Source organism: Bacillus sp. FJAT-27225 (assembly GCF_001685025.1).
Classification (GTDB): domain Bacteria; phylum Bacillota; class Bacilli; order Bacillales; family Cytobacillaceae; genus Bacillus_D.
Genome location: NZ_MAYU01000001.1, coordinates 230686 through 287429, shown reverse-complemented (window position 1 = coordinate 287429; position 56744 = coordinate 230686). Strand labels below are relative to the sequence as shown.

General features: G+C 42.4%; 64 protein-coding genes and 1 riboswitch (1 of these 65 running past the window's edge). Of the genes, 25 read left to right on the top strand and 39 right to left on the bottom strand.

Annotation, left to right across the window (positions count from 1 at the left end):
• Together A8F94_RS01535 and A8F94_RS01530 are read right to left on the bottom strand one after the other, a co-directional pair.
• Complete coding sequence (locus A8F94_RS01535) at positions 1-1371, bottom strand: aldehyde dehydrogenase (protein ID WP_066194499.1); 1371 nt, start codon at positions 1369-1371, stop codon at positions 1-3.
• Positions 1372-1752: 381 nt separating this feature from the next.
• Complete coding sequence (locus tag A8F94_RS01530) at positions 1753-2343, bottom strand: molybdopterin-dependent oxidoreductase (protein WP_066197157.1); 591 nt, start codon at positions 2341-2343, stop codon at positions 1753-1755.
• Positions 2344-2533: 190 nt separating this feature from the next.
• Between A8F94_RS01530 and A8F94_RS01525 the strand changes: the two genes are divergently transcribed.
• Together A8F94_RS01525 and A8F94_RS01520 are read left to right on the top strand one after the other, a co-directional pair.
• On the top strand, positions 2534-3553 hold the full coding sequence (locus A8F94_RS01525; RefSeq protein WP_066194496.1) for an LLM class flavin-dependent oxidoreductase: 1020 nt from the start codon (positions 2534-2536) through the stop codon (positions 3551-3553).
• Positions 3554-3875: 322 nt separating this feature from the next.
• The gene (locus A8F94_RS01520; RefSeq protein WP_066194492.1) at positions 3876-4544 is read left to right on the top strand and encodes a DUF975 family protein; all 669 of its coding nucleotides are present in this window, start codon (positions 3876-3878) and stop codon (positions 4542-4544) included.
• Positions 4545-4850: 306 nt separating this feature from the next.
• Here A8F94_RS01520 and A8F94_RS01515 read toward each other — a convergent pair whose 3' ends face one another.
• The 4 genes from A8F94_RS01515 to A8F94_RS01500 form a co-directional block, all read right to left on the bottom strand.
• A complete protein-coding gene (locus A8F94_RS01515) occupies positions 4851-6302 on the bottom strand; it encodes a DUF4153 domain-containing protein (protein ID WP_066194489.1) in 1452 nt (483 codons plus the stop codon).
• 60 nt (positions 6303-6362) lie between these two features.
• The gene (locus tag A8F94_RS01510; protein WP_066194487.1) at positions 6363-7040 is read right to left on the bottom strand and encodes an HAAS signaling domain-containing protein; all 678 of its coding nucleotides are present in this window, start codon (positions 7038-7040) and stop codon (positions 6363-6365) included.
• Positions 7041-7080: 40 nt separating this feature from the next.
• On the bottom strand, positions 7081-7413 hold the full coding sequence (locus A8F94_RS01505; protein ID WP_066194485.1) for a PadR family transcriptional regulator: 333 nt from the start codon (positions 7411-7413) through the stop codon (positions 7081-7083).
• A gap of 116 nt (positions 7414-7529) precedes the next feature.
• On the bottom strand, positions 7530-7952 hold the full coding sequence (locus A8F94_RS01500; RefSeq protein ID WP_066194483.1) for a VanZ family protein: 423 nt from the start codon (positions 7950-7952) through the stop codon (positions 7530-7532).
• 302 nt (positions 7953-8254) lie between these two features.
• Between A8F94_RS01500 and A8F94_RS01495 the strand changes: the two genes are divergently transcribed.
• Positions 8255-9349 (top strand): DUF4236 domain-containing protein, encoded by a 1095-nt coding sequence (locus A8F94_RS01495; RefSeq protein ID WP_066194481.1) that lies wholly within the window; start codon positions 8255-8257, stop codon positions 9347-9349.
• Here A8F94_RS01495 and A8F94_RS01490 read toward each other — a convergent pair.
• The 5 genes from A8F94_RS01490 to A8F94_RS25555 form a co-directional block, all read right to left on the bottom strand.
• The gene (locus A8F94_RS01490; RefSeq protein ID WP_066194479.1) at positions 9346-9573 is read right to left on the bottom strand and encodes a hypothetical protein; all 228 of its coding nucleotides are present in this window, start codon (positions 9571-9573) and stop codon (positions 9346-9348) included. The two genes, A8F94_RS01495 and A8F94_RS01490, sit on opposite strands and share 4 nt — an antisense overlap.
• 162 nt (positions 9574-9735) lie before the next feature.
• A complete protein-coding gene (locus tag A8F94_RS01485) occupies positions 9736-10575 on the bottom strand; it encodes an STAS domain-containing protein (protein ID WP_066194476.1) in 840 nt (279 codons plus the stop codon).
• Positions 10576-10647: 72 nt separating this feature from the next.
• The gene (locus A8F94_RS01480) at positions 10648-11184 is read right to left on the bottom strand and encodes a GNAT family N-acetyltransferase (protein WP_066194473.1); all 537 of its coding nucleotides are present in this window, start codon (positions 11182-11184) and stop codon (positions 10648-10650) included.
• 75 nt (positions 11185-11259) lie between these two features.
• A complete protein-coding gene (locus tag A8F94_RS01475; protein ID WP_066194470.1) occupies positions 11260-11580 on the bottom strand; it encodes a replicative helicase loader/inhibitor in 321 nt (106 codons plus the stop codon).
• A gap of 64 nt (positions 11581-11644) precedes the next feature.
• Positions 11645-11794, bottom strand: coding sequence for a hypothetical protein (locus A8F94_RS25555; protein WP_175384332.1), 150 nt, complete (start codon positions 11792-11794; stop codon positions 11645-11647).
• A gap of 282 nt (positions 11795-12076) precedes the next feature.
• Between A8F94_RS25555 and A8F94_RS01470 the strand changes: the two genes are divergently transcribed.
• Complete coding sequence (locus A8F94_RS01470; protein WP_066194466.1) at positions 12077-13339, top strand: amidohydrolase family protein; 1263 nt, start codon at positions 12077-12079, stop codon at positions 13337-13339.
• 47 nt (positions 13340-13386) lie between these two features.
• Here the strand turns inward: A8F94_RS01470 and A8F94_RS01465 are convergent, their stop codons facing one another.
• Together A8F94_RS01465 and A8F94_RS01460 are read right to left on the bottom strand one after the other, a co-directional pair.
• Complete coding sequence (locus tag A8F94_RS01465) at positions 13387-13770, bottom strand: DUF2500 domain-containing protein (RefSeq protein ID WP_066194463.1); 384 nt, start codon at positions 13768-13770, stop codon at positions 13387-13389.
• Between the two features lie 13 nt (positions 13771-13783).
• Complete coding sequence (locus tag A8F94_RS01460; RefSeq protein WP_066194461.1) at positions 13784-14377, bottom strand: hypothetical protein; 594 nt, start codon at positions 14375-14377, stop codon at positions 13784-13786.
• 202 nt (positions 14378-14579) lie between these two features.
• Here A8F94_RS01460 and A8F94_RS01455 point away from each other — a divergent pair, with 202 nt between their 5' ends.
• Entirely contained in the window at positions 14580-15407 is an 828-nt protein-coding gene (locus tag A8F94_RS01455) for an undecaprenyl-diphosphate phosphatase (protein WP_066194458.1), read from the top strand.
• A 165-nt stretch (positions 15408-15572) separates the two neighbouring features.
• Here A8F94_RS01455 and A8F94_RS26630 read toward each other — a convergent pair whose 3' ends face one another.
• Complete coding sequence (locus A8F94_RS26630) at positions 15573-15746, bottom strand: DUF6958 family protein (protein WP_441294172.1); 174 nt, start codon at positions 15744-15746, stop codon at positions 15573-15575.
• 1216 nt (positions 15747-16962) lie between these two features.
• Between A8F94_RS26630 and A8F94_RS01450 the strand changes: the two genes are divergently transcribed.
• Complete coding sequence (locus tag A8F94_RS01450; protein ID WP_066194455.1) at positions 16963-17727, top strand: nuclease-related domain-containing protein; 765 nt, start codon at positions 16963-16965, stop codon at positions 17725-17727.
• 40 nt (positions 17728-17767) lie between these two features.
• On the opposite strand, the gene A8F94_RS01445 is transcribed toward A8F94_RS01450, so the two are convergent.
• Positions 17768-18058: a hypothetical protein gene (locus A8F94_RS01445; protein ID WP_066194452.1), complete on the bottom strand. Its 291-nt coding sequence runs from the start codon at positions 18056-18058 to the stop codon at positions 17768-17770.
• Positions 18059-18239: 181 nt separating this feature from the next.
• Here A8F94_RS01445 and A8F94_RS01440 point away from each other — a divergent pair, with 181 nt between their 5' ends.
• From A8F94_RS01440 to A8F94_RS01415, 5 genes are all read left to right on the top strand, one after another.
• Positions 18240-19067 (top strand): deoxyribonuclease IV, encoded by an 828-nt coding sequence (locus tag A8F94_RS01440; RefSeq protein WP_066194447.1) that lies wholly within the window; start codon positions 18240-18242, stop codon positions 19065-19067.
• Positions 19068-19112: 45 nt separating this feature from the next.
• The gene (locus tag A8F94_RS01435; protein ID WP_139070001.1) at positions 19113-19337 is read left to right on the top strand and encodes a hypothetical protein; all 225 of its coding nucleotides are present in this window, start codon (positions 19113-19115) and stop codon (positions 19335-19337) included.
• A gap of 313 nt (positions 19338-19650) precedes the next feature.
• On the top strand, positions 19651-20484 hold the full coding sequence (gene pheA, locus A8F94_RS01430) for a prephenate dehydratase (RefSeq protein WP_066194439.1): 834 nt from the start codon (positions 19651-19653) through the stop codon (positions 20482-20484).
• A gap of 192 nt (positions 20485-20676) precedes the next feature.
• A complete protein-coding gene (locus A8F94_RS01425; RefSeq protein ID WP_254660786.1) occupies positions 20677-21351 on the top strand; it encodes a Na-translocating system protein MpsC family protein in 675 nt (224 codons plus the stop codon).
• Between the two features lie 935 nt (positions 21352-22286).
• Positions 22287-22934 carry a dienelactone hydrolase family protein gene (locus A8F94_RS01415; protein WP_066194427.1) on the top strand — a complete coding sequence of 216 codons (648 nt, stop codon included), beginning with the start codon at positions 22287-22289 and terminating at the stop codon, positions 22932-22934.
• A 296-nt stretch (positions 22935-23230) separates the two neighbouring features.
• Here the strand turns inward: A8F94_RS01415 and A8F94_RS01410 are convergent, their stop codons facing one another.
• From A8F94_RS01410 to A8F94_RS25550, 7 genes are all read right to left on the bottom strand, one after another.
• Positions 23231-23830 (bottom strand): response regulator transcription factor, encoded by a 600-nt coding sequence (locus A8F94_RS01410; RefSeq protein ID WP_066194424.1) that lies wholly within the window; start codon positions 23828-23830, stop codon positions 23231-23233.
• Positions 23827-24960: a sensor histidine kinase gene (locus A8F94_RS01405; RefSeq protein ID WP_066194421.1), complete on the bottom strand. Its 1134-nt coding sequence runs from the start codon at positions 24958-24960 to the stop codon at positions 23827-23829. The genes A8F94_RS01410 and A8F94_RS01405 overlap by 4 nt, the downstream gene beginning before the upstream one ends.
• 148 nt (positions 24961-25108) lie before the next feature.
• Entirely contained in the window at positions 25109-26146 is a 1038-nt protein-coding gene (locus A8F94_RS01400; RefSeq protein ID WP_066194418.1) for a fatty acid desaturase, read from the bottom strand.
• Between the two features lie 150 nt (positions 26147-26296).
• The gene (locus A8F94_RS01395; RefSeq protein WP_077247512.1) at positions 26297-27064 is read right to left on the bottom strand and encodes an NAD-dependent protein deacylase; all 768 of its coding nucleotides are present in this window, start codon (positions 27062-27064) and stop codon (positions 26297-26299) included.
• 96 nt (positions 27065-27160) lie between these two features.
• Entirely contained in the window at positions 27161-27364 is a 204-nt protein-coding gene (locus A8F94_RS01390) for a hypothetical protein (RefSeq protein ID WP_066194414.1), read from the bottom strand.
• A 541-nt stretch (positions 27365-27905) separates the two neighbouring features.
• Positions 27906-28418: a YbaK/EbsC family protein gene (locus tag A8F94_RS01380; RefSeq protein WP_066194407.1), complete on the bottom strand. Its 513-nt coding sequence runs from the start codon at positions 28416-28418 to the stop codon at positions 27906-27908.
• A 167-nt stretch (positions 28419-28585) separates the two neighbouring features.
• The gene (locus tag A8F94_RS25550; protein ID WP_175384331.1) at positions 28586-28744 is read right to left on the bottom strand and encodes a hypothetical protein; all 159 of its coding nucleotides are present in this window, start codon (positions 28742-28744) and stop codon (positions 28586-28588) included.
• Between the two features lie 139 nt (positions 28745-28883).
• On the opposite strand from A8F94_RS25550, the gene A8F94_RS01375 reads away from it, so the two are divergent.
• Positions 28884-29072, top strand: a complete 189-nt coding sequence (locus A8F94_RS01375) for a hypothetical protein (RefSeq protein WP_066194404.1) — start codon at positions 28884-28886, stop codon at positions 29070-29072.
• 40 nt (positions 29073-29112) lie between these two features.
• Here A8F94_RS01375 and A8F94_RS01370 read toward each other — a convergent pair whose 3' ends face one another.
• From A8F94_RS01370 to A8F94_RS01355, 4 genes are read right to left on the bottom strand one after another with little or no spacing between them, the layout of a single operon-like run.
• On the bottom strand, positions 29113-29394 hold the full coding sequence (locus tag A8F94_RS01370) for a hypothetical protein (RefSeq protein WP_254660762.1): 282 nt from the start codon (positions 29392-29394) through the stop codon (positions 29113-29115).
• Between the two features lie 17 nt (positions 29395-29411).
• Positions 29412-30011 carry a histidine phosphatase family protein gene (locus A8F94_RS01365; RefSeq protein ID WP_066194398.1) on the bottom strand — a complete coding sequence of 200 codons (600 nt, stop codon included), beginning with the start codon at positions 30009-30011 and terminating at the stop codon, positions 29412-29414.
• Between the two features lies 1 nt (position 30012).
• Positions 30013-30543 carry a GNAT family N-acetyltransferase gene (locus tag A8F94_RS01360; protein ID WP_254660761.1) on the bottom strand — a complete coding sequence of 177 codons (531 nt, stop codon included), beginning with the start codon at positions 30541-30543 and terminating at the stop codon, positions 30013-30015.
• On the bottom strand, positions 30527-30793 hold the full coding sequence (locus A8F94_RS01355) for a hypothetical protein (RefSeq protein WP_066194393.1): 267 nt from the start codon (positions 30791-30793) through the stop codon (positions 30527-30529). Before A8F94_RS01355 ends, A8F94_RS01360 begins: the two co-directional genes overlap by 17 nt.
• Positions 30794-31160: 367 nt before the next feature.
• On the opposite strand from A8F94_RS01355, the gene A8F94_RS01350 reads away from it, so the two are divergent.
• The 3 genes from A8F94_RS01350 to metC all read left to right on the top strand — a co-directional run bounded on the left by A8F94_RS01350 (position 31161) and on the right by metC (position 34755).
• Positions 31161-32174, top strand: a complete 1014-nt coding sequence (locus A8F94_RS01350) for a S66 family peptidase (RefSeq protein WP_066194390.1) — start codon at positions 31161-31163, stop codon at positions 32172-32174.
• A 68-nt stretch (positions 32175-32242) separates the two neighbouring features.
• A riboswitch (SAM riboswitch) is annotated at positions 32243-32350 on the top strand.
• A gap of 94 nt (positions 32351-32444) precedes the next feature.
• Complete coding sequence (locus A8F94_RS01345) at positions 32445-33587, top strand: methionine biosynthesis PLP-dependent protein (RefSeq protein WP_066194382.1); 1143 nt, start codon at positions 32445-32447, stop codon at positions 33585-33587.
• Positions 33562-34755: a cystathionine beta-lyase gene (gene metC / locus A8F94_RS01340; RefSeq protein WP_066194378.1), complete on the top strand. Its 1194-nt coding sequence runs from the start codon at positions 33562-33564 to the stop codon at positions 34753-34755. Before A8F94_RS01345 ends, metC begins: the two co-directional genes overlap by 26 nt.
• Before the next feature lie 1105 nt (positions 34756-35860).
• Here metC and A8F94_RS01335 read toward each other — a convergent pair.
• On the bottom strand, positions 35861-36268 hold the full coding sequence (locus tag A8F94_RS01335; protein ID WP_066194375.1) for a GNAT family N-acetyltransferase: 408 nt from the start codon (positions 36266-36268) through the stop codon (positions 35861-35863).
• Between the two features lie 19 nt (positions 36269-36287).
• Positions 36288-37196: a DMT family transporter gene (locus A8F94_RS01330; protein WP_066194372.1), complete on the bottom strand. Its 909-nt coding sequence runs from the start codon at positions 37194-37196 to the stop codon at positions 36288-36290.
• A gap of 122 nt (positions 37197-37318) precedes the next feature.
• Between A8F94_RS01330 and A8F94_RS25545 the strand changes: the two genes are divergently transcribed.
• The gene (locus A8F94_RS25545) at positions 37319-37477 is read left to right on the top strand and encodes a hypothetical protein (protein WP_175384330.1); all 159 of its coding nucleotides are present in this window, start codon (positions 37319-37321) and stop codon (positions 37475-37477) included.
• Positions 37478-37514: 37 nt separating this feature from the next.
• Here the strand turns inward: A8F94_RS25545 and A8F94_RS01325 are convergent, their stop codons facing one another.
• The 4 genes from A8F94_RS01325 to A8F94_RS01310 all read right to left on the bottom strand — a co-directional run bounded on the left by A8F94_RS01325 (position 37515) and on the right by A8F94_RS01310 (position 41385).
• Complete coding sequence (locus A8F94_RS01325) at positions 37515-38222, bottom strand: YjjG family noncanonical pyrimidine nucleotidase (RefSeq protein WP_066197151.1); 708 nt, start codon at positions 38220-38222, stop codon at positions 37515-37517.
• Between the two features lie 99 nt (positions 38223-38321).
• On the bottom strand, positions 38322-39386 hold the full coding sequence (locus A8F94_RS01320; protein WP_066194369.1) for a hypothetical protein: 1065 nt from the start codon (positions 39384-39386) through the stop codon (positions 38322-38324).
• 55 nt (positions 39387-39441) lie between these two features.
• Positions 39442-40503, bottom strand: coding sequence for a hypothetical protein (locus tag A8F94_RS01315; protein ID WP_066194365.1), 1062 nt, complete (start codon positions 40501-40503; stop codon positions 39442-39444).
• Positions 40504-40785: 282 nt separating this feature from the next.
• A complete protein-coding gene (locus A8F94_RS01310; protein ID WP_066194363.1) occupies positions 40786-41385 on the bottom strand; it encodes a cell wall hydrolase in 600 nt (199 codons plus the stop codon).
• 350 nt (positions 41386-41735) lie between these two features.
• On the opposite strand from A8F94_RS01310, the gene A8F94_RS01305 reads away from it, so the two are divergent.
• Positions 41736-42872, top strand: a complete 1137-nt coding sequence (locus tag A8F94_RS01305) for a CAP-associated domain-containing protein (RefSeq protein ID WP_066194361.1) — start codon at positions 41736-41738, stop codon at positions 42870-42872.
• A gap of 101 nt (positions 42873-42973) precedes the next feature.
• Complete coding sequence (locus tag A8F94_RS01300; RefSeq protein WP_066194359.1) at positions 42974-43168, top strand: alpha/beta-type small acid-soluble spore protein; 195 nt, start codon at positions 42974-42976, stop codon at positions 43166-43168.
• A gap of 201 nt (positions 43169-43369) precedes the next feature.
• On the opposite strand, the gene A8F94_RS01295 is transcribed toward A8F94_RS01300, so the two are convergent.
• Together A8F94_RS01295 and A8F94_RS01290 are read right to left on the bottom strand one after the other, a co-directional pair.
• Positions 43370-43870, bottom strand: coding sequence for a GNAT family N-acetyltransferase (locus A8F94_RS01295; protein WP_066194355.1), 501 nt, complete (start codon positions 43868-43870; stop codon positions 43370-43372).
• On the bottom strand, positions 43870-44874 hold the full coding sequence (locus A8F94_RS01290; RefSeq protein ID WP_066194353.1) for a glutathione S-transferase family protein: 1005 nt from the start codon (positions 44872-44874) through the stop codon (positions 43870-43872). Before A8F94_RS01290 ends, A8F94_RS01295 begins: the two co-directional genes overlap by 1 nt.
• 141 nt (positions 44875-45015) lie before the next feature.
• Between A8F94_RS01290 and A8F94_RS01285 the strand changes: the two genes are divergently transcribed.
• Both A8F94_RS01285 and A8F94_RS01280 read left to right on the top strand, forming a co-directional pair.
• Positions 45016-45576: a hypothetical protein gene (locus A8F94_RS01285; protein ID WP_066194350.1), complete on the top strand. Its 561-nt coding sequence runs from the start codon at positions 45016-45018 to the stop codon at positions 45574-45576.
• Between the two features lie 2 nt (positions 45577-45578).
• Positions 45579-46115 carry an HXXEE domain-containing protein gene (locus tag A8F94_RS01280; protein WP_066194347.1) on the top strand — a complete coding sequence of 179 codons (537 nt, stop codon included), beginning with the start codon at positions 45579-45581 and terminating at the stop codon, positions 46113-46115.
• A 244-nt stretch (positions 46116-46359) separates the two neighbouring features.
• Here the strand turns inward: A8F94_RS01280 and A8F94_RS01275 are convergent, their stop codons facing one another.
• Positions 46360-46899 (bottom strand): NADPH-dependent FMN reductase, encoded by a 540-nt coding sequence (locus tag A8F94_RS01275; RefSeq protein ID WP_066194342.1) that lies wholly within the window; start codon positions 46897-46899, stop codon positions 46360-46362.
• Between the two features lie 171 nt (positions 46900-47070).
• Between A8F94_RS01275 and A8F94_RS01270 the strand changes: the two genes are divergently transcribed.
• Positions 47071-48291: an MFS transporter gene (locus A8F94_RS01270; protein ID WP_066194339.1), complete on the top strand. Its 1221-nt coding sequence runs from the start codon at positions 47071-47073 to the stop codon at positions 48289-48291.
• Positions 48292-48690: 399 nt separating this feature from the next.
• Positions 48691-49539 carry an AraC family transcriptional regulator gene (locus A8F94_RS01265; RefSeq protein WP_066197149.1) on the top strand — a complete coding sequence of 283 codons (849 nt, stop codon included), beginning with the start codon at positions 48691-48693 and terminating at the stop codon, positions 49537-49539.
• 713 nt (positions 49540-50252) lie between these two features.
• On the opposite strand, the gene A8F94_RS01260 is transcribed toward A8F94_RS01265, so the two are convergent.
• From A8F94_RS01260 to A8F94_RS01245, 4 genes are all read right to left on the bottom strand, one after another.
• Complete coding sequence (locus tag A8F94_RS01260) at positions 50253-51200, bottom strand: zinc-binding dehydrogenase (protein ID WP_066194336.1); 948 nt, start codon at positions 51198-51200, stop codon at positions 50253-50255.
• Between the two features lie 114 nt (positions 51201-51314).
• On the bottom strand, positions 51315-52073 hold the full coding sequence (locus A8F94_RS01255; RefSeq protein WP_066194331.1) for an SDR family NAD(P)-dependent oxidoreductase: 759 nt from the start codon (positions 52071-52073) through the stop codon (positions 51315-51317).
• Positions 52074-52332: 259 nt separating this feature from the next.
• Positions 52333-52989, bottom strand: coding sequence for a GntR family transcriptional regulator (locus tag A8F94_RS01250; RefSeq protein ID WP_066194328.1), 657 nt, complete (start codon positions 52987-52989; stop codon positions 52333-52335).
• An 802-nt stretch (positions 52990-53791) separates the two neighbouring features.
• Positions 53792-54175 carry a VOC family protein gene (locus A8F94_RS01245; protein WP_077247576.1) on the bottom strand — a complete coding sequence of 128 codons (384 nt, stop codon included), beginning with the start codon at positions 54173-54175 and terminating at the stop codon, positions 53792-53794.
• Between the two features lie 832 nt (positions 54176-55007).
• Between A8F94_RS01245 and A8F94_RS01240 the strand changes: the two genes are divergently transcribed.
• The 3 genes from A8F94_RS01240 to A8F94_RS01230 form a co-directional block, all read left to right on the top strand.
• Positions 55008-55988 carry an NAD(P)H-quinone oxidoreductase gene (locus A8F94_RS01240; protein WP_066194325.1) on the top strand — a complete coding sequence of 327 codons (981 nt, stop codon included), beginning with the start codon at positions 55008-55010 and terminating at the stop codon, positions 55986-55988.
• A gap of 250 nt (positions 55989-56238) precedes the next feature.
• The gene (locus A8F94_RS01235; protein ID WP_066194322.1) at positions 56239-56559 is read left to right on the top strand and encodes a hypothetical protein; all 321 of its coding nucleotides are present in this window, start codon (positions 56239-56241) and stop codon (positions 56557-56559) included.
• Positions 56560-56710: 151 nt separating this feature from the next.
• Positions 56711-56744, top strand: partial view of a dihydroorotate dehydrogenase gene (locus A8F94_RS01230; protein ID WP_066194320.1) — the beginning only. The gene runs 1793 nt beyond the window's last position; 34 of the gene's 1827 nt are visible here — the first part of the coding sequence; its start codon is at positions 56711-56713; its stop codon lies beyond the right edge, outside the window.

Genomic DNA, 56744 nt, shown 5'->3' with positions numbered 1-56744 from the left:
TCATTTTAAAAACATCTTGATTTTTTTCAAACCGTCCTTCGTATTCTGGTACCGAAAAGGCAAATCGAATTTCGTTGACTGCTTCAAAATGCTCTTTTCATGTGAAAAGACATCGAAGCTTCCTTTGCCGTGATAGGCGCCGATTCCACTTTCCCCTACTCCACCGAATGGCAGGTACGGAGATGCCAAATGCATAACAGTGTCATTGATACAGCCTCCTCCGAAGGAAAAAGAACCGAGAATTTCTTGCTGGAATGATTCACTCTCCGAAAACACATAGAACGCCAGCGGTTTAGGGCGGTCAGTCACCTCTTCAACCACTTCGGACAAATCTTCATACTCGAGTATCGGTAAAATTGGTCCGAATATTTCATCCTGCATGACAGGTGAATCCCAATTCACTCCATCAAGAGCGGTTGGCTCAATTGAAAGCCTGTCCTTGTTGAACCGGCCGCCAACTAGCGGTTTTCCATCGCTAAGGAAACCAACAAGCCGATCGAAATGGCGTTCACTCACAATTCTTGTGAACGTTTCACTATCATGCGGAGCTTCGCCGTATATTTCCGTAATTGCATCTTTTAGAAGCTTCAGGAACTCCTTTTTAACTGATTTCTGTACATATAGATAGTCCGGCGCCACACACGTTTGGCCGGCATTGATGAATTTTCCCCAGGCAATCCGCTTTGCGGCGAGCGTAAGGTTTGCATCATGATGAACGATACAGGGGCTTTTTCCGCCAAGCTCTAGCGTGACAGGGGTCAGGTTTTTGGCCGCTGCTTCCATGATGATCCGTCCGACTGGAACACTTCCAGTGAAGAAAATATAATCGACTTTTTCTTTTAATAATCCCTGGCTCGCCTCTATACCGCCCTCGGCAATAGCAATATACTCATCCGGAAACGCTCTCCCTACTACTTCTGCAAGTAGCCTGGAAGTTGCAGGGGTAAGTTCGGAAGGTTTCAGGATGGCACAATTGCCGGCTGCTATTGCCCCAATTAACGGAGCAAATGCAAGCTGAAATGGGTAATTCCACGGAGAAATGATTAGTGAAACACCATATGGCTCTGGATAAATAAAGCTTTTTGAGCCTGCAAGTACGAGTGTTCCTTTCACCCGCCTTGGTTTGGACCATTTTTCAACATGTTTCTCGGTAAACTTCAACTCACTCAGGACAACGCCAACTTCTGTTAAATAGGACTCAAATTCACTTTTATTCAAATCTTGTTTTAATGCTTCGAGGAACTTTTCCTCATTGTCCTGGATCAGCTGGCGCAGCTTGGCAAGTGCCTGTTTCCGAAAATCAATATCCTTTGTTTTCCCTGTTGCAAAAAAAGCCCGTTGCTTTTGCACTAGCGAGGAATAAATATCCATTGGTTTCCCCCCATAAAAAAGAATAGTTTCGATTGGTATCTGTTTATCGAAACGTTCGCAGCTTCGTTTCGAATAGCTCGAAGCCGTATTAGTAAATGGGTCTAGATAGTGTACGACCTTGTTTGGATCATAACCTGGTTTTGAAACGTTCACACCCTGGTGCCGAAGCGTTCGCATGGTATTTAAAGGTTCCCATCCCGGTTCCGAGTCATTCGCAAGTCACATCCCGGTTCCGAGTCATTCGGATGTTCTCCAAGGCTCAAATCCCCTTTCCGAGGCGTTCGGAACCACGACGGGAAATGTTCTGGAATCAGTTGGAATCGTCTTCAGAATTTCAGCTCGTTCCGAAACATTCGGAACCTGAGGCAGCATGCTAATGTATTATCGGAAGCGCTCTTCCTTAAAAGGATTGGCAGTCATTGAATAACCCAACTCTTCCCAGAATCCGGCTTGGTCTTCTTTCATAAATTCAATTCCCGTCGCCCACTTTGTCCCTTTCCAAAGGTAAAACGATGCGGGAGGAATAAATCGTAATGGATATCCATGTTTGGGATCCACATCCTGCCATCCATGGTGCTTATCTTTCCAGCGGTAAACGAACAAGGAATCATCTCCCATTAATGGGGCGAGCGGCAAATTTGCAGAATAGCCTTGCGGGTCTCCGTCCAGGTATCCATAAATTTTTATGTACCTGGCCTCCTCCTTTACGTTTACGAGCTTAAGGAGATCCCTAAGGGCAACTCCCTCGAAAGTCGTCGCGAACTTGGACCAGGTCGTCACACAATGCATATCAATCGTCGATATTGTTTTGGGAAGCTCCATAATCTGTTTATAGGTAAGGGTCACTTCCTTTTCAACCTCTCCAAATAGCTGGAACTGCCAAGTGTCCTCGTTAAACTTGTACACGTCCCCTTGATGGAGGATTGGCCATTTTTCCGTTTCAAATTGACCTGGCGGCAGAACTTTTCCCATCATGCTCATCCTCCTTTTTCCTTTTTCTCCATAGTATTGATTCAAGGGCTTATATGCAAGAAACAGAACTCAAACACTTTCTTTCTTTTTAAAAATATGAGGAAAATAAGGCATTTGGGCAATCTGCTTTCAGTCCATTCATTTAGCTGATACAATCCGAGTAAAGAGACTTTTGAAAGAAGTGATAAGAATGCCCGCAGATAAAAAAACAGTCCGCTATTCAGTCCTTGACCTGTCACCTGTAACGGAAGGAAGCACACCTGCAGATTCGCTGAAAAACACGGTTGACCTTGCCCAGCATGCCGAAAAATGGGGGTATCATCGGTTTTGGCTAGCTGAGCACCACAATATGCCCGGAATCGCCAGTTCAGCAACGGCTGTTGTTATTGGCCAGGTAGCTGCACACACGAATTCTATCCGGGTCGGCTCTGGCGGGGTCATGCTGCCCAATCACTCCCCTCTTGTCATTGCCGAACAATTCGGTACGTTGGAATCTCTGTTTCCGAGCAGGATTGATCTCGGACTTGGCCGCGCACCCGGTACGGACCAGCTGACAGCCTCTGCACTGAGACGTGATTGGAGGACTAGTGCAGATGACTTTCCCAACCAGGTCGAGGAACTTCGCGCCTACTTTGACCCTTCGAGGCGGGAAGGAGTCATCCATGTCCGCGCCATCCCCGGTGAGGGGCTGAAAGTGCCTATTTGGCTGCTCGGTTCAAGCGGCTTCAGCGCACAGCTTGCAGGAAAACTCGGGCTGCCATTCGCATTTGCAAGCCATTTCGCTCCAGAAAACACGCTTGCTGCTCTCCAGGTATATCGGCAATTCTTCCAGCCTTCAGAAATATTGGCTGAACCATATGCAATGGTTGGCGTCAACATTATCGCTTCAGAAACGGATGAAAAAGCAAAGTGGCTGGCTACCTCAATGCAGCAGCAATTCCTCCAGCTCATCCGTAACCGCCCAGGCAAGCTCCGGCCGCCTGTTGAGAGCCTCGAGCATTTGGCGAGCGATTATGAATTGATGCTGCTTGAAGGCCGTGCACAGTCCACGTTTACAGGGACAAAGGAAACAGTAAAGATGCGTCTCAAGGAATTCATTGATGAAACATCAGCCGATGAAGTTATAATTAATGCTCAAATCTTTGACCCCCAGGACCGCCTCAAATCATTTGAGTATGCAGCTCAAATCATGAATGAACTGAACCAATAGGATACCGCCTTCCAAGCTGATTGGAAGGCGGCTTTTATTAGCAGCAACATTTACTTTGCTAGTTTTAGTCAGACGGGAAACTTCTTTCAATTTCTCAAAGCGATGCCCAGGATTAACCCCCTGTTCTTACCCCAAAGCTGTATTCACAAACTTTGTTGCAATTATAAAAACAAAGGCTTGGTATCCACATGGTTGATTGGAGTTGAAATCAACTAAACAAAAACCAATAACATATTACAATAGATACTTAAGAAAAAATTGCAGACAAAAACCGCAAAGTTTGCTATATACTAGAATGATAAACAAAAAGGGGGAAAAGAATTTGAGTATTAAAGAAATAAAAAAGGATGCGCTGGCTTCATTATCCGGCCGGTGGGGAATCGCAATCGTGCTGTCTATTGTCACATTTGCGTTTTTCACCTTCATTCCTATGATTATTGAAATCCTGGGAAGCGGCGGCTTTGAAGCCTGGTACTATGCGGAGGTTCCGCCAGTCGAGGCATCTACGCTGTCCTGGATAGCGACAATTGCCATAAGCCCTATTTTATACAGCTACTATTGGCTGTTCCTGGACCTGCAGCGGGGTAAATCTGTAAGTGTGGGAAAACTGTTTGGAAATGTGTCAAAAGCGGGAATCTATTTCAAGACAATTGGACTTTACCTTTTGACACTAATATATACAATCCTTTGGAGTCTCCTTTTGCTTGTCCCTGGCATTATAAAAGCCCTTGCCTATTCCCAGGCCTATTTCATTCTGAAGGACAATCCCGATATGGTTGTTAATGATGTTATTACTGAAAGCCGGAAGCTCATGGATGGGTACAAGTGGAAATACTTCCTGCTCACGCTAAGCTTTATTGGCTGGGCGCTGCTGTCAATCTTGACGCTGGGAATTGGACTAATTTGGCTCGTTCCTTACTTCACTTCAGCATTAGCGTCTTTTTATCAAAATCTAATTGAACATCGCCAACCGCAAAACGCGGCAATTTAGACAGCAAAGCGGCCTCCCTTACCGGAAGGCCGCTTATTTTTATTCATTTATCCCGCATTAACGGGCAGTAAGATTCCCCACCTCAAAATTCCAAATATACTAAGAAGATAGGTGGAGGGATCAACTGCCCGTAAATGCCCGATTGGTGAGATACAGTGAAACTTGCCGCTGTGATTTTCAGCCGCATAGTTGAACCAATTGGGTTCGTAGTGCCGCTTAGGTCGCCGCGCTCTTCGGCGAATTAGCGGCAGTAGAACGGGACTAACAATCAGAGGGGGAGGAAGAAAACCCCCACTGATTGAAGTTTCACTTTATATCCAATTCCATCAGCTTTTCTTTTGCGCGTTCACGCGTCAAATTAAACGACTGCCAATGGTCTTCCCCGTCACCCGCTGCCAATTTATCTTTCAAAACATCCTTCAAACGGGGCACTTCAGGATTTTTATGATACAAATCAATTAGAGCAATCAATCCCGTATCTGACATGTAGGCAAGGTATTCAACATCAATCTTTCCGGTCTGTTCATACCGGTCCAGGTTCCGGTCAACAACAATTTGGTCAATGCTGATCACATTCAGGACGGTATAAAAAATGAGAGCCGCAATGAAATAAAAGTGAATCAATGAAAGGCGGCTAAGCCAAATTTTCACAAGCGTATACGTGAAAATAACGAGCAGGAAAATCATAAACGAATGCACAAGTACCCTTAAGATTGTAAACCCATATGCCTCTTCATACATCAGCATTCTCATAAATGCGGAAGTGAGGATCACCCCGCTGGAGAGAACGAGTACAGACAAGCCGGACTGAATGATTCTCCACAGTCCCCCTTCTCTCTTTTTTGTAAAATAAAGCACAGTTACGGATACCGTTAAATTGATGAGCGATACAACGACTAATTCGAAGAAGCCCCGTCGCGCGTATTCTGCAAAGGTATAGCCTTCGCCGAGCGTTCCACTAAAGAAATAAGTGAACTGTACGCCAACAAACAGGACATAAACTGCGTCCAAAAGCAAAAGAACAGTCAATATAATAACAGGATCCAGTCCCAGGGGGGGTTCACCGAAGCGAATGGGGTTCAGTTCCACTCTCTTTTTCAGATGGACTTGCATAAATCCGAAGAAGGAGAATGTAAAAACTAAGACAGCGATGATCCGAAAAAGCGTTTCGCCGTTAAAACTGAACCAGTCAATGTTTGTTATGATCCGTTCGAACTGGCTGTCTGCCGAGATTAGCAAGTTCAGAACCACAAACAGAACTGGAATTGAAATTCCGATACCGATTAGTACCTTTGACAACACAGCTGAATTTCTTCCTTTTGCCCTCCGTTGTATGATTCGGCCCAATAACTGTACAACTCCAAGATTATAGACAATGCTCTCAATCATACGCATGATGATATGGGCAAGGAACGCTGGATTAGCCCAGTCGGCACTCTTTGGACCTGTTATCAAAGAAATGTGGAAGATTACCAATACGGGAATGGCAAGCAGGTTTAGGGCATAAAACACCCCGGTATCGTATAGGAAATAGGTTGCCGATAAAACCCAGATTGCACCTAAGACGAGCCAGCCAAGCCGCTGATTCCGGTATGGGAATTTCCTGAATCTCCAGAAGAACAGTCCATAAAAAGCAAAAATAAAGATAAAATAAGAAATTCCAAGCTGTGACCATAGGAACGCTTCTTCTGCGAGCACCCCAAGCGCAAGGCAAAGCACTAAAAACAGCCAATCCTCTTTTTTCATTCGCAGTTCCATGATTCTAAACCTCCCAATTCTATGTATATAGAATAACTATGTACCTGTGTAAAAAAAAGCTTATACCGAGGCACGCTTTCCCCAGTGATAGCCAAGTATTGAAACCGGATAAAGCATAGCTGTAAAACCGATACAAGCGGCAATGAACTGATTCGTCAAAAGTGGATCGAACCATTTATGAGGAATGATTCCAAACACAGTCAGCACCATCATTATTAGGTTGGGAACCAAAGCCAGTAGAAACGTTTTGCGGACAAGGCTTCTGCCTTTATGGCCGAAGCTTCGCCCGATTTCATAACCGAGCAGTGCCCAGAAGAATAGATAAATAAACGAAATAATAATCGGAATTGATATTACATAGTTCCAAATTGTCCGGATCCATCCCCACTCCAAAACATTATGGGCAGCCGTCAAACCTGCACCCCCGGCAAACAGAAAAACATTCAGAAGTACAAACAGCCATTTCATATTGCTTGGAGTAACGTTAACTTCATCCCGCCACAATGCCGCAATTTCACCGGGTGTGCCCAGCCTTATATAAATGGCGTCTTTCGCTTCGGCTACGCTTACGTCCATCATCTCAATCAGCATGTCATCAAGATGCGCATCATAATCAGTCAGGATGGATTCCTTTTCGTCAATTGAGCCGAGATGGAGCGATAACTCCTTCAAAAACTCGCTTTTAAGGCGTTTAAAATCAGCCCCATTCCCTTGTCTTTCACTGTTTACTTGTTCCATGCAGCCGTCTCCTGAAATTGAATATAGCTGGAAGCCGCCTTTATTCTTCGGCGGTTCCAATCATCTTGTTCATGACCTGGACAAAGCTTTGCCATTCCCGTGTTTTTTCTTTCAGCAACTCCCTGCCTGCGTCTGTAATCCGGTAATATTTTCGGGCTGGTCCCTTCTCCTGCTCCTGCCAGTAAAATTCTACATATTCCTGCTTTTCAAGCTTATGGAGTGCCGGGTACAGGGTTCCCTCCTTGACGGTAAACCCATTCTCACTGCGGGCTTCAAGCTCCTTTACGAGTTCATACCCATACATATCACGGTCATCAAGCAGCTGAAGCAAAAGCAAAGAGGTGCTCCCCTTAACTAGTTCACGATTAAACATTTTATCACCTACCTAGTTTTTTTAGGTATGTAGAAATTCTACAACTATTGAACCCCGAAGTAAAGTATTTTATGAAATTATTTGTATTTATTGAATGAGGGGTCTGACCCTTACCCTCAGGGGGTAAGGGTCAGACCCCTTTTCATTAGCAGGTAGCCGATAATTCCGCCGAGCGTGTTGAGGAGGAGGTCGTCTACGTCGAAAGCTCCGATGCGGAAGGTTATTTGCGCCAGTTCTGCGAGCATAGATAAACTGAATGAAAGGGCTGCTATCCGGAGCGTGTTGGCCCATTTTTGCAAAAGAAAAGACAGGAAGACACCGAACGGGATGAACGCAAGGATATTGCCGGCGAACTGGTCGGTTGGTGACATACGCTGGAAGCCTTTGAAGTAGCCTGCGATTGTCGCGAATGGGATCACGTTGTAATTGAGCTCTCCCCTTACGCCGTTTCGGTAAGCAGAGAAGAACAATAAATAAAACAATATGGATAGGTATCCAGCAAATGATATGTATATAAGTGTCCTGAAGAGACGCGTCATTTTGGCTCCCCCCTTCTTTTATTGTAATTGATTTCGGCAGGGTGGCACTAGCGTTAAATGGTTAAGCATCTCTTGAAAGTTTAATATAAATCTATTGGCAACATTTTGCGTTAGATTTAGGGCAAAACGATATCAATAGAGTCTATTGGTAACATTTTATGATAAATTTAGTGGTGAAACGGTATCAATAAAGGCTATTGGTAACATTTCATGCCAGATCAGAGGCCGAAATGTTATCAACATATTAGTGTAAATGGTACATAGTCAATAGTATCAAAAAATAGTTTGAAAGGATGGGAGACATGGCTTTGCGGTTTCGGAAAAGTTTCAAAATTGCTCCGGGGGTACGAATGACGGTCGGCAAGAAAGGTGTAGGTGTTAGTGTTGGCGGGAAGGGCCTTCGTTATTCGGTCCATAGCAGCGGCCGCCGGACGACGACAGTTGGAATCCCGGGAAGCGGGGTCTCCTACTCTACAACTTCGAGCGGAAAGCAATACAAGTCGGAGGCATACCGGAGACGCAGTGAACTGGCAAGACAAGAGCGTGATAACCGGAAACTGCAGGAGCAGGAAGCGGCTCGCCGCCAAGTAGAATGGTATGAAAACCGGCTCCTTCTTTTGAAGTCGATTCATCAGGAAAGTGACGATCCAGTTGATTGGGAGGAAGTTTCGAGACGAAAACCGCCTTTTCAACAGGGTGAAACTGGTCCTAATGAGCTTGAGGCCGCAAAAGCTGTCGCCGATTTCAAGCCTGGCTTTTTTGATAAGCTGTTTGGCCGTGTGGAAAAGAAACGTGCTTTGTTAGAAGCAAAAGTCACTCCTGCCAAGGAGCAGGATGAGGAGCTATACCAAGATTGGGCAAGGATGACGGAGATTGCAAAGCGGATATTCAAGGGGGACATTGATGCTTATTTTGAAGTGATAGATGAGTTTGGGCCGCTTGATGATTTGGTCGAGTTTGGGAGCGGGTTTGAGTTTGGCACGGATCATCCGCAGGAGATACACGTGTCTGTCGATGTGAATGCGGAAAAAATGATTCCCGATAAACAGCTTTCTTTAACAAAGACCGGCAAGCTTTCACAAAAGCAGATGACAAAGACTTTGTATTATGACCTTTGCCAGGATTATGTGTGCAGCTGTGCATTAAGGATTGCACGCGATATGTTTGCCTTGCTGCCGGTGAAGTATGTGTTTGTCCATGCTTATGAAGAGCAGCTAAATCCATCGACTGGACACATCGAAAAGCTGTTGGTTTTGTCTGTCCGCTATGACCGCGGCATGGTTGAAAAGCTGAACTTTGAAATGCTGGATCCATCTGATGCGCTCGTCAACTTCCCTCACCATATGAAATTCAAGAAAACAAGAGGTTTTGAGGAAGTCGGACCGGTTGATTATTAACGGGTGAAAATGACAAGCAAGAAGACGGGGAATGCGATTAAACCGATTAGGGCAGCTGTTTTTGTATATCGGATTGCCCCTTCACTTATTTCCGGTTCTTCTTTGTACATCCATCTTTTTCCGAGGAGCATGCTTTCTTCCGGATACCTATAAGTAAAGATTAAGCCTAGATAAGTAGGAACAAAAAATATCCAAAAAACTAAATACACGTCGGCAAATTCCATTAGCTTTCCTCCCTAATGTTCAGATAAAAAATTGTACGAAATGACAAAAGTAAAGTTTCATACACGAACAAAAAAGCAGTTACCTTTTTGATGGGTGACTGCTTTTTAAGTTTGGGGGATAATCTGGTTTTCGACAGGGCTCACCTGGCAAATAAAGGTAGATTAATAAGGCTTTATCGTATCAAGCGCCTGCGACAGCGATGGGAGGATGGCGACACCGTCAAAATTCAGTCCAAGCTGCACGGCAGTTTGTGCGATTTCCGGACGGATTCCGGAAAGTGTCGATTTTACTCCAATCAAACGGAGTGCCTTGATCAATCCAAACAGCTCGTTTGCGACCATCGTATCAATGATGGCAACCCCGGACAAATCGATGCACAGCGTTGAGATCCCCTGTTCCGAACATTGTGCGAGCGTGTTTTCAAGGATGATTTTCGCGCGGGCAGTATCGATATCCCCGATAAGCGGCAGGAGTGCGGAATCCCCTTGGAGTTTAATGACCGGCGAGCTGAGCTCGTTAATCAATTCATTTTGAGACGAAAGCCGGATCATCGTGTTTTTATGATAGGCTTCAACGAAAATTGAAACAGACAAATTGAAGATGTCAATCGTTTTTGTATACCAGGCAGCAGCCTGCTCATGGCTGACGCGGTCTTCGTTTTCCTGAATGAATTTCTTGATATACTTCAAAGCGATTTTCTGGCAATTCATAAACTCCCTGACTACATAATGCATCGGTGTATCAAGATGCTTCGAATCTTCGGCAAGCTCGAGAGACCACCTTCTGAATTCACCCTGAATGTATGTATCGTCCTCAATGAAAGCGTTGTAAAAATGCAAAAAGTAATCCTGGTTCTGCCTTTTCAATTCGGCAATAACGTCAGGATTCTTTGTCGAGTAAACAGAAGCCGGATCTTGATCGTTCACGAGGGAGTACCAGTCTTCGGTTAATTGCCATGTCTGTTTCATAAAAAAATCGAATAATTGCTGATTCAAGTTCATTAAACGTTCCCCCACTTATACACTTTTGCGTCCTATTTTATCTAAAAAAACCCGTAAAAGGAAACAATAACGTCAGTTCTTCTGTTTTTTAAACGAATCCGCATGAAATTTGGCTATGAATTCGAATAGAATCTGCGGGCTGGCAGAAGAGAAAACCCCCTGTTTTAGTTCGCGGTATAACGCAATATAGGGCTCGGGTACCCATTTATACTGGTGAATATAGCTCGTCCTGCTAAACCCGTTTTTTTCCCAAAAGGAAATGGTCCCTTCGTCATCCGCTACGACCTCAAGTACAATCCCGTCCACGTTTCCATCCTCTTCTGCAGCTTGGATGATCGACTGGATTAGTTCAGATCCGTAACCTTTCCCGCGAGCCTCCGAATGGACAGCCAAATAATCAATCAATAGCAGCTTTTGCTCCAACATGCCGGCAAGGCCAAAGGCCATAACCGCCCCATTCATTTCAAGAAGATACAAACTGCACATCTTTTTCCTAAACATATTTTGGATTACCGAGCGAGGTTTAGCAGTTGGCCCGAACGCCTCACTATAAAAAGCCTCTACTTGATCCCAGTATTTAAAATCTTCGGTTTTCCTAATCCTGTACACAAAACCACTGCCTTTGCCATAAAAAAAGCTCCTTTAGCGTCAAGGAGCTTGTTCCTGTTTAATGTGAAAAAACGTTCACGCCAGATATTCTGTTTGCCATGGCATAGAATTCATCCGCTTTGGAAGAAGGCTATTATGCTGGATTTGTACCCAGCCCTCTTCATCAGCCTGGATTCCAATTCTCGGGTCTTCCCTCGATGAAAAAGCGGCGATTTCAGCCATTAACGGCGGGTATGGGCTTTTTCTAATGTGATTGGCCAGATTTTTCATTACTAGATGATAATCAAGCTCTCGGCAAACGGAAAACCAGGTTTCTACTGTTTCATTCCTGATTGTAAACTCAGGGTAAACAGATTCAATCAGCACAAGAATCCTTGTCACTTCGTGCTTATCCATCCACACTTACCTCCCGTTGAATCATCATTGGGCTTCTGCCGTTGCCCTTTTGCCGAAAGGCTAGTTATTCACCTTGATTGACTGCATATGGGTTCTTGCCAATGTTCAGCTTTGCTTCATCAGTCAAGACAAAAGACTGGGAAAACACAGCATCGTCAGAAGCTGCCTCTGGATGGGCACTTCCATCAAAGTAAAGCGGTTTTGGATGTTCCATGATGAATACCTCCTGGTTTGGCTATTTTAGCACCGCTCCGCTTAAGGACTTGGCGCTATCCTATCTCATCTCCTATTTTCCCATAATCCAAATGTTTTCATTCCTATTGTTCACATACTTTAATTTCCAATATTCTTACTATTCAGCATACAATAAAAGACTATATTTTTCTATACCCCAAACTGAAAATTGTGAACAATTTTACATCCTAAACCGCCGGTCAATCCTTTGTTTGATATACTAGGTGAGTAAGCCTATTTAGTAAATTTTGGGGATGAGAACATGCTTATTAAAAATGCGGTATACCTTACAAAAAACATGAAATTTGAGCAAGGAGCTTTGCTAATTAAGAACGGCAAACTATCAATTGTCAAACCAGATATGGCTATCGAAGGTATTGATGAATTTGATGCAAGCGGTTATATCGTTCTTCCCGGCTTAATCAACAGCCACTTTCATAGTTATTCTCCCCTGGCCAAAGGACTGGTCAATGAAGTTCCAATTCAGGATTGGCTGGATGGTTCAGAGCGGGGCCGGCTCATCGCTACATTTTTTGAAAATCCGGATGACATTATTACCGAAGAGGATTTTTTGGCAATCGGCCTTTATAGCTATGTTGAAATGCTAAAGCAAGGAATAACCTTCGTCAGCGAAGCCGATCCGGGTTTTTCAGAACAGAGCATGGCTGAGACACTCGCAAAGCTTGGTCTGCGAGGAATGATAGACACACATTCAAATTACCCTTCCTACCATGGAACCAAGGTGGGCAATATAAACTTTGCCACTCACCTGCTTGAGGAGGAAGACATCACCGAGGAAACACTTCAGGAATGCGTCCGGATGAAAGAAGAGTATAATCCTCTGATGATGACCCATTGCATGGAAAACAGCTGGCGCCGCGACCTTATCCATGAGTCGTTTGGTAAATCCAGCGTGGAGCTTTACGCGGAAAAAGGGCTGCTTGACGATAAGACAGTCCTCTATCACGGCGTCCACCTTTCAGATCGGGATATTAAACTGATTAAACACAATGGAGCAAATGTTGTGCACTGCCCAGTCTCCAATTTATGGAGCGGAGCGGGAGCCGCAAACGTGAAAGGAATGCTTGAAGCAGGAGTCAATGTCTGCATCGGCACCGATTATGCCAGCACGGATATTTGGGAAGAGATGCGGACGGCCTACTTGTTACTGAAGTTGAATTCAGATGTAGGACAATTTTCTGCAGAAGATATATGGCGGATGGCGACGGTTAACGGTGCAAAAGCATTCCAGCTTGAAAATGAAATTGGGGAAATCTCTGACGGCTTTAGGGCAGATCTTATTTTTATAAAAAAAGACCCTAGCCTACACCCATTGATTAACACAAGCACCTTTTCCACCTATGCCCACAATTTGCTGATGCATGGCAAGAACGGCCATGTCCGCCATGTCATGGTAGATGGAATGTGGATTATGAAAGATGGGGCCATTCTTACAGTCGATGAAGAAAAAGTTCAGCGCGAATACATGAGAGTGGCCAGAAAGCTGTTTAATGTTGACCGGTAAAAAACAGGAACCAAGCCCAGTTTTTATCTGCTGGCTTGGTTCTCTTTTTAAATCGTCTGGGTGGTCGATTTGTTTCTGGCAAAACCTAAATACCGTGTACCCTGGAAGCTCAGCTCGCCCAGGTCCCCTTCAGCCAGCAGCCCGTATTCCTGGCCGTTTACATGCATTTCCATTCGGTCACCGCTTTCCACTTCGAAGGTCACGTAATAAGCTGTGTGAGCAGAAGTGTCATTTTGGCCTCCCCGAACCTGCGTCCTTTTGGAAACAACCATTGCCGGCACAGTCAAGCGGGGCTGTTTGTTATTATGATTCCATTCATTGATGTTCTTTCCAATTGAAAAGATAATAAGGCCAAAAACAAACACGAAGAACAACGGAACAATGATAGATAATAAATCAAACATAAAAAACTCCTGCTCAAAACCACCCATGTCTCTCTCCCCTTTATCGGTATTTCAGTTCGCTCCGGAAATGGACGGCTGAAAGAAGTTTCGTGCCGCGAAGCTTGGCTATATGCGCTTCAAGAATTCCACCTGCCTCTGTCTTTTTGCCTGCACGCACCAATTCCTCAATCTCCAGCCACTTTCTGTAATCCTGATCTTTTACTCTATTTTTATATGATTGGTAGTCTTCAAACTTGCCTTCCCCCTGCGCGGACGCCGCCAGATAATAATACTTGAAGGTACTATCCTTCATTGGCTCAAGCAATTCACGGGCCTTGCTGAATTGTTCATTTTTAATCAGGAGCATAACTCGGGCAATGTCTCTCATCTTGCCTTTCTTCATCGATGAGGCAATCGTTTCTGCTTCATTCAGATCACCATTTAAAAACCGGTAAAGGAATTTAAAATATTCGTTATGAGATTTTTTTATATACTTCATCATTTTGTTCGTGTCTTTACTCCAGAACAAAGGCGTGACCAAAGGAAATGTTAAAACGATGTACACCGCTATGACCATAAAAGAAAGAAAAACTGAAACCTGAAAAAAGCCCAATACTAATGCAATAAAAAATAAAGCTACATACCAAAGAAGCATTCATGTTCCCCCTATTACCATTTCTATCCTTTACTTTACCATATCGAGGGAAGGATGGAATCCTCAATTTTTCAGTACTGATAACATCATAGGTGTTAACCATAGCAACATTATGTAAACTTCTTATTTTTTGCTTGTCTGGTTTCCTCTTTTCGTATATCATTTACTTTTGAGTGAAATTTGTTAGAATTGGAGTTTTGAAATGAGTTTATGGGAATTTTTAGTCGCGCTTATCCTTGGTATTGTTGAGGGGCTTACTGAGTTCGCCCCAGTTTCTTCTACCGGCCACATGATTATAGTCGATGATTTGTGGCTCCACTCAAAGGAGCTCTATAATGAGCAAGTTGCCAATACCTTTAAAGTAGTCATTCAATTGGGATCCATATTAGCTGTAGTCGTGGTATTTAGGGAACGGATTCTTAATTTGCTCGGTCTCTCGAAAAAAACGACTGACGTTGAAAAGAAGGATCAGTTAGGCCTTAAAAAACTGTTCGTTGGTATTCTGCCAGCCGGTATAATGGGCTTAATATTTGATGACTATATCGATGAGCATCTTTTCTCAGTTAATACCGTTATCATTGGCCTTGTACTTGGTGCAATCTTAATGATTATCGCTGATTTTCTCCGTCCGAAGACACCGAAGGCAAATTCGGTTGATGACGTTACGTACCTTCAGGCTTTAGCGATTGGATCATTCCAGTGCCTTGGTTTGTGGCCTGGCTTCTCCCGTTCCGGTTCGACCATAGCGGGCGGCGTCCTCCTTGGCATGAGCCACCGAGCCGCTTCCGACTTCACCTTCATCATGGCGATTCCAATCATGGCCGGTGCAAGCGGAATTTCACTATTGAATAACTGGGAATACTTTACCATCAATGCCCTTCCATTTATGGCAGTTGGTTTTATCGCTGCATTTATTGTTGCGTTAATTTCAATCCGGTTCTTCCTTAAGTTAATTAACCGCATTAAACTTGTACCATTTGCAATTTACCGAATTGTCCTGGCCGGACTTATTTATGTGCTTTATTTTTAAGTGAATAGTTATGGAAAAAAGGACCTGGTAAGGGTCCTTTTTTTTGCAGAGATTTTAGTTTGATAACGGCGTTCTAGGAATTATGCGCACTCTTTGGGATTTATGCGCACTTTCAGAAATTTACGCGTACTTCCCGAATTTTGTACACTTCACTTTAACAATTCTCTATCGATCGCTGACATTATTAGAAGGGTCCCTGCTCTTTTTTAAGCGAATCCGCTGTGGGCCCTTGTCTTCCAACCGTTCAAGCAGTCCTCTCGATTCTAAATCAAGCTTTACCGCAGTGCAGTACCAGGATGGAGAGCCATCGAAGCTATCCTTCAGTCTTCCTTTTTTCAAAGGATCGGGATTTAAAAGTTAAATCCTGGTAATATGCATCCCTCTCAAATTGCCTTTTTACCAAGATAAGCGACTCTTATTCAATTTTCAATTTATCCCTATCTTAGTAAATATAATAATTCCTCGAATCATGATTTCACAACATACTTTATTAGAAACGTCGTTGATACATAGCCATCAACGCCCGAAAAGCGTTCCAGAGTCAAAAAAGGTCGTTGATACACAGTCATCAACGCCCGAAAAGCGTTCCAGAGTCAAAAAAGGTCGTTGATACACAGTCATCAACGCCCGAAAAGCGTTCCAGAGTCAAAAAAGGTCGTTGATACACAGTCATCAACGCCCGAAAAGCGTTCCAGAGTCAAAAAAGGTCGTTGATACACAGTCATCAACGCCCGAAAAGCGTTCCAGAGTCAAAAAAGGTCGTTGATACACAGTCATCAACGCCCGAAAAGCGTTCCAGAGTCAAAAAAGGTCGTTGATACACAGTCATCAACGCCCGAAAAGCGTTCCAGAGTCAAAAAAGGTCGTTGATACACAGTCATCAACGCCCGAAAAGCGTTCCAGAGTCAAAAAAGGTCGTTGATACACAGTCATCAACGCCCGAAAAGCGTTCCAGAGTCAAAAAAGGTCGTTGATACACAGTCATCAACGCCCGAAAAGCGTTCCAGAGTCAAAAAAGGTCGTTGATACACAGTCATCAACGCCCGAAAAGCGTTCCAGAGTCAAAAAAGGTCGTTGATACACAGTCATCAACGCCCGAAAAGCGTTCCAGAGTCAAAAAAGGTCGTTGATACACAGTCATCAACGCCCGAAAAGCGTTCCAGAGTCAAAAAAGGTCGTTGATACACAGTCATCAACGCCCGAAAAGCGTTCCAGAGTCAAAAAAGGTCGTTGATACACAGTCATCAACGCCCGAAAAGTGTGTCAGAGTCAAAAAAGGTCGTTGATACATAGCCATCAACGCCCGAAAAGCGTTCCAGAGTCAAAAAAGGTCCTTGATACATAACGATCAATGCCCGAAAAGAGTGCCAGAGTCAAAAAAGGTCGTTGATACATAGCCATCAACGCCCGAAAAGTGTTCGAGAGTCAAAAAAGGTCGTTGATAGTAAGTTATGAAAGAAAGACATATAAACTTGTCATTGAAATTCATATACATCTTCTTTATTTTGACGAAATATGGTATATTTTAGCTAAAAACTGAGATTGGTGGATAAGAATGGCAGTTTATATTTTTGGGGTATTGGTATTCTTGAGTACGTTTATACTTAAATGGAATGAACCACACATAAAAGGCTGGCTTGGCGAACGGAAGGTCAGCGCTCTTCTCCATTCGCTTGATTCCAATACATATACTGTTTTAAACGACCTCTACATACCAACCGAAAATGGACAAACAACTCAAATCGACCATATTCTGATTAGCAGAAAAGGAATTTTTGTTATTGAAATGAAAAATTATACTGGCTGGATTTTTGGCACAGAAAAAAGCCCCAGCTGGACGAAGGTAAGAAATAAACATAAACAGCCATTTCAAAATCCAATTCGGCAAAACTACGGCCATATTAAAGCGTTGCAAAATCTCCTTGGGGATTCAGCTGCTGATGTTCCAGTTTACTCCATCATTGTTTTTGGCCGGAATGCTGCCCTAAAGTTCAAAGAACCCTTTCATTCAGCGGCAGTTATCGGTATAGGCAACTTGTTAAAAACGATCGAGATGACTGGTGAAAAAGATAGCGTCTCACATTTTCGCTGTGAAAAGATATCTCAGTCTCTGCAAAAGCTTTACATAAATGACAAACATGCACGGAAACAGCAGCGAAAAAATCATATCCGAGCCATAAAAGGCACTCTTGCTGAGCGCAAAGTCCAAGTGGCTGCAGGAATTTGTCCTACATGTGGCGGCCATTTGATAAAAAGGCAAGGACAATATGGGTCCTTTCGCGGTTGTTCCAACTATCCGCGTTGCCATTTCATTGCTTAAAAAGAAAAGCAACCTATCCCGGTTGCTTTTGCTGTTTCTTTTAAAAAGGGTCATTGTTAGGATCCACGTATGATTCGATTGCCTGATCAAGTGCATTAAACGCTTCGCCAAATGCACCTGCAGAAGAAATGGTACCCGCATGTTCAAGTTCAGGAACAGAGTTTCTCGCCTGTTGAAGCGCAGTAATGCAATCTTTAATCATTGTTCCCTTATCACCGTATTGTTCAAGTGCTGATTGGAGCTTTGCGATGTTTTCATCCAAGTTATGGCGTTCCGGGTGATCAAACGCTTTTTCCAATTCTTCTTTTACCTGCTGAAGGACTTCCTTCATCCATTCCCACTCCTTTGCAAATGTCAATCCCAACGTATTTTGTCCGTTCCCTATGGCTGTTATTCCTTTTAACGAATAAGAAAGGAGTTTACTACAGAGTATAAACACAGCGCATAATTCCCCTTTTGTATCTACTAATTTTAATCTAATCCCATTTGGAAATAACCAAGGAGTTTTAGCGATGAAATTCGGCTGCCATGTTAGCATCCGCGGAGGGTATACAGCCGCTGCACAACATGCTTTAAAAATAGGTGCGGAAACATATCAGTTTTTTCCCAAGAATCCACGCAGTCTCTCGGTGAAGGAATTCGATGTTGCTGATGCAAATCAATGCAGGGATTTTTGCAGGGAAAATGGTCTATTTTCGATTGCCCACACCCCCTATCCAACGAGCATAACCCCTTCTGCTGATAAAAAAGAGCTGAATATCTCTTCCCTTCTCAATGACCTTGAGATTGCGGCTGCATGCGGCTCCGCCGGAGTCGTCGTTCATTTTGGCAATAAAATTAATGAAGAGGATCCACTTGCCAGCTACCACCTAATGCTTGATATGCTCAACCGGGTCCTTTCCCAGTGGGATGGAGAATGTAAGGTCCTGCTTGAAAACAATGCTGGCAAACAAGCTGCATTGGGAACCACACTTGAAGAGCTCGTCCAGATCCGGAATCTTTCAGACTTTCCAGATAAAATCGGTTTTTGCCTCGATACATGCCATGCTTTCGCTAGCGGGCTTTGGAATGGTGATGATACTGATGAGTTGCGTGCCAAAGCGGATAAATTGGGCTATAGCGAACATCTTGTGGCAATTCACCTGAATAATTCCATGCACCCTCATGGTTCAAGAAAAGACCGGCATGCCAATATTTATAAAGGCGGTCTCATAAAGCCGGAACAAATGGAATCGATTATAAAAGCTTTTGAGGAGACTCCCTTTGTACTTGAAACACCTTATGAATTTGGCATCTCCCATGAAGAAGAAATAGCTCAGCTGAAAAGGTTAAATCAGTGACACTTGCAGAAACTAACATGGAGGCAGCTTAAAGGAAGGTGAGACTTGATGAGAAATGTACGCTACCTAATCAGTGATGAATACGAAGCAGAAGAAATTGCCGAAGCACTAAGGCTTCAATTGGATATTAACCGTTACAACAATGTCCAGATTACTGCCGTCGACCGTCGCAACGAACTGATTGTCCAGGTTCCGGAAGCAAATGATGGCCTTGAAGAGGCACTTGGCAGTTTCATGGCGGGTTACCAGCATGGAGTTATCCTTGAATAACAAGAATTTGCATGGCTCCCCGCCATGCTTTTTAGTGTCTATCATTTGGTACCCTATCCTGGACAGGAGACGTTCTGTCTTCGCTCACGTTTTTGGTGATATTCAGAAAGGATAACAGATTATTAATCTCCACGGTTAAGAATTAATCCTGCGAACGATGTATTAATCAAAAACGCTTTTTTCGAACCGACAATTAATACCAAAAGTTTTGTAAAAAAGTTTTCTTCACCCAAATCACCCAGTTTTTGAGCAGAAATCCTTCGCTTGAAACAGAAAACGTGTATACTTGTAGCATTGAAAAGGAGTGTGCACAATGAAGGCGGCGTATTTAGGACCCCATGGGAGTTTTTCAGAAGAAGCAGCGTTAAAGACATTTACTAGTAAAAAGGTAGACTGGCAACTGTGTGATTCCATACTTGAAGTTTTGGAGGCTGTTGGAGACCAGGAGGTTGACCGGGGAATTGTACCGATTGAAAATTCGATTGAGGGAACGATTAATATAACAGCAGACGGGCTCCTCTCAAACGGATTGTTCATAGAGTCGGAAATCATTTTTCCAGTATCCTTGCATCTTTTAACAAATGAAGGAGCGGTTCAATTCGATATTCAGGAGGTTTGGTCCATTCCCCCCGCTCTTGCCCAATGCAAAAAATACATACGGGAAACAAAGGTAAAAACACGTGATTTTGACAGTACTTCTTCAGCCGCAAAAGCTGTAAAGGAAAGCGGCCGGACAGATGTTGCAGCGATTGGATCCAGGTCCGCGGCAAGCTTGTTTGGGCTTCAAGTCGTTGAGGAAACTGTTCAGGACCATTTACAAAATCACACGAGGTTTGTGGTTGTCCGAAAAAAGGAAAATATCAACACGTCACAATGCCATATGAACTCAAAGATGATGCTTTTGATTGAACCATCACTGGATCAGTCTGGTGTTTTATCTGCGATACTGAATGTTTTTTCGGCATTGTCAATCAACCTTACATGGATCGAGTCCCGTCCGACAAAAAAGAAATTGGGAACCTATCACTTTTTTATTGAAGCCGAAACCGGTTTTGACGAAACCCGTGTGGCGAAAGCGCTGACCATCCTGCGTGCATTTGGCCATGAAGTTGAAGTGCTTGGCAGCTACAATACTGTTAAGCTTTAAGGAATTTCCAAAAGGGCCGGGCAACGGCCCTTTTGTCTTTGCCAAAATCAGTCTGAATGAGGGCTGATTTGACAGAATCATGATAAGACCCGCTTTGTACGGGCTTTTCGTTTCTGCGTGATGGTTTAAAAAAACCTCTTTACGGAAAGATAAAAGGGTAAATACTGTTTGGAGTGGTTATTTGTGGAAGTCATGTCTATTGAAAAAGAAATTGGTGGTTTTATCGGGCGGTTGCTGCGTGATGATTTCGGCCGCGGGCCAGGCTCTGTTCATTGTGTTGTGGCAGATCCTTTTATAACCGTTCATGTTACAAACTTTATGTCACCTATGGAAAAATCATTGATGGAACGCGAATACACTGTTTATGTTCAAAAAACACGCGATTTGCTAATGGAAAAGCTAATGAATGAGATAAACGTATACATTGAACAGAATATAGGTAAGCGTGTTCATGATTTTTATTATGATTGGAATCTTGAGGCACAATCCGGGGCCTTTCTCTTCCTGCTATCCCCATTCAAACCTTCCTTGCTTTCTAGGCAATATCGGAATAAAGATAAGGTTCATTCCCATATGAATCAATTTAGTTCGGACGTCCAAAAACAACCCCAGGCTGTGTTTTCAGAGATGTTGTCTCCCAAAACCCTGCTTGTAGCAAGGGTGGGGATTCTGGTTCCTATAGAAAAAGAGCTGGTTCAATTTGATTTTGAGGAAACCCTTCGGATTGCAAAGAGAAGCCTTGAGAAAAGAGCCCTGGAAAAGCATCAGCCTATATTGGAATCGTTATTAGGCACACCTATTAATGATTACTTTGTTGATTGGGATTATCAAAAGGATATTGGATATACCCTTGTTTTTCTTAGTTAAACCATTTATGTAAATTCCCATTGTATTTCAGCCCTTTTCAATGCTACAATAAGTTCAGGTTGTGACAAAAATCATAACTCCCTTATTACCAGATAAACTATTTACTACAAGTTTATATACTTCTGATAGCAATGAATGGATGTTAACGCCGGACATAAGTCAGAAAGAGTGAAGCGAAAGGCTTCTCTTTTTCTGGCTTTTTATTTTTGGTGAGTTTACTAAAAAGAAAGGGTGGTTTTACAAGGACATGGGTAATAACCTATATTCACAAACCGAGCAAGACATAATAAATTGCATTAACAAGATCATTAAGGCAAAACAACAGGATCCTCACAACCAATCTACAGCACCCCATCCCCTCAAAAAAATGGATTTAGAGTCATATCTCGAGACGGTTGCGGCACAACAGTCCATTCCATTTGAAAAACAAAGCACTCCGCTTGAAACGGTTTATAAAGTGAGGCATGAAGGGATCACAGTTAGATGTAAATTTTATTATAGGTATACTACCTACTACACACGGCATCAAGTTACTTTTTCCTAAGACTGACCCTAGCAAATTATATTTCTATACTATTACACGCAGTAGGAGAATGACTGATCACTCCAATCCCTTGACAAGCAACACGGGGCCAGGATCTTTTTTTGCCCTTAACCACTACTGCGTGTCTATGTACATTTCCGATGGAATGTAACCACCCCCCACCTTCCAATAAAGACACTATTCGCAATACTTATGAATAATTTATTCCTTTTAAATCGGCTTTCCACCTTTTGAATTCGCGATAACTTTTTTATCCACCATTAATTAATGCTATTTTAAAAGAGGACTTTCACTTAAAAAGGCGAAACTAAATAGGAGAAGTATTTGGTTTGGAGTCAGGCATTCCCACCTGGTGTTCACCAAGAGTCGGAGTTTAAAGGGGGATTATTCTATGGAACAAGCAAAAAAGTTAAAAGTTGATATTACAAAGACAGTGAATTTACAGTATTTGGTGAATCTGCCAAAAGGGTTTGATTCGGCCAGCCCAGCAAAATATCCGTTACTTCTGTTCCTTCATGGATCAGGTGAACGAGGGACGGAAATTGAGCAAGTGAAAAAGCATGGCTTAAAGGATATCCTATCACATAACCTTCCTTTCATTATTGTTAGCCCGCAATGTCCTGAAAAAACGAAATGGTCCATGGAACTTGATAGTCTGAATGCACTTCTTGATGAGGTCTTGAACAATTACCCTATTGATGAAAACAGAATATATCTGACCGGATTAAGCATGGGCGGATATGGGACATGGGATTGGGCAATGACACGGTTTGATACGTTCGCAGCGATTGCACCCGTTTGCGGTGGAGCAGTTCTTCCCGATCGTATTGAAAATCTGAAGGATATTCCAGTATGGGCTTTCCATGGTGAATATGACAATGTCGTGGTTATCGAGGAAACCAAGAAACTCGTTAATCGATTGGCGTCCATTGGCGGGAATGTCAAAGCAACGTATTATCCTAAAATAGGCCATGACTCCTGGGTACAGGCCTATCAGAATGCTGATTTGTATGTTTGGATGCTGAGCCACTCAAAATAATGAAACCGTCCGCCCCAACATTTGGGGCGGTTTTGTTATGTAACGGACAGTAGGTTTTCGGCTATTTTGTTTTTCGTTCAAGCAAGTGTCTGTGTGGGCTTGTGAATACTTACTTCGCATGACTCCATCAGGGAAAGAAGACGGGAACCGCTTAAAAAACGATGGCTATCAATCCTTCATGTGTGCTTATGAAGACGGGAACAGCCTGAAAAAAGTGGTCTTTCCATCCTTCACTTCTAGCCCTAATTAGGATGCAAAAAAGCCGCTCCGATACCAATCTCAGAGCGGCTTCCACATTATTTAAACCAGCCCTTTTCTTTTGACTGGGTTATGGCCTCAATCCTGTTTGTAACATGCAGCTTGTCGAGAATTGCCGAGATGTAATTCCGGACTGTTCCATGCGAAAGTGTCAGTTCGCTGGCAATTTCCTTTGTATTTTTGCCATCTGCGATTAATCCCAAAACATCCATTTCGCGATCAGTAAGCGGATTGTCTTCACTGTACAAATCATCCATCAGCTCAGGGGCATATATCCTCTTCCCGGAAACAACACTGCGGATGGAGCCGGCAAGCTCTTCACTTGGGCTGTCCTTTAATAAATACGCGCTTACACCGGCTTTAATAGCTCGTTTAAAATATCCCGGCCGTGCAAATGTAGTCAGAATGATAATTTTGCAGCCGGTATCCTTCAATTCCTCTGCTGCTTCAAGCCCATTTTTTCCTGGCATTTCGATATCCATGATGCATACATCTGGGGAGTGTTGCCGGACCAGCTGGACAGCCTCTTCCCCATTGGCCGCCATTCCGACGACTTCCATATCTTCTTCCAGATTCAAAAGCGACCCGAAGGCTCCAAGCAGCATTCGCTGGTCCTCAGCAATGACGATCCGGATCATCTCAATCCCTCCTCTTTTACTATCTTCACTTTTGGTACCTTAATAATCAACTTGGTACCTTGGCCATTTTGAATTTCCAACGTTCCATTAAGGAAATCGAGGCGTTCCTTCATTCCTGACAGGCCGCTTCCTTTTGAAAAATCTTCCTGGTTCACCTTGCCAACTCCATTGTCACTGACAATAAGCGTAATTTCACTTTGAGTATGCTCGAGGCTGATATCGCAATGGGAGGCATTGCTATGGCGAACGACATTTGTTACTGCCTCTTTCAAACACATGCTTAAAATGTTTTCCACTAGAAGCGGAACATTGGGCAGTGACCAGTTTTCGCTGCCTGAAAATTCAATTTCTGCAGCTTTTAACAATTCTTTAACACGGATTATTTCTTCACTCAGGCGGATACCCCGCATCTGGGCTACCATGTTCCGCACTTCATTCAACGCAGTCCGTGCTGTTTGCTGGACGTCCTGCATCTCAACGATTGCCCGTTCGCTATCCTTATGAATAAGCCTTCTGGCGAGGTCGCTTTTCAATCCGATAAGAGACAATTTTTGCCCCAATGTATCATGAAGATCGCGCGCAATCCGCTGGCGTTCCTCAATTTTGATTAATTCTGCAATCCTCTGGTTTGCGACTTCTAGCTTTTCTTCCAATTTTTCTTTTTCATTCCGATATCTGAGGCTGAAGGGCAAGAGAATGAGACTTATGACCACAATAGCCACAAGTGGCAGCTGCTTTTGAAAAAAAGGATCCTGTAAGATGATTTTTGTCGTTACTGCGGTAATCATGCCAACAACGTGAATCGAATAGAGTGTAAAAAAAGGAATCCTGCTTTTAAGTTTGCCAATAAAATATGCAATAAAAAATGCGAAATACACATAACTGAATAAAGTTGTCAATGAAATGGATATGCCGATCAGTATAAGTGTCCATAAATAGACGGTCCACCCTTTTGCCAGGAACGCCAGCCGGTATATAACAAAAAATGACAGAATCAGGATGACTCCCTTAATGATATTTACAGTTGAAGGTGTTAGTGAAATAAAATAAAATGGCAGTATCCCAAGAATTGTCCATATATAAGGAGATATTCCTGTCCTCCCTAATAAATTCCAATATCGTTTAAACATTTTCCGGCCCCATTCCCCCTTGTTTTGCTAACATGCTCCCGCATTTAATGGCTGTATTGACTCCGACTAATTGAAGTTTCACATAACTTTATTTTACCATACAGAAATAGAAGACTCCCCTTCTTATTAAGGAAGGGGAGCGTTTAGACTATTCGGTTTTTGGATTCATCGAGACACCCGCATTGTTTTTAAGGTAAGCCTTTGCTTCTGAATACGTAACAAACCGTTTCTTCTTTTCATCCCAGAGACGGAATTTGAGAGATTCAAGGCTGGTGGACAATGTAACCGTTGGAACATGCTGCAACGGCTGGGTGTTTTTGTGAACTTCTTCGAGCTTGTAGTTCGGTACCCTCGGCGCCAAATGATGAACGTGGTGGAAACCGATGTTTCCAGTCACCCATTGAAGGACCTTTGGCAGTTTGTAATATGAGCTGCCTTCAACCGCAGCTTGAACGTATTCCCATTCAGGATCATGCTCGAAATAGGAATCTTCGAACGTATGCTGGATATAAAACAGCCAAATGCCAAGTGAGCCTGCAATGAATAGGGTCGGTAATTCTACCATCAAGAAAGCCTGCCATCCGATTGCCCAAATCAACAAAGCGGAAATGGCAACAATCCCTGCATTTGTTATCCAGGTGTTCATTTTTTCTGGAAGCCTTGCTCCCTTTCGGTTAAAGCGGCTTTTAATCATGACGAGCCAGATTGGTCCCAACCCAAACATGATGAGTGGGTTACGGTACAACCTGTATTTAAGTTTTTCCAAAGAGGAAGCTTTTGCATACTCTTCAACGGTCATTACCCAAATATCACCTGTCCCGCGCTTGTCCAGGTTTCCGCTGGATGCGTGATGGATATTGTGATCCCGTCCCCATTGCGAATAAGGGAACATCGTCAAGATTCCGGTAAAGGTGCCGACAATTTTATTCCACTTCCTGTTTTTGAAAAAGGAGTGATGGGTGCAGTCATGGAAAATAATAAACGTCCTGACCATGAAGCCTGCTGTAACAAGACATAAGACGAGCGTAAGCAAGTAGCTTACAGATAGTGCCTTGTAGGCAAGATACCATGTGATGAAATACGGAATAATGGTATTTGCAAGTTGAATGATACTTTTGGTTGTCTCAGATTTTTCATAAGGAGCAACTTGTTTTTTGAGCTCTTTTAGTTGGATTTTAACAGACATGTTTAGAAAAAGCCCCTTTCATTCCAATCTTAGTACTTTGATTATAGGAGAAATGAAAAGTGTTGTGCAGTAGCAGCTGTCATGTGACTTACATGACAAATGTCATATTTAGACGATTTTTTTTAAAAAAAGGCCATTTTCTTAAAAAAATTAAAGCAATCGGTCAATTTCCTTTAGGGTTTTGCCAATTGAATCATGAATGGACACTGTATTCTCCTCATTGTCGTAAGGTGTTTTTTCCAAGTTGATGATAAGTAGTGGAACATCCCCTCCCCTGTATTGCGGGAAAGAAGCAAATGGAACAACTTTTAAGCTCGACCCAAGCACAAGGATACAATCGGCGGATCCGAGAAAACCGAGAATCGTTTGAAATCCTTGCTGTGTGAACCATTCGCCCGCATCACCGAACAATACAACATCCGGCTTGATATAGCGGTCCCGCTCATTTTTCGTGTTACAGCGGCTGCACACATAAAAATCTTCCACAGTTTTATATCGATGAAACATTTGCTCTGCCGTGTAGGTTTCCCCGCAGTTCTGACAGGTTGCGGTATTCATGGTGCCGTGGAATTCGATGACATTTTGGCTGCCGGCCTTCTGGTGGAGGCCATCGATATTTTGAGTAATAATTTGAGAAACGCGCCCCTCACTTTCCCATTTCGCCAGGATTTCGTGGCCTTTGTTTGGCTTTGCATCGGGATGATATAGATTTTCCAATGCAAATTGATAAAATCGGCGAGGCTCGTCAAAAAAGTAGCCTAACGACAGGATGTATTCCGGCGCCTCCTGATAAATCCCAGTTCGAGATCTGAAATCCTTTATACCTGATTCCGTACTGATGCCAGCCCCTGTTAAAACAACAATATTATTCGATGCTTTTATAATCTCAACAGCATCCATAAGTTTTTGGTCCGCCATTTTTCACCCTCCCAAATACAGCTTTTCCCATTAACATACCACATAAATAAAGACCTCTATCACAATCCGATGAGGCCTTTTACGGATATTTGAAATTTACCTCTTAACTCGCTGGCTCACTTCATCGAATACCTCAAGCACTTTGTGTGGAGTGCTTGCCCTATAAAAATCATCCAGGAATTTGGTGCCATTCCGGAGGCCTAGAACTGCAGCAGAAATATCGTCTGCGATATCGTGATCAACTTCACCAGCACGAATCATATTTTCAAGCTCCAATGCCATTTCTTTAGAAAAATCCATGCGGATACCTCGCTTTTATTAAAATGCCCGTTCCTCATTTATACAGGTTGCCCAATTATTACCCTGTTATTTATAGTTTCCGGAGAGGTGAGTGACTTTTTTGGAGGAAAGAAGAAGGAGTATGGAGTTTGAGTATGGACCCTGATTACATAAGACGAGGTTTACATTATTAAGACGAAATTCCTCTGAAACTCCTTTTCATTCAGAGATAGTCTAAAAGATAAATCTTTAGAACGTAAAACAAATTCCTTAACTCCGATAAATTCTGATTCTGCAATTAAGTAAAAGTGTGTTCCTTTTTTTATGCCTTGAAAATCTTTCTTAAGCTTATAAATCTTCATTCCATTCGCTGCTCCTTGAATAGTTAAACACCGTAGCGGGTGACCTGTTTACCACATTTAGTACAAATTAGGTTGGAATCATATCGGCAATCAGGAGAGAAGAACCCTGAAGTTTCTATATAATAATGTTTGCAAAATAACTGCTTTATTTTTCTAAACAAGGTCTTCCCTCCCGCTTTCTGTACAAAATCACACCAGTTCTACTTTACCTCTGCTTCGAGAGGCTGTACCTCAATTTCTTCCTGCCACCCTTTGCAGACGTCTACCCAGCCTGTCGCAAAAGAATAGTTCTGGAGCTCATCGAGGGTAACTTCAATAGCCGAGTTGCTGCTTCCACAGGCCGGGAAAAGAGTTGTAAAACGTTTCATTGATTCATCTAGAAAAACATTCAGTTCATTTTTTAACCCGAATGGGCAGACACCGCCAATGGCATGCCCAGTCTGCTCAAGCACTTCCTCAGCCGTAAGCATCCGAGCTTTGAATCCAAACGTATGGCGGAACTTTTTATTATCAATTTTTGCATCACCTGCTGCTACAATCAGAATCGCTGAATCTCCCTCACCTCTGAATGAAAGAGTTTTAGCAATCCTTGCAGGAATCACTCCGATTGCTTCCGCAGCAAGCTCCACCGTTGCACTTGACGTTTCAAACTCCATTATGTCCTGGTCCCGATTCCATTGTTTTAAATGTTCTTTAACGCTTTGCAGTGACACTTAAACACAGCCCCCTTTTCTTTAAAAAGTATCTTATCATATTTTTTTAAAAAGGGAAGCCTGCAGTGTTCAGTTGTCAGAAAATTATGCAATTGAAGAATGACTTTCAAAACCGCTGAATTATTTATTTTAGCAAATAAAAAAGCTGGTGCACTAGTGCACCAACCTTATTTAGACTTCCTGTCCTTCTGGAGCGCTTTGTTTAAGCGTTCCTCATTGTCGAGGCCATGATCGCTGAAAGCATTATCACTAGTAAATTCATTCCCGACAGGAGCACCGCTCATCTTATCGGTACCAATTTTTCGATCCGTTCGTTTGGCTGCCATGAAAATCCCCCTTCTCCGGTTATGCACTTATTATTTCCTTTAATCATCGCACTAATCCGGACATTCACCCATTTATAAGTACATGCCTCACCATCTATTTGCATCTTACATATAGTGATAATGAGAGGGGGGAACACGAATGTATTATCTCGTCGTAATGTTGCTTTCTATGATCGTGGCTGGCTTTTCACTGCTGCATGTTAAATTAACAGGGCCAATTTTTTACCCAATTCATTCTATCATTCACTTTATCGCGGTACTTGCCATTTTGATAGCCGCACTTTATTTGATTTTCTTGGCAATTAAAGCAATATTTCGTAAAAAATGATTAAAAAAGGCCTGGCTGATGCCGGGCCTTTGTTTATGATTTAATTCAGCAGTTCCAGCCACCATGGATAATCATACTGACCATCTGAAACTTGATAAAACCTCCCCAATACCCCAAGGTGAACCATTCCATATTCGTCAGTCGCAACAATTTTTGGAGCGTATGTTGAAAAAAGAAAGAAATTAGTCCGATCAATTTTCACTCTTAATTCAAGGTTTTTGGGCTGATTACCACTAAACGCGACATATTCCTTCGTACTGGGATTTGTTAAAATACATAAAAGCAAAAGAATAGCAGCCCCGATTTTCCATTTCCTTTTCACCTGCATCCACTCCCCTTTTAGAGCAAGTGCACCTGACTGTTCAACATCCTGACGACTTTGTTCCCATTCCTCTCCTCCAGCCTGTGGAAACCAGTGTCTCCAGTTGGAAAAATAAATTCATTTACGGCGGGAAGTTTCAAATACGCCTGAATTAAATTGGATATCATTCCTCCGTGTGATACGATCGCAACCCTTTCAGCATCCGCATGTTCATGAATGACTTTTTGCAAAAACGCTTCTGCCCGGAAACGGAATTCAAGATCCGATTCCCCGCCTTCAATCGGCACATAAGGAGGCCGACCTTCTTTTGGCAAGGGATAGCGCGTTGCAGCGACTTCATATGGAAGGCCAGCGAGCACACCATTGTTCCATTCCATTAAAGTTTCATCGACATGGAGCTTGCAGCCAATAGCCTCCTGAAGGATTGCTGCAGTTTGTAATGCCCGCTTCAGAGGACTGGCTACGATGATATCCGGTTTTAAATTGGAAGAGACATAGTCTGCCAGTTTAGCAGCTTGTTCAAGACCAAGTTCCGTAAGCGGAAAATCAGCCCGGCCTTCATGGACACCCAACAGATCGGCTTCTGATTGGCCGTGGCGGATAAGCAATAGTTCCAAATTAACTCTCTCCCTTGCAAACTGAATAAATCAATGTTTCCCTGTCTTTAACACTCGTCCTTTTCTCAAGGACCATGCCGATCCGTTCCGCAACACGAATCGAAGGTTGATTTTTATAAAATATCATCGAAATAAGCCTGTTCAGGCCTAGCTGCCCAAAACCGTAATTTTTCACCGCTAGCGCAGCTTCAGTTGCATATCCTTTGCCCCAATGTTCCCGAGCAAACAAATAACCGATTTCCAATTCATTTACATCGTCCACGACCTGTGGGACAATCCCGCACTGCCCTGTAAATGTGCCATCATCCTTCCGCTCGCAAATCCAAAGGCCCGCTCCGTAATTCTTGTAAAGATCCAGATTCCAAGTAATCCATTTATCGGCTTCTTCCATAGTCTTTGTTGCGGGGTAAAATTGCATGGCAATAGAATCTGAAAAGATAGACATGAGGTGATTCGTATCCTGACTGTTCATTTCCCTCATACGTAAACGATCCGTCTCCAAAAAATATAATTCTTTATCGATAATATCCACTATATGCCCTCCCCCACTGAGTTAAAGCGAGAATAAAGGATGCAATCCCACCTGTGATAAAGCCTCCTGCATAATAGCGAATGTCTTCATATTTAACAGAGTCGGATACTTCAAGACCAAGAAATGAAACTCCTATCCCGTCTCCATCAATTGTCGCAATGCTATCCCAAAGCTGTAATCCCTTTCGGAACAATAATGCACCTATTACTATAAGAAGTATGATCCATGTTAACCGTACGATAGAACCCATACAGTCTCCCCCCTTTGTCTTCCTCTATTTACAGAATATAACAAAAGGTTCAACCTTAAAAGGGGGTTTGAAGAAAAAAGAATGGCAAAAGGGACGGTTCCGGTTTACCGATGCAAACGCAGAACCGTCCCTCATTCCTCACTTGTCCTGCTTAGTTTTTTGGGCTTTTAGTGCAATTCGCTCCAATCCGTTATTGGCAAATTCCACATCGGTTTTCGGCATCGCACGCTTACTTTTCTTATTATTGTTCTTAGCCATGTAGACACTCCCTTCGAAGTTTCCTGCAAATATAGTTTCCGCAGTAAGAAGGATTTTTATTTTTCATATCGAAAAGTATTTGATTAACAATAGAGATAGGATGATGCTAATGATTAGGTACCCATTTTTAAAAGAAAAAGCTACAATCGGGGTTACCGCGCCATCTTCGGGTGTCCCAGAAGAATTGCATGAAATCATGAGGCAAGCAATTACCCGGATGGAGCAAAAGGGATATCAAGTTATCACTGGGGAAACGGTTTGGACGGACTTTAAAGCAAAATCCTCGCCGGCGAAAACACGGGCCGAGGAATTGGACCGCATGTTTGCGGACCCGGAAATAGATATCATCATCCCGCCTTGGGGAGGCGAGCTCCTTATTGAAACATTGGACCTGATCGATTATGGCACGATTCCTCCCAAGTGGATATTAGGTTATTCAGATACAAGCCTGCTCCTTTTCGCAATCACCTTGAAAACAGGGATAGCAACGGCACATGGCACCAATATCATCGATTTGCGTGGCAATTATTCGGACCAAACAACCGCTATGTGGGAAGAAGTCCTGAAAACAAAAACAGGTGGCTCTGTTACACAGACATCATCGGAAAAATATCAGCTGAAATGGTCACACGATACCCCTTCCCCATGTGTATTCCATTTAACCGAGCAAACCGAATGGAAATCGGTATCTGGCAAAAGTGAGCATATGGAAGGCCGGCTGTTGGGAGGTTGTATTGATATTATCCACCATGCAGCTGGAACTCCGTTCGGCAACGTCAGTGCCTTTAGGGAAACCTATATTCCTGGTGAACCAATAATCTGGTATTTTGAAAACTGCGACTTGTCTGCAACTGATCTCCGCAGGTCGCTCGTTCAATTGAAACTCGCCGGATGGTTTGAAAATTGCGGTGGGCTTTTGTTTGGGAGAAGCGATGCTAATCATCCGGTAGACGGATATACTGCCGAGGATGTTTACAGCGATTTAGCTGATGAACTAGGCATTCCGGTCTTATATGACATCGACTGTGGACACATGCCGCCGCAAATGACATTTATAAACGGTGCGTTTGCAAAAGTAACTTTTGCAGATGGCAAAGGAAAGGTTGTTCAATATTTTAAATGAGTTTTTACTTGCCAAAAAAGTACAAGTAAGTTAAATTAGTTTTAATATTTCAAACAATTTCATATCTGTTCTTATCCAGAGAGGCAGAGGGACTGGCCCTATGAAGCCTCAGCAACCGGCTGATTTTTTCAGCAAAGGTGCTAATTCCAGCAGGTTAAATGCCTGGCAGATAAGAGGAAAACGAATGGCGATTCGGGACTTCTTCTTATGGAAGTCCCTTTTATTTTTGCCCATACTTCTCCTCTTACTAGATTATAAGGAGGAACTCCCATGAAAAATCACCATATCCAGACAAACTTAGTTCAAATCGGAAACCGCAGCGAAACAACTACAGGTGCTGTCAATCCACCCATTTACCTCTCAACCGCATACCGACATGAAGGGCTTGGATTATCGACAGGCTTCGATTATACAAGGACCAAGAATCCTACCCGCGCCTTGCTGGAAGACAATGCAGCGGCACTTGAAAAAGGTGACCAGTGTTTTGCGTGCAGTTCGGGAATGGCTGCCATCCAGCTTATTCTTTCGCTTTTTAAAACTGGCGATGAACTCATTGCCTCAACTGACTTATATGGAGGTACCTTCCGCCTCTTTGCAAGCTATTCAGAATCATACGGAGTGAGATCCCATTATGTTGACTGCAACGATAGCGCAGAAGTTGAGAAGGCCATCAATGAAAATACGAAAGCGATTTTTATCGAGACGCCAACAAATCCGCTTATGCAGGAGATTGATATTGAAAGGATTTCGAAAGTTGCCAGAAGCCATCAGCTTTTGCTGATAGTGGACAACACCTTCCTCACTCCTTTTCTGCAAAAGCCGATAGAACAAGGTGCCGATATTGTTATACATAGTGCAACAAAATACATTGGCGGCCATAATGATGTTCTTGCTGGTCTGGTGATTTCCAAAGGAGCAGAGCTTTGTGAAAAACTGGCCGCCAATCACAATAGCACTGGGGCTGTATTATCTCCCTTCGATAGCTGGCTTTTAATTCGAGGCCTGAAAACGCTCGGTTTACGGATGGAACGCCATCAGGAAAATGCGGCCGCTCTGGTGAACTATTTAAACGAGCGCGATGAAGTAACGGAGGTGCTTTATCCAGGCAAGGGCGGAATGGTGTCGTTTCGTGTGAAAAAAGAGGAATGGGTCGCACCTCTTCTTCGAAATTTGCGGCTTATCTCATTTGCCGAAAGCCTTGGCGGTGTTGAAAGTTTCATTACCTATCCCGCGACGCAAACTCACGCAGACATCCCCGAGGAAATCCGCTTGCAAAATGGCATTGATAACTGCCTGCTCCGTTTTTCGGTCGGGGTTGAGCATATCGATGACTTGAAGGCTGATCTGGATCAGGCATTTGCACAAATAGCTGAGGAGGAAAAGACCGATGACAACGCAAACATACTCATTTAACACGAAAGTGGTTAATCAGCAAACGTTCAGGAAAGAGAAAAATGGTTCTGCCAACCCGCCTCTTTACTATTCATCAACATTTCACCAAAACCAATTTGATTCGTTTGGTGACTTTGATTACTCAAGGTCTGGGAATCCAACGCGCCAGGTGCTTGAGGAAACCATTGCAGACCTGGAAGGTGGAGTGAAGGGTTTTGCGTTTTCGTCCGGAATGGCAGCCATTTCATCTGCATTCATGCTTTTATCTGCAGGCGACCATGTCTTGATTTCAAAAGACGTGTACGGCGGTACTTTCAGGATGGTGACCCAAGTTTTATCCCGCTTCAAGATTGAACATACATTTGTCGATATGACTGATTTAATTGAGGTTGCCAGGTCATTCAGGCGAAATACAAAGGTAGTCTATGTTGAAACGCCGTCCAATCCGCTTTTGCAGATTACCAATATCAAAAAAGTAGCAGAGCTTTCGAAGCTGCACGGATGTCGACTTTATGTAGATAACACATTCCTTACCCCCCTTTACCAAAAACCATTGGAGCTTGGAGCCGATCTCGTCCTGCACAGTGCCACTAAGTTCCTTTCCGGCCATAGTGATGTAGTTGCTGGACTTGCAGTTGTTAAGGATGAGGAACTTGCGAATGAGTTATATTTTATCCAAAATTCTTTTGGGGCTGTTTTAGGTGTTCCTGATTGCTACGAACTTCTAAAAGGAATGAAGACATTGAGTGTAAGGATTCAATCTTCCTCGGAGTCTGCAGAACGTATTGCGAATTTCCTGAAGCGGCATCCATTGGTCGAGGAAGTATTTTATCCAGGGCTTTCTGATCATCCTGGCCATTCTGTCCATTTCAGCCAAGCAACAGGCGCAGGAGCCGTTCTTTCCTTCAGACTTCCGAACCGGGATGTTGCCAAATCGCTAGTTGAAAATCTGCAATTACCTGTATTTGCAGTCAGCCTAGGTGCGGTCGAATCCATTCTCTCCTATCCCGCGACGATGTCCCACGCGGCCCTCCCAAGTTATGAGCGCGAAAAACGAGGCATAACTGACGGACTGCTCCGTCTTTCTGTCGGGCTTGAGGATTGTAGCGATATCCTAAACGATTTTGAAAACGCCTTAAGCATAGCATCAAAGGCTTGCGAAAGCAGCTTGAATATAAAAACTGGCTGAACTTCCTATCCCAAAGTAAAAGGGCCTTCACATTGGAGGCCCAATTTCAACTGGTTTTGTAGATTAATCGGGGTTCGGCTGGTGGAGATTAATCCGGTAAACTCGGTTTCGTAGATTAATCGCCGTTCGGCTGGTGGAGATTAATCCGGTAAACTCGGTTTCGTAGATTAATCGCCGTTCGGATGGTAGAGATTAATCCAGTAAACTGGTTTTCGTAGATTAACCGCGGTTCGGATGGTGGAGATTAATCAAGTAAACTCGGTTTCGTAGATTAATCGCGGTTCGGCTGGTGGAGATTAATCCGATAAACTCGGTTTCGTAGATTAATCGCGGTTTGGATGGTGGAGATTAATCCGGTAAACTCGGTTTCGTAGATTAATCGCGGTTTGGATGGTGGAGATTAATCCAGTAAACTGGTTTTCGTAGATTAATCGCGGTTTGGATGGTGGAGATTAATCCGGTAACTCGGTTTCGTAGATTAATCGCGGTTCGGATGGTGGAAATTAATCCGATAAACTCGTCTTGCTATATCAATACGGAAATTACAATGATGCAGCTCTCCTTTTAAAAATGCATTGAACATTAACAAAAGCCCTTCAATAAAGGACGTGATGATGTCTGCTAGCAAATTGATATCACATCTCTATCAATCGCTAACACTGGTTAAAACGCTAGGACAATTAAGAAGGATTCTGCGTATTATCTTGACTGAAACTGTTTTCCAAAGTTTTGTTCTAGAAACAAATCTACACCATTTAATTGTGTCTTTATTTGAGGAGTAAATTTGTCCACTTTGTGAAATTATCGGATATATTCCTAAAATCTCGGATATATCCTTAAAATCTGGGATATATTCCAGAATTCTCGGATATATACTCAAAGAAACCTCGGATAAAATAAGCCCCACTCTTATTCCGCTCCCTCGCGAATCAACTTCGGAAATTCTAGTTTTATGAACCACCCCTTTTTCCCTACCGATCGACTTCTCGGATATTTCGGTATAGTGACCAACTATTGCTCTGCGTTAGATTACTTTTGTAAATCTCGGTTGCGCTCCCCCTTTTAGAAGTCCAACAAAAACCGCCTAGTAGCGGCGGCAAACAAGCTATCTGATATTACTCTTTTTCATTCCAACAGTAAACGTATCAAATCCCTGCTTTTCATAGTATGGGACCAGGCTGTCGACGCACATCAGCTGAGGAATGACTTGGTTCTGTTCGCAATGGCTAACAAGCATCTGAAGCAACGCGCTCCCGATTCCTTGTGACTGATACTGAGGATGGACACAAAGACCGCAAATGACACCAGTGATGATTCCGTCAGATATCACCCTGCCCATGCCGACAAGCTTATCTCTGTCATAGGCATACAGGGCATACCAGCTTCCTTTGCACATCCGTTCCAGTTTATCAACGGTGAAACCGAGCGAGTTCCAGCTCAATGCATCATAAATTTCGAGCAGCTGAGTGAAATCTAATGGCGGAATGGTCGTATAGCGGATAGAATTACCCATATTCGTATAGCCCCTTTTGTTAAAGTTCAGCCGGTACAGCCTGTCGGTCCTTTATGACTGATAGCCAGATGATAAATGTGAGCATAAGGAATGCTCCGAACAGCTGGATTTCCTGGAGGACCGTTCCAAACCAGATGACCGATATGACCATTGCGGTTAACGGCTCAACACTGCCAAGGATGCTGTTTTCAACTGGGGTAATGTATTGCAGGCTGCCGAGTGTCAGTACAAAGGCCATTGTCCCAAAACCGATTAGGATAACAAACATCCCAACTGTTTCCCAATTGGCAATTGCGGACCATCCATTTGAGCTCCAGACACGCGTTGTCAAAGACAAGGTACAGCCAGCGATGAACATCGACCAGCCAACGATATTCAGAACCCCCCACTCGTTCATAAGCCTTAGTGGATAAAGTGCGTAAAAAGCAAACGAAAGGCCAAGCAGCAACCCCCATATCAGTGCCTCTCGGCTGACGACCAGATTGTCGAGCGATCCGTTGGTGAGGAGGAAGAACAAGCCGGCCAATGTTCCCGTTACACCAATTAGCTGCTTGTTCCGCGGCAGCTTTCTGGCTTTGAGTGAAACAAAGATGATAATAAAGATTGGAGCTGAAAATTGGAGGAGTGTTGCCATAACTGCGTTACTAGCTGCAATGGCGGCGACGAACGTATATTGCAGGCCGAGCATGCCAATCATGCTAAAAATAATAAGCCTTAATCGCCAGAAACCGCTCTTCCAAACTTCAAAAATAGGAGTTTTTGAAAAAGCGACAACGGTTAAAAGCAGGCAACCGGAAATCAACAGACGGATCGAGAGCAGGAATGCGACAGTCACACCTGTGTCATTCAATAACCATTCCATCATCGGGCCGGTCATTCCCCATAACGCCGAACCGATAATAATCATGATTAGCCCTTTTAGACGCATATGGCGAAACCTCCTTTCCTTTTAAAAAAACATATGCGTTTTTTCGACAAAAACCCAGTTAATCATCTAGCCCAAAGGGTATAAGTGTAAAAAAGCAAGACATTACAGCAGGAGGACACCATATGCCGCAATATGTTATTACCTTTATTAAAGATAATGAAAGCAGGCCGAGAACGAAGAAAATCCTTGGAGATCGCGTGTCAGATATATTTAAACAAGTGTTTGAAATAGAAAAACACCACACAATCATTTCGATTGAAAACGAGTCTTTGAGAGAGTAGTTATAGAAGGCTGGCTGTTGGGCCAGCCTTCTCCATTTTATCGGATTTTCGAAAGATTCGTTTCAAGAATTCCTTCCAGCTCATCAAGATACGTAATCTCATAGGTTGGCAGAATGCCAGTTTCGTTGGCTTTCCGATGAGGGTTAAACCAGCAGGTATCGATTCCTGCCTGGTTGCCGCCCCTGATATCAGCGGTCAGCGAATCGCCAATGATGAGTGCGGTTTCTGCCGAGAAACCCGGGATCCGTTCAATCACGTAATCAAAGTATTCCTTCATCGGCTTTTGGTAGCCAGTATCCTCCGATACGAAAACATTCTTAAAATACGGCAGCAAGCCGGCAGCGGTCAGGCGGCGGTGCTGGGTAAGAGAAAGGCCGTTGGTGACGATATACAGGTCAAAATTCCCATGCAGCCTGGTGATCAAATCCTTTGCCCCTTCAATCATGTCGTGGCCCTCATCGAGAAAACTGCGGTATTTATGCTCGAGCCAAACGCCATCTCTCTCTTTGCCTAGCTCGCTGAAAAACCTGGAGAATCGAGTATAGAAGAGTTCATCACGTGTAACAGCCCCTGCCTCGAAGGCTGCCCAAAGGCCTTGGTTGATCTTTCGGTAGGATTGAAGCAATTCGGTTGTAACGGCAAGCCCCTCTGATTCAAACAGCTTGCGGAGCGCACCTTGTTCGGTAGCGCCAAAATCAAGCAATGTGTCATCGATATCAAATAGCAGTGTCCGATAATGTGTCAAAAGTAACGCCTCTTTTACAATTTTATAGATATTCGTAAAATACAATAATCATCTTACCATAGAAAAAAGCCTCCCGGTTAAGGAGGCTAATGATTATTCTCAATTTTTATCTGTTAAATGTACTTTAAACTTTTCTTCCTTCCCGTCCCAGCGAACTGAAACCTCATATTCTTTATTCTCCATGTGTTTTCCAGTTATGCCTGTCATAGTGCTTAATATAGACGCTTCTTTTTGGTTATCCAACGTTAGTCCGATAGTGCCCCACGTTGAGGTCTCCGTATTTAAATCCATTTCAAACTCACCTTTTGGTTCAGCGTTTCTTCCCTTATACTTTATGACAGTCTCCATCATTGATTGGCCTAAAGTATCCTTAGTGGTAATTCTTACTTCCCAATTGTCTGATTCACCCTTAAATACACTTGTCGTTTCTTTCGTGAGAAATGCAGTGAGCTCAATAAAATCTTCAGTCTGGAACATAATCGTGTCATTCTGGAAAACAAAGAATACCGGCAGCATGTCTAGGGGTAGATCTTGATAATTAGATCGGAGCTCCTCAGCAGTCCCCTTAACTTCGCGTTTTATATACGTTTCATACGGGCTTGAAGGAATCGTATAGTCATACTCAGGTTCGAAAAATCCAAGAACAGTTAGACGGTCTGTGTCAGGAGCAAGCAGATGCTGATAGGACGATAACCGCTTGACATTGATTTTTGACAGGTAGATCCCTTTCTTCCCGTCAGGCCATTCAGCACTCAGTATAATTACTTTTTCACCAGGTTCACGGGGAGCCAGATGAAATTCTACTCCAACTGGCTGACTAAGAAGCTCTGAATCTGCCTGCCATTCGTAAAAAACAACACTGCTTGGAGTTGCAGGAAAGTTCGGCATCAACTGGTCAAAGGGATTGGCATCAACTGCTTTTGCCTTTTTAATGGCATCCTTAATGGTTTTTGCTTTTAATCCCGAAGGGTCAGCTATCTCATCGTTCAACAGCACCATTGGTTTTGAATCTTTTGGTGAGGACAGCCGAACTGCAGGCTGGGTACTTGCTGCCGCTTCAGTTTTTTCAGCAGGCTTCTCCTCTTCTTCCGGCTTGTCAATGACTGTATTCAAAAAGAAAATGGATATAATCATGATAAGGCCTGGCAGGATGTATTTTTTCAATCGGTTACCCCCTCTTGGGCAGATATCTCTATACACCATTAAGTATATGGACATTTTAATGATTTTTGCTTGTTGAGGATGTTCCTTTTAAAATCAATGGAATGGTTTCTTCTTGGCCATCCCATCTCACTATGTAAGTTACTTTTTCTTCCTCCGTTATTGGCCATGTAATCATGTTGCCAGCGATAGACTGGTTATTCCCATCCAGCTGGTGGCCGCCTTCTTCTAGTGACCATGATTCACCATTAACTGTCGTTCCAATTTGTCCAATTTGATCGCCATTTTTTCCTTTGTAGGTTAATAGAGTTTTGAATGTTCCGTTCCCAATTTTCTGTTCAGCAGTTAGTGTGATCATCCAATTTTCTGTTTCCCCCTCATAAACGTATCGCTCATTTTTTGTGACAAAAGAAATCAACTGGTCGACTTCGACTGTCTGCATAATCATATTGTTCGTTTGAAAAACAAAAAATGCGGGAAGTTCCGATAGTCGCAGCTCTGGAAATTTTCTTTTCAGCTCATCCCGGTTCCCATGAACTGTTTGGACAATGTATGTCTCATCCTTGCTTTCTGGGATGTCCAGTACTGTGTCCTTTTCTGAAAAAGCGAGAACCGTAAAAGTCTCAGGATTAGGTGATATCATCTCTTGATAAGAATAAACTTTTTGCACATCGATTTTGGCAAAGTAAGTTGATTTCCCACCTATTTCCCATTCAACTGTGATGATTAGCCCTTTTACTCCTGGAGCAGCTGGTGCCTGATACAAATCCCCTTCATGTACGGTCCCGAATATTCCTTCATCCGGATCATATTCAGTAAATGTCACTTTGCTTGGAAGAATCCGATGCGAAATCAACAGCCTTTCCCAAGGAGAAACAGGAAAGGTTTCAGCCTTCTCCATTGCCTTCGCAAGCTTCTGCTTGGAAATGTGACTGGGGTCGACACCTGTCTTTTCTAGTAAAATGAGTTCCTTTCCTCCATAGCGCGCACTGAAGGCTGAACTGATTGTAGGCACCGAATCGGACGAAATTTCCTCTTCCTTCTCAGGCAGCTCAGTCACATTGTTCAAAAATAAAATCGAGATAACGAGAATGATAGCAGGCAAAATGTATTTTTTCATAACCTATCCTTTTTCCCTTCTTGCCACGTGTCTATTAAAGTTCGCCATTATCCTGCTTTTTCCCTGCGAAACTTGCTTTATCCGGAAGAAAAACTTCTCGGGAGATACATAGGACCCAGGAACTTAAGTAGTTTCGATACAAGAAAGAGCGCCATCCCGGCTAGGATGGCGCTTAAAAATGCGAACAGTGCCTGTCACTCCCCGGTTTTTCTTGTTTCACAAACGATGTTTCACAGGGGAGGTTCAGGCTATATATGTCGGAATGCCTGGCTATAGAGGCTCCTATTTTGCAAAACGGTGGTTGCCGATTGTAATCGTTGTTTCTCGGGAGAAGACCCATTTAGAGACTGCTGTTTTCGGGTTGAAGAAGAATAAGCTGCCATTGCCCTGTCCCTGGAATGCAAGGGCTTCGTTGACTGCACGCTTGGCTTCAGCGTCGGCAGGTTTGTTGATTGAACCGTCTTGCACGGGAGAGAACGCGTAATATCCATTGGCGACTTCATGAATGACATCTTTAATTGTGTCAGGGAAGTCAGGGCTCGCTACCCTGTTCAGGACAACAGTTGCAACTGCGACTTTACCTGAATACGGCTCGCCTTTCGCTTCGGCATGGACAAGTCGTGCTAGCAGGTCTTTTTCAGCAGCTGTAATTATAGAGTTTGGAATTGTCAGAGTCTTACCGATATGAAGGTCTGAACTCGTTGCCTTATTAACATCCATTAATTTTTTCACTGGTACACCAAATCTAGTGGCGATCTCCCAATAGGAATCGCCTTGTTTGACCTGATGTGTTGTTGCTGCATTTGCAGATGCAGTGTTTGTAAATGCCGAAATCGATAGAATGAGCCCGGCTGCGATTACTAGTTTTGTAAGCTTGTTCATTTCCTTTACCTCCTAGTAGTTCAGTTTCGCTCTCTGCTAAAAGGGTACATGCTGTAACAGTCCGTTTCATGCCCCAAAATCAGGAAGTTTCCCTTGAGGTTTCTACAGACTAGTAATGGCGCGGTTTTCATTATCTCAAGCCAAAACTTTCCTCAGTGGGCAGCTCAACCGGTTTCGGCCTGTATTTGAAAAAATTGGATGGTTTATGACAGGATTTTTCAGTCGCGTTACACAGGGTTTTTTAGTTAAATAAGATAGTAAAGTGGGTACGGATAAAGAAATTAGCAAAACAGTTGATTATACCTCTTTATTAAAGGATAGAATTTTAACAGATATGGAGGCCGATTCGATTGAGCCGATTATTAATGTTGATAGGACTTGTCTTTCTCATAAATTATTCATGGCCTGCTATTGAAGGCGGGTTCAAGAATCCGGGTGATATGCTTACCCGCGTCGAAGCAGAGGCGTCGACGCTCGCGGATAACCCTGAAGTCCGGGATGCAGCAGAAAAATTTACTGATGCAATTAAACAGTTTTTTGAACAAGCCGGCGTTCTTTTTGGAAAAATAACAGACGATGTTCGCAGAGAGGCTCAGCCAGCCCCTCTTGAGGAAGTTGATCTGCAGCAGCCCGAGCAATTGTTTTCCGTCTACAACATTGAGCTTGGCGACTCGAAAGCAGATGTTGAAAAAAGGCTCGGCAGCGAAAAACGGTCGACAATGAATGAGTATGGCTTGAATTGGAATGCCTACCATCAGGATTACCGGCAGTTTATCATGGTTATGTACGATCAGGATAATAAGGTTGCAGGTTTGTATACGAGCCAGGATTTAATCGCCTCGACGAATGGAATCGAACGCGGCACAGCAAAGGACTTAGTCCGGGAAAAGCTTGGCGCTCCGCTGACTACGATTCAAAAAGGCGGCGTCTTTTACCGCCTCCAGCAAGACCAGGATTATGATGCATACTTCAAGGATGGAACGTACATTACGGTTTTTTATGATAAGCATGAGGGCAATACTGTTACAGCATTACAGCTTATAAGGCAGGATGTCGAGGAAAAGAAAACGAATTTGTATGGAGATGCGAGTGGCTCATTGAAAGAAGGCTTTGAATACCAGATGTTTGATTTGACAAATGCAACCCGCGTCAATCACCAGCTGCCAATCCTTGAGTGGGATGACCATGTTCGTGAGACAGCAAGGAAACATAGCGATGATATGGCGGAAAACAATTATTTCAGCCATACGAATCTTGATGGCCAATCCCCTTTTGATCGGATGGAAGAAGACAAACTTCGGTTCGTGCTCGCCGGTGAAAACCTGGCGTACGGCCAGTTTAGCAGTATTTTTGCCCATGAAGGCCTGATGAACTCGAAAGGCCATAGAGATAATATTTTGAAACGCGATTATGAGTATCTTGGTGTCGGTGTAGCATTTAACGAACAATCGCAGCCTTATTTCACCCAGAACTATTATAGGAATTAACTTCTTCGCTCGGCGAAGACGAATCAGAACAGTACGACTGGATAGACTAAGATTGGGCGGCCTTCGCGGCTTGCCCAATTTTTTCGTGGGGAGTGATCATCATGGCTAGAAACAAACTTTTGGTTCCTGGTTCGGAAAACGCGCTGAATCAGATGAAAGAGGAAATCGCCAACGAGTTTGGAGTACAACTTGGTGCAGATACGACCGCACGAGCAAACGGTTCTGTCGGTGGCGAAATGACGAAACGTCTCGTCGCCATGGGCGAACAAGCCATGCGGAATCAGCGGGGCCAATAACCTACGCTGATTCTGCTGGCAAGAGCTGCCTGGCCCATGTGGCTGGGCGGCTTTTTTGTTTTTTTTGTCGGCTGAAATTGTTTCACATTTTGAATAATAGATATAAATTAGCTCGACAAAAGGTTTGAAAGTCACAAGAAATTGTCTGGCATTCGCCTGCTCCAAATGAAAACCGGGCATCAACCCATGCCCGGCCACACATCACAATTTCATTTGATACGCTTTAACAATGATTCCATCATTTGCGGGTTCAAAATCTAACTCGGGCTGCCGCTCGAAGCCCAGGCCCTCGTACAATTTCATTGCATCATCCATAAACGAACCGGTATGAAGACCAACTGCACGATACCCTTTCGCCCTGGCCCGTTTAATGCACTCACCGACAAGTGCCTTTCCGACACCCTTTCCCCTATAGTCCGGTTCTACTGCGAGGACACGTATTTCAGGGTGCTCCAGTTCATCAAGATGCCCTTCATATGCATCACTGTTTGCCGGGAACATTGCCACACTACCGGCTATCTTCCCTTCCAATTCTGCGACAATCAGTTCCACGCCTGGCTGCTGGTCGGCTTCAGATGAAATTGCCTTTTTCAGCTCATTCCAATGGCCATCTTGGATTTTCCCGGCATGCTCCATATACGCAGCCAGCCGCTGGGCCCGAATCAAAGCAAGTTCACTCTTTTTAGCATCACGGATCATCATTATTCTTCGCTCCCTGGAATAAGGAATTTCTGACGCTTCCCACTGATTGCTTCCCGGCCATGCTTGCTTGTCAGCCCGCTCAAATCCGGTCCTTTTGGTAAGATACCCTTCGATTTTTGATCGTCTGCAGCAATGTGGTTCGACAGATGGTAATGCACTTTAATGGCATGGAAATCAGTCGTATCTCCAAACCCCGGTGTCTGATACAGATCGCGCAAGTATCCCCATAGATTCGGGAAATCAACAATCCGGTTCCGGTTTGTTTTAAAAGCAGCATAATACGCTGCATCGAAACGGATTAGCGTTGCATACAGCCGGACATCAGAATCAGTAATATAATCACCAAACAGGAACCGCTTCGAGCTCAGACTCTCCTCCAGCTCATCAAGGCGGGCAAATAGAGTGTCAAACGCCTGCTCATAAGCTTCCTGTGACTTGGCAAAGCCGCACTTATACACACCATTGTTGACATCATGAAAGATGGCATCATTAAGAGTGTCAATTTCCTTGCGCAAACTTACCGGATACAAATCCGGCGCATTCTCCTTATGAAATGGTGTCCATGCAGTCTCGAAATAGTTCGTGAGCCGGAAATAATCATTGTTGACTACCTTCCGTTCTTTCACATCAACAATAACCGGAACAGTCGGGCGCCCGCTATAGCCGGGATCTGTCTCCAAATAAATCTCGCTCATGTATCGAATCCCAAGAACCGGGTCCACACCCTCCTCGTCCAATGAAAACTCCCAGTCAACATGAGGAAGCCGAGGCCTCATAGGACTTGCCGTTCCAAGGCTGATGGCATCTTCAAGCCCGAGTATCCGGCGGACAATGACAGACCGATGAGCCCAAGGGCATACAGCTGACCAGAGCATTCGGTACCTGCCAGCCTCGACTGGCAATTCACCAGCCTCATTCCCAAATGGAGTTGTAAATCGATTCCCTTGTCGCTTAAACGATCCATCCTTACTGATTTCTGCTGCGACACCTGTCTTTTGTTCCATACAATATCCCCCTTGGTAAAACTATGTAGTAGTTTCATATTATATTAATCCGATAGGAATTTAAAATGAAAGGTTTTTACACCTGTGACCTGCTCTTTTTAAAATAGGTATGTTATATTCTTCATTATAAGGAGGAAAAATATGGTTGGATTACTTATTATGGTATGTGAAATTATGTTTTGGATTATGATTGTTGCAGGCCTCTTTGCACGTTACATAGTTAAGAAAAAGAAGCTTGGTGCTGTCCTACTGCTGTCGACTCCGGTAATTGATTTTGTTTTGCTTGTTGCAACAGTCATTGACTTGCAAAGCGGCAGCGAAGCTTCTTTTATACATGGCCTGGCAGCTTATTACATCGGAATGACGATTGCTTTTGGGGAAAAAATGATTCAATGGGCCGACGAACGGTTTGCTTATCGGTTCGCGGGCGGCCCCAAGCCTGCGCAGAAGCCTAAAATCGGCAGTGAACACGCAAAGCTGCAACGCCATGGTTTCCACAGGCATCTCCTCGGCTGGGTGATCGGAAATGCCTTACTCGGTGCGATGATTCTGTTAATCGGGATTGGAGAGCAAACAGCTGCCTTAAAAAATGTCATGTTTATTTGGGGCGTTGTTTTAGCTGTTGATTTTCTTATTTCCTATAGCCACACCGTTTTCCCGCGCAAAAATGAAAAACAAGTCTCCGGACAGAATGAAGTGTAAATATGCTTTCCTATTTAAATGAGAATGTTAGTGTAATAACGTTGATTTGGCTCTATCCAGCCATATTTATGATTCACGATTTTGAGGAAATTATTCTTTTAGAAGCGTGGTTTAAGAAAAACTATAATAAGGTGCGGCCCCGTGTCCCGAAACGTATGCTGAAAACCTTTGATAGCATGTCCAAAGTCACCACAGCCAGATTCTCCATTCCGGTCCTATTTCAACTTTTGATCTACATACCTGCATGTTACCTTGCCACAGAAAACGGGATATTCGGCATGTTCATTGGCTTTTCCCTCTTGTTTTTTCTTCATCTGTTCAGCCATATCGGGCAATGGGCATACGTAAAAACCTATACACTTGGAGCTGGGACAGCGCTGGCTGTAGTCCCGTACTTCTTATACTTATTTTATAGATTACTCACTGAAAACCTAGTTTCATTCTCAGACCTGTTTCTTTCTATTCCGTTCGGGCTCCTGCAGGCTGCTGCGCTATTTGGAGGTCACGCGATTGCCCCAAAGATTTTGCCCGATAAATAAAAATCCTCCAGGCACTCCTGAAGGATTTTTTTATCGTTTAGGAAATTATAAATTTCGCGACTTTGGATAACTTTTTTATTGAGCATGTCTACGTCTAGCTCCAGCGCCTATCGCCTAGCAAACTTCAGGTCTCCTCCCTACGATAAGTCATCATCGAATCGCTTCGCTCTTCGTGATTCCTTTATCTCAGTCGAAGCCCCTCCAGTTTGTACGGCGATGAGCAAGGCGCTTGCGCTTTTGTACGTTAAGCTTTTGCAAAGTCAATAAACCGCTCTACTACATCATCAATGAATGCCAATGTTGCTTCATCAATTAGCCTGCCGTTCTGGAATTTGTTCAGTGCCTGAGTGACCAAAATTTCATTTCCGGCCGGCTGAAGCACGCGTGCCTGAAGGCCCGGGCTGGACAGAATTTGTCTTAAATGCTGCTGGGCACGGATAGTTCCCAATACACCTGGTGTTGCTCCAACAATTAGCACCGGTTTATTTTTCAAAACAAAATCAACTCGTGACAACCAGTCCAGCGCATTTTTCAGTACTCCTGGAACGGACCAGTTATATTCCGGCGTCGCAATAAGAACTGCATCTGCGTTATGTATTTCCTGCTTAAAGCGTTTCACCTCTTCACTTGGATCCAATTCCTCGTCCTGATTGAAAAATGGCAGCCCGCAAATCTCAACAACGGATAGCTCGAACTTCTCGCTATACCGCTCGCGAAGCGTTTCAACGAGCTGTAAATTCAAAGAATCTTTTCTAACACTGCCTACAAGTGCTGCTACTTTCATGGTCATCCCCCATTACAGTTATAAGTCTAAACAAAGCAATTCTACTCCAACAAATTTCTGTCTTCAAATGTTCTGTTTTGAAAAAATGAAAAATTAAGAAACTTCGCGTTGCGAAAAACCGTCAAACATTATAGAGTTGTAAAGCAAAATACAGTAGCAAAAGGGGAAATTATGAACCGAAAATTTTATCTATATGTAAAAGCCTTTTCTGATTTAGGCTCATACATGGACATGATTGCCATCAACATAATGATATATGTCGCTACCGGAAGTGCCGGCTGGCTTGCTGCGACGATGGCCTTTAAAACATTGGGTGGTGTTTTATCAAGCTTGTTTTCTGGGGTACTTGCGGACAGGTATGACCGAAAGAAACTTATGATTTACTGTGATATTTTTCGTGCGTTCATTATTTTAAGTCTTCTTTTTTTCCCACACCCAATCGTGATAGTTGCTGTATGTTTCCTGATAGGAATGTCTAGCAGCTTTTTCTCAGTCAGCTACAGCGCGGAAATTCCGCGGATATTTGGTGAGGATAAAGTACTCGAGACGAATGCGCTCATATCGAGGCTAACCTCGATCAGCCTTGTATTCGGGTTCATTGGAGCCGGGGTTATCACGAATTTCCTTGGTTACAAAATCACACTCATCATTGACGCAGTTACATACGCCCTCTCTGCGTTGGTCCTTTTAAAAATGAATTGGCAGACAAGCGCTTCAAAGAAGGCCGCCGCCCTTTCAAGCGGGCTAAAGCATCAACTTCAATCCGTTGGACGTGATTTAAAAGAAGTATATTCGTTTATCCTGGTCGTCCCAATGCTGCTTATCCTCAATATTGTCAGCCTCGTTGCAGCGTTTGCCGGGGCTTCTCATAACCTCGGCATCCCAATCCTTGCAGAAATGATTGATGTAAACAAGCAGAGCTTTTACTATGGCTTGATTTGGGGTGTTTGGGGCGCAGGCTCCGTGTTGGCAACGCTACTGATGCCAAGATTGAAGTTTTTACAGGGGCATGCAACTTATTACGCTTGCTATCTTTCAGCAGTCCTAATGTCGACTGGTTTTATCATCTTCTTGTCAAATACAAATGTATGGATGGTATTGATATTTGCCTTCGTCACCGGAGTTTTTGACGCCGGGTTTATTACCCTGTATGCGACCATCTTGCAAAAAACCGACAATACTATCAGAGGACGGATTTTTGGAGTTGGCATGCTTCTTAAGTCACTTGGCTTTGCCCTGGGATTTGTGGTTGCTCCAATTCTGCTCAAAGCATTATCACTTGAAAAAATGGTTTGGATTTTTCATGGAAGCTTCATTACCATCACCCTGATTTTTATGTTCTATTCAATCAGCCTTCAGAAAAAAGCCGCCCATATTAATCAGGGTGCATGATACAATTTTTGGGTGAACAAGACAGTTTAATTATTGATTACAGTACCTTTCCAGATCCATAGTTTTGCGTGGAAGTTTAGATTCACGGATGACAGTAACTAGTGAATTTTTAATATAGCGCCTTCCACGGCAGTAATTAGTACTGGCCTGTTAGGGACTAGTTCATAATTGTTATAGTTTTACAAGGAAGAGTGATATCTCTTCCTAGTAATCACTAGTGATCTCGCATGGCAAGCAGTTGCTATAAGTACAAGAAACGTTTGGGAAGTATTTTCAGAATACAGCAAAAAATGTTAAGAGTGTTTTTTAAGTTATTGATATAGTTAAGTCAAGGCAGGTGAAAGTTGAGTGGGATACGAACCAATTTTGCAGCGGACCCTGGATTATATTGAGAAAAATATGCATGATCAAGTTTCGCTAACGAAACTTGCTGAAATAGCTTGTTTCTCACCTTTTCATTTTCATCGTGTATTTCAGGCAGTAGTTGGCGATTCTGTGATGGATTACGTCCGAAAAAGGCGTCTGACCACTGCTGCAGAACGGTTGTATTATACCGATGATAAGGTGATCGAAATCGCGTTTGATGTCGGTTTCCAGTACACGGAATCATTTAACCGTGCATTTAAAAAGTTCTACGGAGTAACGCCAGTTCAATACCGCGATGCGGGAAGGTTGTCTGGACCCTTAATCGGAAAAGCCTGCTTGCGTTCATATCAATTTCCAGGAGGTTTTCAAATGGATGTAAAAATTGTCACTAAACCAGCTTTCCACATCATTGGCTATGAACTCAAAACGAGAAACGTCGACGGCCAAAATAACAAGGACATCCCCGAATTTTGGCAGCAGTACATGCAAAACAAGCTTGGTTGTACAATCCCGGATCCTATCAACAAGTATGAGGAATTGGGCATTTGTACTAATTTCAATCCTGACACAGGCGAATTTGTTTATGTGATTGGTATGGAAGTCAAAGAAGGTACTCAAGCTCCAGAAGGCATGGTTTACATGAGTTTTCCGGAAATGGAGTATGCTGTCTTCACGACACCGGAAGCCGATGAAAAATCATTCACCTCTTCGATCCAATCAACCTGGAATCATATCTTTTCAGACTGGTTTCCGAACTCGGGCTACGAACATGGCGGACATGTGGAATTTGAACTTTATGATGAACGGTGCCACGGTCCTGAGAACAAGGTAATGGATATTTACATCCCGGTTAAAAAACAAGAAGCAGCGGTGGGAAGTTAGTTTTCCCTGAGTAAAAAGCAGCACAGTTTTGGCTGTGCCGCTTTTAATTTTTATGAAAAAACACCTTACCCTTCCATTAATGGGTTTACTTGAGAAGTGCAAAACAATAAATCACAGTCCTAATCGCACGGCAAATAACAAAAATTTCACAACACAAATCACAGTATATTTCACAGGCAAAAAGGCTTAGAGTTTCAACCCTAAGCCTTTTTCGTATTATCGTATTTAACAAACGCACCCTATAGTTTAGTTTAAGAACAATTATTCACAAACTAGATTAAATACAGAAATGTTGCCCTTTTTTACTCGTCATAAATAACTTATCTAGTTCAAAAATTTCTACGCATTTCTCAAATTTCTTTATCAAAATTTGGAACAGTTTCTTTTATATTTCTTAAACTTCTATCTAACATTCTCGATATCTCAGCCGATTCCCTAAATTCTCCCTAAAGCAATTCATTACCTTTCAGTTTCTCTGCTTAAATAAAAAATTCATTGTATTATTTAAGTAATAGTAATTTAAAAGATGCCTTAAAAATTTAAATAACAAATTTTTAAGGCATCTCCTAATCAATTCCTTTAATATGAAGTTTTCAATGATTAATCGTCTACCATCAATAAAAACAACTCACTAATTTGGGGATAATCATTTTGTTCTTATTTTTTATTTGTTTCCACATTGGCTTATTTCTATTGTTCGAATTAATAAGTATCTAATCAACTAATGCGACTAAACGTCCTTTTACTTCTCCACGCTTTAAACGTTCTAAGCCTTCTGGAATTTCTTCAAATGAAATCGTTGAATACTGTGGGTTTAATTTTCCTGTTGCAAACAGTTTATACATTTCTGCTATATCTTGATGTGTCCCACCGTTACTACCAATAATTTTTGCTTGTTTTAAAATTAAATTATAAGTATTAATATTGGATTCTAACTTCCCCATCCCAACAACTACTATTGTCCCAAACTTCCTAATGACATCTAGAGCTTGGCTAGTTGTTTCGCCAAATCCAGCGAAGTCCACAATCAACTCACATTCTATTGGCTCTAAATCTGAAATATTTTCAAAGGCTTCTTTTACCCCAAGTGTTTTCGCTAATGCTCGTGCTTCTGGATTGACATCCACTGCATATACTTCACAACCTTTTAAAACTGCAGCTCTCGTAGCAAGTTGACCTAAACCACCGATGCCAATAATACCAACCTTCATCCCTTCTTTCGCACCACCAACACGAATCGATTGATAAGAAGTCATACCAGCATCAGTTGCCATCGCACCTAGATCAAAGCCAACTGAATCAGGAATTGGTACTAGTGTATCTGCCGGCACCATTATTTTTGTTGCATATCCCCCGTCACGTTGGAAACCAATATATTCTCCTGCTTTTGTAATTGGGTGAACACCAACACGATCACCAACTTTAAACCCTGTAACATTTTCTCCAATTGCTGAAATGATTCCTGCACATTCATGACCAAATATAACCGGAAGTTCACCAAATAATGCTTTCCAACCTGGATCTTCTAATGCAGATACGTCTGTATGACATAAACCTGCAGCCTTCACATCCACTACTACTTCTCCAGGAAGTACAATTGGATCTGGTTTTTCAACTAATTTAAGGGAAACGTTTGTATCTGTAAATTCCCAACCTTTCATTTTAAGACCTTCTTTCTAGTTTTTTTAAATTAAATTTTCATTATTTCCCATATATTTACATTACGTAAAAATAGTTTTTAGATTCAACTCTAATTCTAATATAAAAGAAAACTATTATACGAAATAGCCACCGTCAATAAGCAGTTCCCCTCCTGTTGTAAATTTAGATTCATCAGACGCCAAATATAATACACCATATGCAATGTCAAGTGTCTCCCCAAAGTGTGGAGCAAGCTTTACTCTATCTAATACTGCTTTTGCCTCTGGTCTTTTAAATGATTCTTCTGTCATAGGTGTACTAATAGGACCTGGAAATACGGTGTTTACCCGAATATTATCTTGAGCAAGTACGTTAGCTGCATGCTTAGTCATTGAACGGATTGCACCTTTAGATGCGCTATACGATATATCAAAACCATCTGCAACTCCACCTGCAAGTGCACCCATAGAAGAAATATTAATAATTGATCCTTTCCCATTCTTCGCCATTTCTGGGGCTACATACTTCATTCCTAAAAATGTTCCCGTTGCATTTACTCCCATAATTTTGTTCCAATCACTTAATTCAGCATCTTTAATACTTTTCCCGAAAAATATGGCTGCATTGTTAACTAGCACATCTATCTTCCCATACTTTTCAATGGCCTTAGCTATTACTTCTTTCCAATTTTCCTCGGACCAGACATCAAGTTTTAAAGCGATTGCATCTCCTCCATCAGCAATAATTTTATTTGCTTCTTCTTGTAATACGTCAATTTTCAAATCTAGTGCAACAACTTTAGCCCCTTCTTTAGCAAACAATTGTGCCTCTGTTAAACCTTGTCCTTGTGCCGCTCCGGTAATTAAAGCTACTTTCCCTTCTAGTCTCCCCATTCCACTTCTCTCCTTTTAATGTAAATATTTTAAAATAATATATAATATATTATTTTTAACGCTTACATTATATATTATATATAATATATAAATTATTTGAAATATTTTGCTTGGAAGGAACATTCACAAAAATTATCATATTACCAGAGAGGTTTTTTTACAGGCCTTGATATTTACTGCTTATAAAAATAAAGGGCATGAAAGAATTATCAAAAATGACTCTTTCATGCCCTGTTTTAGATTATTAACTGAAAAAATTTTAATCGAATATAGCTAATTTAGCCTGTAACTCAAATTGAGATTTTGCTTTTTCAAAATCAGAATGAATGATTGCATTTACCATTCCTTCTATATAAGAATGATAATTTTTCATTTTTTTCTCAAAATCATTCCATCTAGTTTGGCAATAAGCATTAGTAATATATGTTACTTCAGAGTAAAACCTTAAGAATGCCTGGTTTCCTGCTACTATGAAAATATATCTGCAAACTTGATCAGCCTTTAAAATATACTCTAATACATCATTTTCCTCTAATTTCAAGCTTGCTTCCTTTAAATACTGTCGAAGTTGATTATATTTCTCTTCATCCCACTTTAACGCTGAATAATTTACTCCTAATCTAAATAGTTCAATTAGAGCATTCATATAATCTCCTATTTCTTTTGAGGAAATTGACTTTACTCGTACACCTTTTCTTGGTAACCTTTCGATTACTCCGGTGCTTTGTAAGATATAAAAAGCTTCTCTAACAGGTATATTGCTAACATTTAGTTCTCTCGCAATTTCAGATTCAATCAAGCGAGTGCCCTGTGATAAATCACCTGTAAATATTTTCTTTAAAATATGATTTGCTATTTGTTCTGGTAGTGAATTTTTATTACCATCTATTAATGTATATAAACCAAAACTTTCCAACCCGTCCCCCCCTTATATATAACAACTGATTTTAAACATTTATTAAGCTTCATTTCTTAAAAATATGACAATGAACAATTAAAAATAAATGAAAGGCTAATGATTAGCTTAACATAGACTTTAAATGTAATTTTAATTTTTATTATTATCTAATGGAACCTTTTTAATTATACTATCTGTTAAATTAAGTGCACCTTTCACTCTCCCTATTGAAGTGAACGAGTATTATGAGTAGATGCTATTCTTTTTAGTCCATTTGTGTTCCTTTAACAATTAGCTTCCAATCTATTGTATTATTCTTTCTTATTGAACTAAACTGCCCCGTTCGCGTAAGTACATGTTTTCATAAACTATTTAATATCCATACTATCAATTTAACGTAAATATCCAAAAACCTTCGAGATTGTAACTTAATTCACTCGCTAAATCACATATAAATTCACACACTTTCCAATAATTATTTCATACCCTGTGATTTAGTATGTGTTTTAATACGGAATGAGCAATTTAATACGTCAAAAACGTTGATAAATCCATAAAAAACGCACTGTGAATTATGCTGCGAATTCAAGTGCGTTTTTCATTATGTTTGCACCTCTGAAGTAATCCGTTACCCTTTCACTAACGGGTTTACTTGTGAGGTGTAAAACTTTAAATCACAGACCTAATCACACGGTAATCGTCAATCTATTAGAAGCAGAAGATTTTTGAATTTCTCGTTGTCAATGCTCAGCACAAGAAGTCCCTCCCCGGCCGGAAAACCGACGTCAAGAAAGCACCACAATCGTGACAATGTAGTTGCCTACTCTTTGTATTGAAAACCAATCTCCCAATGGAAACCAAATGGATCAACCAAGCGTCCCACCCGCCAACCGTGTGCATCTTGCACAGGAAAAACCTCTGATGCACCAGCAGCTAAAGCTTGCTGGAATACCAAATCTGGGCTTTGCACTTTCAAGATCATTCGAACTGCATTGCAGTTTTCAGCGCCAGTATCATCACTTACCCAGAATTCCGCCCCGCCTATTGTAAGCCTTGACACTATAGCACCACTTTGGTCTTCTATATAATAGACTTCCTTTGCTTGAAAAGCACTTTTGTAAAATTCGACTGCTCGTGCTCCATTACGTACCGACAGCCAAGGAGTTATAGTACATACTATCGAAGAAATATCTGTCTCCTTCACGTCAATCAACCTACTTTCCCAGCTTTCAATAGCCAAACAAATTGAAACTTAAAACACCGTAAATGCAGTATTTTTTTGTTATTTAAATAAAGTACGCGTAACAGAAATGCCAGATTACTAACTTTTCTAATCAACCTTTTTATTTCTCATTACGCCCCAAATCACTAAACCAATGAGAAAAGTAAATAGTATTGTAAATATAATGCCGTGACCTATTTCTTGGTTAGAATAACTTCTATAAGCATACAAAACCATTGTTATTGAGCTTATAGTTAATCCTACGAGTATTAATGGGTTAATTTTAACTTTAGGCAACTACACCACTAACCTTTCCCTTCTGCTAATCTGCCGGTTTGTTCACAAATACTTAGACTATTTTAACATAAATGTTCAAATGATTTGGAAACTTCACACGAGAAATTATAAGAACCCCCCAAGAAATATTCCCACCCCTGTAAATTGACTGTAATTTGATATGAGAAACGCATATTAAAAGGTAAATATCCTTGATATAACAATAAAAATCGTCAGTGATTGCCTAGTGGGATACTGTGCGTTTGTCTTGATATTGACGTGTTTGGTAAACCCCGTTACCCTTCTGCACTGGCAATCTATTATATTTAAAAAAAACGCGGCTTCCTCTGACTGCCATTGATTTGCCTCCTTAAGAAAACTCTTTGCGCGATGTTTTCTCTCGTTAGTCATTGATCGACATATTGAGTTTCACTTTGCCTGTAGGCGGATACCCTGAAAATATAGGAATTCAATGCTACTCTACTAGTGTAAAGACAAGAATAATCCAACCTTTTAAAGAAAAGTAAGGAGGAGTAAAATGAAAGCGATCACTGTAAAACAACCAGGCGGTGCGGAACAATTACAACTTGTGAAATATGAAAAACCAATCCCAAAAGACGGTGAGCTATTAATTAAAGTAAAAGCTGCAGCAGTGAATCGAACAGATATTGTTACCCGACAAAGCAAATCGGGATATATGCACAATCCAATTTTAGGTGTGGAAGTTGCCGGGACGGTTGAACAAGCTGGCCCTGATACAAATATAGCTGTAGGTACAAACGTTATGGGGCTTGTGAATGGGGGTGGCTATGCCGAATATGCCATCATGCCGGCCGACAGGGCAATCCTGATTCCGGAGAACCTTTCTTTTGAAGAAGCTGCAGCAATTCCAGAGGTATTTTTGACTGCTTATCAAACATTATTTTGGATAGGTCAGCTACGTGCCGGTGAAACGGTGTTGATACATGCTGGCGGCAGTGGCGTCGGAACAGCTGCGATTCAGCTTGCAAAACAACTTGGACAGGCAAATATAATTACAACAGCCGGCTCAAAAGAGAAACTGGATTTTTGCCGATCATTAGGAGCGGATGTTCGTATAAATTACAAAGAACAGAATTTTGATGAGGAAGTACTGAAGGCGACCAATAAACAAGGGGTCGATTTAATTCTTGATTTCATTGGTGCCTCCTATTGGAAGAAAAACCTGGCCAGTATAAAAGTCGACGGGCGATGGGTGTTGATTGGAATTTTAGGTGGTGCAGAAATAGAAAAACTTAATCTAATGGATTTGATGTCAAAACGGATTCAGTTGACTGGAACGCTTCTCACACCTAGAAGCGATGAATATAAGGCGGAACTTACATCTGAGTTCGCCTCCAAAACGATGGAGCTTTTCCGAAATAATAAGCTTCGTCCAATCGTTGATCAAGTATTTCCTTTAGACCAAGTTCAACAAGCGCACACACATATGGAGAACAACAAAAATATCGGGAAAATAATTTTAAAGATAAATGAATAGCTAGGTAGTTCTTTAAATCTAAGTTTCTCTCTAGAAAAAAATACGCACTTTTTATAAGGGGAAGTTCAGCAATCGCTGATACTACCCCTTATTTGTTTTAACTGTCTTTTAAAGATACTCGAATTGGAAAGTCCTCTCTTTGAACTACATTTGATTTATGTTTTCAAAATTATTGTGATTTTTCAATTAACACCTCGTATACAACGGCAAAAACATGGAAAAAACTGTAGTGAGAACGGAGGGAATTGCAATGATTCGATTATTTATGACGGTTTCATTTATCGTTTTCCTTTTTATTTCGTGGCCGGCAATTAAGGAACAGCTTGATAACCCGGAAGTAGCTGTTGAAAGGGTCCAAACCGAACTGAACTCCCTGAAAAACAATCCGGAAGTGATGGACGCAGCCTTTGCTCTAATTGACAGCTTTCAGGATCTCTTAAAACAAACATGGGTACTGATCAGGGAAATCAATGAAGACCATTCTGATTCCAAGCCTCATGATGCAGAAAGTGTCCATGGTACCGATTCAGTCGTACCGCTTACAGTGGACACCCAGAATGATTGGCACTAGAGGCAACTACATACATTCAATTACGTCAATATCGGCAAAACGCGTGCAAGTATAAGATCTTCATGCGTTTTTATTTTGTTTTAAAACGACAACCGCACTTCTTCCTTCATATGGTAAAATATACGAAGATAGTGTAAAGGGGTGAATTGCCTTGCCGGATTGGTCGTATCACCCGATATTCAAAC

Coding starts and splice junctions, on each gene's coding strand:
- A8F94_RS01535 (WP_066194499.1), bottom strand. CDS start 1,371: ATGGATATTTATTCCTCGCTAGTGCAAAAGCAACGGGCTTTTTTTGCA.
- A8F94_RS01530 (WP_066197157.1), bottom strand. CDS start 2,343: ATGGGAAAAGTTCTGCCGCCAGGTCAATTTGAAACGGAAAAATGGCCA.
- A8F94_RS01525 (WP_066194496.1), top strand. CDS start 2,534: ATGCCCGCAGATAAAAAAACAGTCCGCTATTCAGTCCTTGACCTGTCA.
- A8F94_RS01515 (WP_066194489.1), bottom strand. CDS start 6,302: ATGGAACTGCGAATGAAAAAAGAGGATTGGCTGTTTTTAGTGCTTTGC.
- A8F94_RS01510 (WP_066194487.1), bottom strand. CDS start 7,040: ATGGAACAAGTAAACAGTGAAAGACAAGGGAATGGGGCTGATTTTAAA.
- A8F94_RS01505 (WP_066194485.1), bottom strand. CDS start 7,413: ATGTTTAATCGTGAACTAGTTAAGGGGAGCACCTCTTTGCTTTTGCTT.
- A8F94_RS01500 (WP_066194483.1), bottom strand. CDS start 7,952: ATGACGCGTCTCTTCAGGACACTTATATACATATCATTTGCTGGATAC.
- A8F94_RS01495 (WP_066194481.1), top strand. CDS start 8,255: ATGGCTTTGCGGTTTCGGAAAAGTTTCAAAATTGCTCCGGGGGTACGA.
- A8F94_RS01490 (WP_066194479.1), bottom strand. CDS start 9,573: ATGGAATTTGCCGACGTGTATTTAGTTTTTTGGATATTTTTTGTTCCT.
- A8F94_RS01485 (WP_066194476.1), bottom strand. CDS start 10,575: ATGAACTTGAATCAGCAATTATTCGATTTTTTTATGAAACAGACATGG.
- A8F94_RS01475 (WP_066194470.1), bottom strand. CDS start 11,580: ATGGATAAGCACGAAGTGACAAGGATTCTTGTGCTGATTGAATCTGTT.
- A8F94_RS25555 (WP_175384332.1), bottom strand. CDS start 11,794: ATGGAACATCCAAAACCGCTTTACTTTGATGGAAGTGCCCATCCAGAG.
- A8F94_RS01470 (WP_066194466.1), top strand. CDS start 12,077: ATGCTTATTAAAAATGCGGTATACCTTACAAAAAACATGAAATTTGAG.
- A8F94_RS01465 (WP_066194463.1), bottom strand. CDS start 13,770: ATGGGTGGTTTTGAGCAGGAGTTTTTTATGTTTGATTTATTATCTATC.
- A8F94_RS01460 (WP_066194461.1), bottom strand. CDS start 14,377: ATGCTTCTTTGGTATGTAGCTTTATTTTTTATTGCATTAGTATTGGGC.
- A8F94_RS01455 (WP_066194458.1), top strand. CDS start 14,580: ATGAGTTTATGGGAATTTTTAGTCGCGCTTATCCTTGGTATTGTTGAG.
- A8F94_RS01450 (WP_066194455.1), top strand. CDS start 16,963: ATGGCAGTTTATATTTTTGGGGTATTGGTATTCTTGAGTACGTTTATA.
- A8F94_RS01445 (WP_066194452.1), bottom strand. CDS start 18,058: ATGAAGGAAGTCCTTCAGCAGGTAAAAGAAGAATTGGAAAAAGCGTTT.
- A8F94_RS01440 (WP_066194447.1), top strand. CDS start 18,240: ATGAAATTCGGCTGCCATGTTAGCATCCGCGGAGGGTATACAGCCGCT.
- pheA (WP_066194439.1), top strand. CDS start 19,651: ATGAAGGCGGCGTATTTAGGACCCCATGGGAGTTTTTCAGAAGAAGCA.
- A8F94_RS01425 (WP_254660786.1), top strand. CDS start 20,677: ATGTCTATTGAAAAAGAAATTGGTGGTTTTATCGGGCGGTTGCTGCGT.
- A8F94_RS01415 (WP_066194427.1), top strand. CDS start 22,287: ATGGAACAAGCAAAAAAGTTAAAAGTTGATATTACAAAGACAGTGAAT.
- A8F94_RS01410 (WP_066194424.1), bottom strand. CDS start 23,830: ATGATCCGGATCGTCATTGCTGAGGACCAGCGAATGCTGCTTGGAGCC.
- A8F94_RS01405 (WP_066194421.1), bottom strand. CDS start 24,960: ATGTTTAAACGATATTGGAATTTATTAGGGAGGACAGGAATATCTCCT.
- A8F94_RS01400 (WP_066194418.1), bottom strand. CDS start 26,146: ATGTCTGTTAAAATCCAACTAAAAGAGCTCAAAAAACAAGTTGCTCCT.
- A8F94_RS01395 (WP_077247512.1), bottom strand. CDS start 27,064: ATGGCGGACCAAAAACTTATGGATGCTGTTGAGATTATAAAAGCATCG.
- A8F94_RS01390 (WP_066194414.1), bottom strand. CDS start 27,364: ATGGATTTTTCTAAAGAAATGGCATTGGAGCTTGAAAATATGATTCGT.
- A8F94_RS25550 (WP_175384331.1), bottom strand. CDS start 28,744: ATGGCAGCCAAACGAACGGATCGAAAAATTGGTACCGATAAGATGAGC.
- A8F94_RS01375 (WP_066194404.1), top strand. CDS start 28,884: ATGTATTATCTCGTCGTAATGTTGCTTTCTATGATCGTGGCTGGCTTT.
- A8F94_RS01355 (WP_066194393.1), bottom strand. CDS start 30,793: ATGGGTTCTATCGTACGGTTAACATGGATCATACTTCTTATAGTAATA.
- A8F94_RS01350 (WP_066194390.1), top strand. CDS start 31,161: ATGATTAGGTACCCATTTTTAAAAGAAAAAGCTACAATCGGGGTTACC.
- A8F94_RS01345 (WP_066194382.1), top strand. CDS start 32,445: ATGAAAAATCACCATATCCAGACAAACTTAGTTCAAATCGGAAACCGC.
- metC (WP_066194378.1), top strand. CDS start 33,562: ATGACAACGCAAACATACTCATTTAACACGAAAGTGGTTAATCAGCAA.
- A8F94_RS01335 (WP_066194375.1), bottom strand. CDS start 36,268: ATGGGTAATTCTATCCGCTATACGACCATTCCGCCATTAGATTTCACT.
- A8F94_RS01330 (WP_066194372.1), bottom strand. CDS start 37,196: ATGCGTCTAAAAGGGCTAATCATGATTATTATCGGTTCGGCGTTATGG.
- A8F94_RS25545 (WP_175384330.1), top strand. CDS start 37,319: ATGCCGCAATATGTTATTACCTTTATTAAAGATAATGAAAGCAGGCCG.
- A8F94_RS01315 (WP_066194365.1), bottom strand. CDS start 40,503: ATGAAAAAATACATTTTGCCTGCTATCATTCTCGTTATCTCGATTTTA.
- A8F94_RS01310 (WP_066194363.1), bottom strand. CDS start 41,385: ATGAACAAGCTTACAAAACTAGTAATCGCAGCCGGGCTCATTCTATCG.
- A8F94_RS01300 (WP_066194359.1), top strand. CDS start 42,974: ATGGCTAGAAACAAACTTTTGGTTCCTGGTTCGGAAAACGCGCTGAAT.
- A8F94_RS01295 (WP_066194355.1), bottom strand. CDS start 43,870: ATGATGATCCGTGATGCTAAAAAGAGTGAACTTGCTTTGATTCGGGCC.
- A8F94_RS01290 (WP_066194353.1), bottom strand. CDS start 44,874: ATGGAACAAAAGACAGGTGTCGCAGCAGAAATCAGTAAGGATGGATCG.
- A8F94_RS01285 (WP_066194350.1), top strand. CDS start 45,016: ATGGTTGGATTACTTATTATGGTATGTGAAATTATGTTTTGGATTATG.
- A8F94_RS01280 (WP_066194347.1), top strand. CDS start 45,579: ATGCTTTCCTATTTAAATGAGAATGTTAGTGTAATAACGTTGATTTGG.
- A8F94_RS01275 (WP_066194342.1), bottom strand. CDS start 46,899: ATGAAAGTAGCAGCACTTGTAGGCAGTGTTAGAAAAGATTCTTTGAAT.
- A8F94_RS01270 (WP_066194339.1), top strand. CDS start 47,071: ATGAACCGAAAATTTTATCTATATGTAAAAGCCTTTTCTGATTTAGGC.
- A8F94_RS01265 (WP_066197149.1), top strand. CDS start 48,691: ATGCATGATCAAGTTTCGCTAACGAAACTTGCTGAAATAGCTTGTTTC.
- A8F94_RS01260 (WP_066194336.1), bottom strand. CDS start 51,200: ATGAAAGGTTGGGAATTTACAGATACAAACGTTTCCCTTAAATTAGTT.
- A8F94_RS01255 (WP_066194331.1), bottom strand. CDS start 52,073: ATGGGGAGACTAGAAGGGAAAGTAGCTTTAATTACCGGAGCGGCACAA.
- A8F94_RS01240 (WP_066194325.1), top strand. CDS start 55,008: ATGAAAGCGATCACTGTAAAACAACCAGGCGGTGCGGAACAATTACAA.
- A8F94_RS01235 (WP_066194322.1), top strand. CDS start 56,239: ATGATTCGATTATTTATGACGGTTTCATTTATCGTTTTCCTTTTTATT.